This is a genomic window from Nitrosospira multiformis (assembly GCF_900110185.1).
Classification (GTDB): domain Bacteria; phylum Pseudomonadota; class Gammaproteobacteria; order Burkholderiales; family Nitrosomonadaceae; genus Nitrosospira; species Nitrosospira multiformis_A.
The window spans coordinates 1-57,671 of record NZ_FOCT01000003.1 but is presented as its reverse complement, the minus strand read 5'-3'; the positions used below and the strand labels follow the sequence as shown (position 1 = coordinate 57,671).

The following is a 57,671-nucleotide window of genomic DNA, read 5'->3' as shown; positions in this document are numbered from 1 at the left end:
GTGCAAAGGTTAAATTCGGATTCACCTGATGACTGCAAATTTACGGTCTCTCTATTTCGCGAATCATTTATGGCTTTTAAGGAATAGTTAGTCACGGTGTAGACCGATGCTTCCGCGGTAAAGCCTGGCATTTTTATGATGCTCATTTCATACCTCCTTTCGATTGATTGAATTTAATAGTCGTAGTAAAGCGATCCGCAAAGGTATGCCGTCCGTCTCCTCGAAAACGTCGATGGAGATGACACTCGTTTGACGTGCCAAGACTTGCCGAGAATATTTCATTTTTTATCCGGTCAGACTCACTCTTATGTGGGCATGTCTCGAAGATGCCAACTCCCGTTATTAATATAGGCATACCACGACGCTCTAGCAGAGCGATTTTTGGGCGACAAAAACTTCCGTCATCAATACATCTGTATCTGGTCCAGTCGGAAATCATACGCCTCCCAGCCTGAGGCAGCACGCTGCTTCCTGTATAATTCCCTTTTATTCCCTTCATACTTTGAAAGCATTTTTTCATGGAAGCAGAACACGTCAACGCTCTCACTTACCAGCTCGGCGATCTGGATAGCCGGGCAGCAGAACTACGGAGGTATCTTTGACTTCGATACCCAGAAAACACGCCTGACCGAGCTTAACCGGCTGACGGAAGACCCGGCTGTCTGGGATGACAACAAGCGTGCCCAGGAATTGGGGCGCGAAAAAAAAATCTTGGAAAGCGTCGTCATCAACCTGGAAACAATCTCCCGCCAGCTACAGGATGCGCGGGAGCTGTTCGAGATGGCGGAAGAAGAGGATGACGACGCCACTCTTCAAAGCGTGGCTCGCGACATCAGTCATTTGGAAAAAGCAGTGTCGGACATGGAATTTCGACGTATGTTTTCCAATCCCATGGATACGAATAACTGCTTCGTGGATATCCAGTCCGGTTCGGGCGGCACTGAAGCGCAGGACTGGGCTGCCATGTTGGAGCGCATGTATTTGCGTTATTGCGAGCGCCGCGGCTACGGAGTGGAAGTAATGGAAGAATCACCGGGCGAAGTGGCGGGAATCAAGAGCGCGAGCCTCAAAATATCGGGTGAATATGCCTATGGCTACCTTCGAACCGAAACCGGCGTCCATCGCCTGGTGCGCAAATCGCCGTTCGATTCCGGCAATCGCCGTCACACCTCGTTTGCAAGCGTATTCGTCTATCCAGAGGTGGATGAAACCATCGAAATCGATATCAACCCGGCAGACCTGCGGGTTGATACCTTTCGTGCTTCCGGCGCGGGTGGCCAGCACATCAACAAGACTGACTCGGCGGTGCGGATTACGCATAACCCTACCGGTATCGTCGTTCAATGTCAGAGCGGTCGTTCCCAGCATCGTAATCGGGCGGATGCGATGGCGATGCTGAAATCGCGTCTTTATGAAGCGGAGCTGCGCAAACGCAATGAGGAAAAGCAGGCGATAGAAGATACGAAAACCGATATCGGCTGGGGACATCAGATCCGCTCCTACGTGTTGGACCAGGCGCGCATCAAGGACTTGCGGACGGGGGTGGAAAGCGGTAACACCCAGGCTATCCTCGATGGGGATCTGGATGATTTTATCGAAGCAAGCTTGAAACAAGGCGTATAAGAGGACCGATCGAAGATGGATGAGGCTTTAGAGAAAGATTCGGAGGAAACGAATCGGTTTCAGGCGGAGATCAGGCTCGTCGAGGAGCGGCGAGCAAAACTGGATGCGCTGCGTGCAACGGGCAATGCCTTTCCCAATGACTTTCCCCGCGAACATTTTTCGGCGGACCTTCATAACGCGTATAGCGAACATCCCAACGAAACGCTGGAGGCAGAACCGATGCCCGTGCGCGTGGCTGGCCGCATGGTCCTCAAGCGGGTCATGGGCAAAGCAAGCTTTGCCACCCTGCAGGATATGGGTGGTCGCATCCAGCTTTACATTGCAAAGGATGTAGCAGGCGACAGCGCTTATGATGCATTCAGGCATTATGATCTTGGCGACATATTGGGCGCAGAAGGCACACTGTTCAGAACCCGCACCGGGGAATTGTCGGTACGGGTGACGAACCTGAGATTGCTCACGAAATCGCTGCGACCGCTGCCGGAAAAATTTCACGGTCTGACCGACCAGGAGCAGAAGTACCGGCAGCGCTATCTCGATCTCATCACGAATGAAAGCAGCCGTAAGGTGTTTATCGCGCGCTCTAGGATCATCCAGGCCATCCGCGAATTTCTGGTCGGGCATGGCTATCTGGAAGTCGAAACGCCCATGATGCACCCTATCCCCGGGGGTGCGGCCGCACGCCCTTTCATCACGCATCACAATGCGCTGGACATGCAGTTGTATCTGCGTATTGCACCCGAGCTCTATCTCAAGCGTCTGGTAATAGGCGGACTGGAAAAAGTATTCGAAATAAACCGCAGCTTCAGGAACGAAGGGATTTCCACACGGCATAACCCCGAATTCACGATGCTGGAGTTTTACGAGGCCTACCGGGACTATGCATATCTGATGGATCTTACCGAAGCCCTGTTGCGGGAAGTAACGCTAAAGGTGCTGGGCGCTACCAGATTCACGTATCAGGAGCGCGAGCTGGATCTGGCCCAATCCTTCGAGCGGCTCACCATCACCGAAGCTATTCGGAAATTTCATCCCGAATATACCGAGGCGCAGCTCGACGATCGCGCATTCCTGATCGACAAATTGCAGGAACTCGGAATTCCTTATAAACCCGAGGACGGCGTAGGCGGATTACAGCTTACCCTGTTTGATGAAACTACCGAGCATTTGCTGTTCGACCCTACTTTCATTGTCGATTATCCGGCGGAAGTCTCACCGCTTGCGCGCCGCAACGACAGGAATCCGGCAATAACCGACCGGTTTGAGCTTTATATAGCCGGGCGTGAGATTGCAAACGGATTCTCGGAGCTGAATGATCCGGAGGATCAGGCGGCGCGCTTCCTCGAGCAAGCCAGGGCCAAGGAAGCAGGCGATGCGGAAGCCATGCACTACGACGCCGACTACATCCGCGCACTCGAATACGGCCTGCCTCCTACCGCGGGAGAAGGTATCGGCATCGACCGGCTGGTCATGCTCCTGACCGATAGCCCGAGTATCCGCGATGTCATTCTGTTCCCCCAATTACGGCGGGAGGATTGAATATCCGGCTCGTTTTCGGCTGTCTAGGGTCTGTTTTTTGAAAAACTGCGTAACAAATACGCTCTTCAATATACTCTTCAGGGGCTGAACTGCTCCTGACCTCATCTGGCGGAGCTTGAGCTTTGCTCAACGCTGCTGGATTCACCGTTCCCGGACTTGCTTTCCCCAAGCTTGTCCGCATCGGAAAGCACATTTCATCCTTCGCCATCTTTTTCAGGCCGAAAGATGAAATCGCCTGCCTGAACCTTTTACTCCATTCCCTGCCAAAGTTTAGATACCATGCCCGGGTATTTGCAATCTGTGGGGCAAAATGAAGGGTTCATTGAATTCGCATTGAGAAAATCCGGAACACATCACAAACCCTTGCAGGTCTGTCGTATGCGGGATCAAATGTACGAAAGGCAGGCCATCCCGAGGGATGTGACGGCTAAGGGGGTGTAACAATTAAGGGAATTTGACAACCGAAGGGATTTGACATATACCCCTATAGGGTATAAAGTTTGGCTGACCGTTTTGGAGGCGCCATCATGAGCTCTCTTACTCTCAGGCATATCGAACTCCCCATCGAAGGCATGACTTGTGCGGCATGTGCGACCCGCATCGAAAAAAACCTCAATAAGCTCCCCGGCGTGCAGGCAGCAGTAAACTTCGCCAACGAAAAAGCACGGATCGAGTTTGACGCTTCGGCCACTCAACCGGAAGACCTGATCCATTCGATCGAAAAAGCAGGTTTCCATGTCGCCCCTCAGTCGGTGCAGTTGCAGATCACTGGCATGACCTGTGCGGCATGCAGCGCCCGGATCGAGAAGGCATTGAGCAAGCTTTCGGGTGTTACCGCCTCCGTCAATCTGGCAACTGAAACAGCGCAGGTCAATTACAACCCTGCCGTGGAAACAGTGGAAGATATCATCAATGCTGTCGTCAAAACCGGTTATGGAGCCCGGGAACTCAGCGATACCAGTCGTGCCGAAGAAAAAGCCCGCAAGCTGGCTGTCTATCAGGCGGAGCTTCGCATGTTTTGGATTTCCATGGCATTCAGCGCGCCGCTGCTGATGCAGATGGGGCCGATGTTCTGGGGCGGTGAGATGGAACTGCTGCCGCGCTGGCTCCAGCTGCTGCTGGCCACGCCGGTACAGTTCTGGATAGGCAAGCGCTTCTATGTAGGTGCCTGGCACGCATTGCGAGGCGGGGGCGCGAATATGGATGTCCTGGTCGCGCTGGGCACCAGCATGGCTTATCTTTTCAGCGCGGTGGTTACGTTGCTGGGGTTGGATCAGCATGTCTATTTCGAAGCGAGCACGGCCATCATCACTCTGGTGCTGCTCGGCAAATTGATGGAAGCGCGTGCGAAAAGCAGGACTTCCGCTGCCATCGAGGAACTCGTCAAGCTGCAACCCAAGACAGCGCGTGTGGAACGCAACGGCGAGATCATCGAGGTGGACGTGAGTACGCTCAAGGTGGGCGATATTTTTCTGGTTCGCCCGGGCGAGAGCCTGCCGGTAGACGGCGTCGTCCTCGAAGGCGCATCCAGTGTAAACGAAGCGATGCTGACGGGGGAAAGCCTCCCCGTGGCGAAGCAGGCAGGCGCCACGGTATACGCCGCTACTGTAAACCAGCAGGGCATGCTGAAATGCCGTGCTACAGGCGTCGGCGCACATACCCAACTCGCCGCCATTATTCGCCTGGTTGAGGAAGCCCAGGGCTCGAAAGCGCCTATCCAGCGCCTCGCGGACACCATATCCGGTATCTTCGTGCCAATCGTGACTGCCATCAGTGTCCTGACTTTTATCCTGACGTGGTGGCTGGCGGGTAACTTTGTCCCGGCCCTGGTCAGCGCGGTGGCGGTGCTGGTGATCGCCTGTCCCTGCGCCCTCGGACTGGCGACCCCGACAGCCATCATGGTAGGCGTGGGCCGCGGCGCGCAGAGCGGCGTGCTGGTCAAGAATGCCGCAGCGCTCGAGCATGCCGGAAAAATCGAGACGCTCATCCTGGACAAGACAGGGACGCTCACCGAAGGGAAACCCGCGCTTACAGATATCGTTCCTGCCGGATCCTTTACAGAACGAGAACTGATGCGTATTGCGACAACCCTTGAACAGGGTTCGGAACACCCTCTGGCAAAAGCAGTCATGGAATATGCCAGTAAAACGGGTATTCAACCCGAATCTGTAACGAATTTTCGGGCTATCACCGGCAGTGGCATCGCTGGCAATATTGGCGATATGGGGTATATTCTCGGCTCACCTGGATTCCTGCGGGAACACGGGGCGGGGGTTGATGAGAACGCGGTATCCGCCCTCCAGTCCGAAGGCAAGACGGTTATCGGTCTTGCCGCCGTGAATACGCCTTCTGACAAGGAACCCGCCCAGGTGCTGGGCTATCTCGCCATCGCCGACCAGCTCCGGCCAACTTCAGCACGGGCGGTGGAGCGATTAAAAGCGATGGGTATCGAGGTTGTGATGCTCACTGGCGACAATGCGCCAACCGCGGCTGCAATCGCAGGCCAGGCGAGGATAACCGCGTATCGGGCCGAAGTGCTGCCACAGGACAAAGCCACAGAGGTGGGTAAGTTGAAGGAAAGTGGCAAAGTTACCGGCATGGTGGGCGATGGAATCAATGATGCGCCCGCACTGGCAATGGCTGACGTAAGTTTTGCCATCGGCGCGGGTTCGGACGTTGCGATCGAGGCAGCCGACATCACCCTCATGCGCGATGATTTGATGAGTGTGGTCGACGCCATCTCGCTTTCACGCAGGACATTGGGAAAAATCCGGCAGAACCTTTTCTTTGCCTTTTTCTACAATGTGCTGGGCATACCGCTTGCAGCGATGGGTCTGCTCAATCCTGTCATTGCAGGTGCGGCGATGGCAATGAGCTCGGTGTCGGTGGTAAGCAATTCGCTGTTGTTGAAGCGCTGGCGAGCGAATGCCTGAGCTTCATCACCTGATGAGAGGCTAATAACCTCAGCCAACCAAAGGAGGCAGAAAATGCAAGCAGAAGTCGTAAAAATCAAAGGAATGACCTGCATGGGCTGTGTCAATAGTGTGAAGAATGTGCTGGAAAAGATACCTGGCGTGAGCAATGCAAATGTCTCCCTGGAACAGCAACAGGTGACCATCGAGTATGATGCTTCCAAGGCTCATACCGATCAATTCAGGGAGGCAATCAAGGATGCGGGCTTTGAAGTCGAAAACTGAGAAGAAACCTTGCCACACGCCAACTGCGGTGGTACAGCCGGATAAGGAAGCGTTGATAAAACGGCTCAACCGCATTGAGGGTCAGGTGCGCGGCGTGGCGAAAATGATCATGGAAGACCGTTATTGCGTCGACATTCTGAACCAGGTATCCGCGCTTCAGTCCGCGCTCGACGCTGTCGCGATGCGTCTGCTGGAAAATCATACCCATGGCTGCATGCAGAGCGCGATCAAGTCGGGAGACGGAGACACAGCAATCGATGAGCTGATGACAGTGGTGCGCAGATTTGCCCGCTAGCGTAATCCCGATCGAGGATAATTTTTTATTGCAACCGTCGCAATCCCTTATAAGAAGAGCCTCTCACAATGAGTCCTCCTATCCTCGTTAAATCAGCCCTGATCGCCTTGCTGTTGATCGGGTTGCCTGCTGTAGCCCGCGAGATTCCAGACACAACGGAAGAACGTGTGAAGGCATGCATCATTTGTCATGGCCCGGAAGATAAAAAGGGTAGAGATGAATATTACCCTCGCATCGCCGGCAAGCCGGAAGGCTATCTTTTCAATCAGTTGCGGAATTTTCGGGATGGCCGCCGCCACTACCGCCCCATGGCCCTGCTGCTCGAAGGCCTGCCCGACGCCTATCTGTGGGAGATGGCCGAATATTTTGCCTCGCTAAAACAAGCCTTTCCTCCACCTGAACCAATGCGGGCTTCATCGCCCAAAGTCAAGATAGCGCGCAAACTGATCGATCATGGTGACGCAGGCCGGAATATACCGGCCTGCGTCGGTTGCCACGGCAAGGATTTGATGGGGATAGCACCATTCATTCCCGGCCTTCTTGGTCTACCACGCGTATATATCATGGCCCAGTTCGGCAACTGGCAGCATGGGGCGCTGATGCGCGGGCGGACGCCCGACTGCATGTCGGAAATAGCAAAGAAGCTTACCACCGAAGAGGTAAGCGCTGTTGCCATGTGGCTGGCTGCGCAACCTGTTCCGGAGTCGGACGAGAGGCACGCTGGCGCGGGAGCAGAACTACCCAAAAGGCTGGCAAGACGCTGCGCCAGCATCATTCCACAAGCGAACGCTCCCAAATGAGATACGGTTTCGTCACAATCCTGATTGCCGGGTTTACCGGCTTGAGCATTTTGCTGACACCCCCCGTTACGCTGTCACCCGCAGCTGAAAAGCCGGAGGTAGCGGAGATACGCGATACTGCCGAAATCGAGGCGCAACGAGCACGCGGTGCTTATCTGGCACGCATTGGCAACTGTCTCGGTTGTCACACGGCCTATAGCGGACTCCCATACGCTGGAGGACACCTCCTCGATACTTCGATCGGCATATTCATCACGCCTAATATCACTTCTGATAAAGAAACGGGTATCGGCCTCTGGAGCGAGGAAGATTTCTGGCGGGCTCTCCATAGCGGCAGGGGGCGCGATGGAAATCTCCTTTACCCGGCATTTCCGTATTCGGAATATACCAGGGTATCGCGCGAAGATTCCGATGCCATCTTTGCCTACCTTCAATCGCTTCCACCCGTGAGGCAGCGCAATGCGCCCAACCGCATCAATTTCCCTTTCAACTGGCGTCCACTGCTGCAGGTCTGGCAGCTTATTTATTTTTCTCCCGGCATATATCTTCCTGACACGCTGCAGGATGACGAATGGAACCGGGGGGCCTACCTCGTGCAGGGGCTCGGGCATTGCAACGCATGTCATACCCGGCGCAACCTACTGGGAATAAGCAAAGGAGATATCCTGGGAGGAGGTCAGCTCATGGGTTCAAACTGGTATGCGCCATCACTGACTTCCCTGCAGGAAGCCAGTACCGCGGATTGGCCGATCGAAGACATTACGCGATTGCTAAAAACCGGATCCGCTTCGCGGGCTGTGACTACGGGCCCGATGGCGAATGTTGTCAGCCAGAGTCTCCAGTTCCTGACAGAAGACGACGCACGCGCCGTGGCGAAATATCTGAAGTCTTTGCCCGAAACCGAGCCTCGCTCCCGTGGAATCGCCCCTCCTCTTACCGAAGAAGTCGATAAGCAACTTAAAAAAGGGGGACAGATTTACGAAACCTATTGCCAGGACTGTCATGGAAATCTGGGGGAAGGCGCACTGGGAAGCTATCCGGCACTTGCCGGCAACCGTGGAGTGACAATGGCATCCCCGACCAATGCGATCCGCAGCGTTCTCAATGGCGGATATGCTCCTGTCACCGAGGTCCAGCAGCGTCCCTACGGAATGCCGCCATTTGCGCAAGTGCTGCCCGACAAGGAGATTGCACTGGTACTATCGTATATTCGTAACTCATGGGGCAACCGGGGAAGCCTCGTTACCCCGGAACAGGTGGACAGAAGCCGAAAAGGCGCACAGTAGAACGTGCCGGCTGGTCCCCCTCGCCATTATCCGTGAGTCGATGAAATATCCGGGCTAGCCACAGTAACCGTTTGCCTGGAACCAGTTCATTGCATCCTCGAGCGCAGCCGCAGCCGGGCGATAGCGATAACCCAGTTCTCTTACGGCCTTGTCACTGGAGTAGAACATCTTTTTCTTTGCCATGGAGACGCTGTCCACGGTAGCGCGCGGCTCAACCTTGGTAACGGCGGACATTTTTTCCATCAACCAGGCAGCGGGCACCACCAGCTTGACGGGAAGGCCAAGCCGCCTGATCCGCTTGCCTCTTATCTCATCGATTTTCTGCAGAATCTGCAGCAAGGTCATGTTTTCCCCCCCGAGGATGTAACGCTCGCCAGGTTTTCCATGCTTGTATGCCAGCAGATGGCCTTCAGCGATATCGTCAGCGTGCACGATATTCAAGCCGGTATTCACGTATGCCGGCATTCGATTACGCAATGTATCCACTACGAGGCGGCCGGTGGGGGTTGGCTTGATATCACGCGGTCCTATCGGCGTGGAAGGATTGACGATGACCATGGGCAGGTCATGTTCCCGGGTCATCTGCTGAACAATTTCTTCAGCCATAAATTTCGATCGCTTGTAGTGTCCGCACATCGATCCCAGGCTGGACGGCGTATCTTCGTTGGCAGGAACGCCATTTTCAGCCGTGCCCAGTGTCGCCACACTGCTGGTATAGACCATGCGTTTCATTCCAGCTTCGGCGGCTGCAAGAACCAGTGCCCGGGTTCCCTTTACATTGATTTCGTACATGGTGTCCGGATTGGGTACCCACAGGCGGTAGTCTGCTGCCACATGAAACAAGTTATCGCACCCGGCGACTGCCCGTTTCAGCGAGGAAGCAGAACGCAAATCACCTTCCGAAATTTCAACGGGCAACTTATCAAGGTTTCGCCGGTCGCTTCCCGGCCGGACAAGACAGCGCACCTCATGGCCCGCTTCAAGTAAACAGCGCGTTACTGCGGAGCCGACAAATCCGTTGGCTCCGGTTATTAAAGACTTAGTCATATCTGACCCTTTCGACGTCTGGATTCAGTGCGAACCTGCGAGCAATCACTCGCTTTGTTGTCATTCAGTTATGAATGCTGCTCCTGTCAGAGCCCACCACAGTTTGCAATGATCGAGGATCAGATGGCGGCGGACCCAATCCGCAGAGGCGTTGCCGCGAGGCGTTGCGCACTCACACAGCCTTCCATTTGAGGAAGCCAAGTGAGGTTCTTTATACGGGAATTCTGGATAATTCAGCAATAGCTCATTATGTCTGAATCAGAACAAGACGAAGCGTTACAAAGAACAAAATGCGGTCAACAGTATAAAATCTCTCTTCGCTCCACCTGCTAATCCCCTTCAATTAGCTGCGGCTGGCCAAGTGCTTTTCCACATCTTCCTTACTGAAACCCAGTGCAGCCGCAACCCGATCTGCATGACTCACTCGGGAAACACCCGGAATCAGTCGGTAGGTCGGACCCTGTGGCGAAAACTCACCCTGGAGATAGCGGCCTATCCCCTTGTCCTGCAAGCGCTCGCACAGTTCATGGTTATGGGTAACCAGCAAGGTGCTTGCGCCAAGCTTGTAAAAACCAGCGAGAACATACTCTGAGAGTTCCATCTTCTCTTCGAACGTCGTTCCCTCAGAAAGCTCATCCAGCACGACGAGACTGCGCGGCGTGGAATTGAAGAAAATTTCGCGCGTACGTTTCAACTCATGGCCAAAGCGCCCCATACCCTCATCCAGATGGCCGGGGTCCGGTACCTGGTAGAAAATATGCTCAGCCAGCACCAGACGTCCGACAGCAGCGGGAATATAGCAACCTATCTGTCCCAGCAGTTGAATCTGGACGACTGTCTTGCAATACGCAGTTTTACCGCCGCTGTTGGGCCCGGTAATGACCAGCAAGCGGCCGGCATCATCGAGCGAAACATCATTCGGCACATAATTGGAGTTGGCCCTCGCGAGTACGGGATTCCGCGCTTCCGTGACTTCCAGTGCGTGCCGCTCGCTTTCCGATATTTCCGGCAAAGTCATCTGGCCGCCGAAGGCTACTGAATAGCGATGGAAGGATAGCAGCTCGTCGAGCATTCCTAGCACATCCACCAATCGCGCCAGTTCAGGACTGTGCTTGAACAGCTTGCGCAGTGGATAAATGACAGTATCGCGATCGGAGGCGGCAATTGCAATCAGAACAACGGGCAAAATCGGCACTGCCAGCACGAGTATCCCATAGCCGAGATAAGCGATACCGAAACTCGCCAGCAATCCTTGAAAAAAATAAAGCGCCGCACCGAGCGCAGCCACAGCGAAAAATACCGGAATCGGCTTGAACATGGAGGGCGTGAAGCGCGAGAGCGGCAGATAGCGCGGCTTTTCTTCCCGGGTCTTGAATTTTCCTTCGGAGACATAAACAGGTCCGCGCATCAGGGAATAGATCCTCGATTTGCCAAAGTCGCGAACAGCCTGGAATAGCTCCCGCAGATAAGCGCTTTGCGGCTGAGGTAGAATTTCCACCGTCTCGACCATGTCGATCGCAAACCCCGTGCCATCGATGAACTGATGGTAACCGTATCCGCTAAACTCCATTTCATCTTTACCGCCCCTGGAATTGTCTACCGCAATTCCCCCGGTAAAAGTACCGTAGAGTAAATGATAAAGAGACTGCTCTCCCTCTTTCATCGTATCGACGAAGTGCTGAAGCGCTTCACGAAGCATTGAATTTGACGAGAGTTCCCGTACTGCTTCCTGTTTCTTTTGAATCAGCGCCGCATCTGTCTCTGGCCGCGCAAGCGAGCGATAGAGCACCGATTGCCCCGCATGAGTAATAGCGTGATTGACCGAATCGAATAATGCATCGGCTTCGATTGCATCGAACGTTTTCGCATCCAGTACGCCGTAGTCGTCTTCCTTCGGCCGAGTGTCTCGAATACCGCTGGGCTTCTGACTGCTGGAGAGAACAGGTTTTTGATTCCAGTAGGAATTGGGAGCAGAGGACGAATTCATGATCAGGAATGTTGGATTGATCAATTTCCGGGATAAGATTGGCAACCTTCCTGAAATGAGGGATGTCCGGAGGAGAAGACGACAGTGGCCTGAAAAACAGTTACGGCAGCGTAGCATCCCTTTGGTGAAAGGCCTGCTTCGGGGCGCCCATCGGGGTGCATGGCCACCTTTCACGTTTCAGTGAGAAAAGGCGATATCTTCCCCTGAAAATCTACCACCTAGGCAGCCGCCCGTCAATGCGCGGCAAGCGGTGGCTGGAGGAGGCCTGGGAATTGTGGCCGGAACAACACATCGTTCACCTCCTTCAAATCCTCCTCGTCCAGTTCTCCCGCCTCTGCCTTCAACCGCAATCGTGACATGAGAAAATTGTAGCGCGCCTGCGCGAGGTCTCGCCGCGCGGAATAATACAGTTGCTGTGCGTTCAGCACGTCCACCTCGGTTCGGACCCCTACTTCCTGGCCGAGTTTGGTGGAATCGACCTGGCTCTGACTGGATACCAGCGCCTGCTTCAGCGCCGTTACCTGCGCAATGCCGTTGGTGACATTGAGATACTGCTGGCTTACCTGCAGTACGCTGTTGCGCCGGGTATTGTTCAGGTCCTGCAACACCTTTTCCTGGATAGCCACTGCTTCGCGCACGCGCGACTGCACGGCAAAACCCTGAAACAGCGGAAAGCTGAGCTGTACCCCGATTTCTTTGGATGTCAGGTCAATGGGGCGCCCTGTGATCGTACCCCCCACCCCTTTCTGGTCACTGTATATCGCAACGAGATCGAGTGTCGGATAATGTCCCGCCTGAGCCCGTTCAACGTCCTTCTTTGCAATCTCGTACACCGCCTCCTGGACTTTCAGCGCGAGATTGTTCTGTTCAGCTACGCTGATCCAATCCTGCATCCTGGGGTACTTCAGCGTCAGCAGATCGGAGGGTGTCTCCGTGGGATGGGCCAGATCTTCCGGTATCCGCCCGATGATCTGTTCGAGTGTTCGTTTACGCACTTCAAGTTCGTTCAGCGCGCCTATTTCCAGCGCAGCCGTCAGATCGAAACGCGCCTGAGCTTCGTGAGTGTCGACGATGGTAGCAGTCCCGACTTCGAAGTTGCGCCTTGCCTGCGCCAGTTGCTCGCTGATGGCTTTTTTCTGTGCCTCTGCAACCTCCACGTTTACTTCTGCCAACAGAATATCCAGATAAGCCTGCGCTACACGCAGGATCAGATCCTGCGCTGCCATGATGAACTCCGAATCGGCCTGCGCAACCTGAAGCTTCGATTGTTCGTAGATCGCGAAATTCTCCTTGCGATAAATCGGCTGGGTTGCGGTAATGGTCAGGCTCTGGTTATCGATGACAACTTCGGATGGTCTGACGGCCACACCCGTTCCGGTCGCCGTTCCAGTTCCCCCGATTCTTTCTATATCAATCCACTGCCGCCGGCGCACCCCCGCAAGCGTAACCGTGGGCAGCAGGCCGGCCCGGCCCTGGGGCAGTTTTTCCTGGGCGGCCTGGTGCGTGAAGCGGGCTGCGCGAAACTGCGCGTCATTTTCCAGCGCTTCATGATAGATGTCCATCATGTCCGCAGCCTGCAGCGGAGTGCTCAGCGCTCCGATAAACAGGAGCGCATGGACGTACATCGCAATTTTGGATTTAATTCCGGATTGCCTTGCGCTGCGTGGAAGGAACATCTTTGTTGACTACAGTTAAAGATAGACGGATAGCTATAGGAAGGTAGCAATGGATACGTCGCGTGGACTGCAATTCCTGAAGTTCGGGCCGAAAGATCAGAATGTAAATCTCGCCGGTTGCTTCGCATTTCTGAGTGGCGCAATACAGGTTTCGAACAGGCCGACTGTGCTATACGCGCCCGCGCGCCCGTTTTCCTCCTGTGCCACGCAAGTAACCAGAAGAGCCTGCATTACCGGTGGATCGCCCACTACAGCAAAGAGACGCCCGCCAGTTTTAAGGCTCTTCTGAAATCCCTCCGGCAGCACCGGGGTGGATCCGGTCAGGACGATAACATCATAGGGACCGTGCTGGGTCCAGCCGCGGGCAGCATCGCCATTTTCCACCAGAACGTTGGCAATCTGGTGGTTCCGCAGGTTCTTTTCGGCCATGGCTGCCAGTTCCGGCACGATTTCCACGCTATGAACAAATCCGCCTTTTTTGGCAAGCAGCGCAGTCATGTAACCGCTGCCACTCCCCACTTCCAGAATTCTGTCGGTATTATTAATTCTCAACTCCTGCAGAATCCGCGCTTCAACCTTGGGGGCGAGCATTACCTCCCCGTATCCCAGCGGGATTTCCATATCGACGAATGCAAGTGAACGGTAAGCTGCCGGGACAAATTCCTCGCGCCGCAGCTCGAACAATAGTTGGAGAACCTCCTGGTCCAGCACCTCCCACGTACGAATTTGCTGCTCCACCATGTTATACCGACTTTGTTCGAGATCCATATCCAACCATCTGCTCCTATATGAAATGTCATAACAAACTTGCAATTATTCCACATTTCCGTTAGCTTCACAGCAGCAGCTAGGGGTCCGTTTCCGCAAGCAGCCGGAAACTGGTGAGAGAGTCCCTCATGGAACCCGCGAATAAGTACATTGCATATCACGCCTATTCGACGGTTCCTCTACCTGACACGGATAATGCCGCCGTAGGGAAGCTGGGAATCGGTTGTCCGGTTGTCCCGCTCCTTTATGGCACTCAAGGAGCGTAATATGAATGCAACAGTTTCAAGCGCGGTACAAATTCCATCACCCTTTTCGGGCAAGACCGCGCAGGTTGACGAAGGCGCGGTCAAGCCTCTGCCCCGGTCAAGAAAAATCTACCTGAGCGGTTCCCGCCCGGATATCCGGGTTCCCATGCGAGAAATCAGCCAGTCCGATACGCCAGCCGGCATGGGAGCGGAAAAAAACCCGCCGATTTATGTCTATGACACTTCCGGCCCTTATACCGATCCGGCGGTCAAAATTGACATTCGCTCCGGTCTGGCGCCGCTGCGCGAAAAATGGATAGATGAACGCGGCGATACGGAAGTTCTTTCGGGTCCGGCTTCCATCTATGGCAGGCAACGTCTGAACGACCAGCGGCTGGCCGAATTGCGCTTCGACCTGAAGCGCAATCCACGTCGCGCCAGGACTGAAGCAAACGTGACACAGATGCATTATGCACGACGTGGCATCGTCACACCCGAAATGGAGTTTATAGCCATACGGGAGAATCAGCGTTGCGAGCATTTGGCCGATCAACACCGGGAACTGCTTGCGCGCCAGCACCCGGGTCATGATTTCGGTGCGTTTCTGCCCCGCCACATCACGCCTGAGTTCGTACGTGACGAGGTCGCCAGGGGGCGCGCCATCATTCCCGCCAACATCAACCATCCCGAATCCGAACCAATGATCATCGGGCGCAACTTTCTGGTGAAGATCAACGCAAACATCGGCAATTCGGCACTAAGCTCAAGCATTCAGCAAGAAGTCGAGAAAATGACATGGGCAATACGCTGGGGGGGCGATACGGTGATGGACCTCTCCACTGGCAAAAACATCCATGAGACGCGCGAATGGATCATACGTAACAGTCCCGTTCCCATCGGCACGGTGCCGATCTACCAGGCCCTGGAAAAAGTAAATGGCAAGGCAGAAGATCTGACCTGGGAAATTTTTCGCGATACGCTGATAGAGCAGGCTGAACAGGGTGTGGACTATTTCACCATTCATGCCGGCGTACGACTTGCCTATGTTCCGATGACGGCAAAACGCCTCACCGGTATCGTTTCCCGCGGCGGATCGATAATGGCGAAGTGGTGTCTTGCACATCACAAGGAGAGTTTCCTGTATACGCAGTTCGAGGAAATCTGTGAAATCATGAAGGCTTACGATGTAAGCTTCTCCCTCGGCGACGGATTACGCCCCGGTTCCATATATGATGCGAATGATGAAGCCCAGTTTGCGGAGCTGAAAACGCTCGGTGAGCTGACACAGATTGCCTGGAAGCATGACGTGCAGGTAATGATCGAAGGCCCCGGCCATGTTCCCATGCATCTCATCAAGGAGAACATGGATATGCAACTGAAATATTGTGCCGAAGCCCCGTTCTATACGCTGGGGCCTCTCACTACCGACATCGCCCCTGGCTATGATCATATTACCTCTGCCATCGGCGCAGCCATGATCGGCTGGTACGGTACCGCGATGCTATGTTACGTAACGCCCAAGGAGCATCTCGGCCTGCCGGACAAGGATGACGTCAAGGACGGCATCATTACGTATAAAATTGCTGCGCATGCCGCAGATCTGGCAAAGGGACATCCCGGTGCACAGTTACGCGACAATGCTCTTTCCAAAGCACGCTTCGAGTTTCGCTGGGAAGATCAGTTCAACCTTGGTCTCGATCCTGACAAGGCAAGGCAGTTCCATGATGAAACTCTGCCGCAGGAAGGCGCAAAGCTCGCCCATTTCTGTTCGATGTGCGGTCCGCATTTCTGCTCAATGAAAATCACACAGGATGTACGCGACTTTGCGGCGAGCAAAGGTGTCAGCGAGCAAGAGGCCCTGGAAAAAGGCATGGAAGAAAAAGCGAGCGAATTTGTAGCAAAGGGAACAGAGATTTACAGCAAGGTGTAAGCGGCATGACAGCCGGCTTGTGCCGGCTTGCCATTGAAAAAAGGCGACAGGAGGATGCAGGCGGTTACATTGCGCCAAGACATCCATTCCTGCACGCCTCCCGCAAAAGCGTCGCAAGTATTCTCAAACCGAAGTCGGTTTGATGCGATAATATCGAAAAAATAAACAGTCGCGCTCTCGGCGTTACTTCTCTACTGGATACCCATTGTCTGTATTCCCTGGTAACACCATGGTTCCTTCCCGTTCGTTCCCGGTTACCCGCGGTCTCCCGGCTTCTGGCGGATAATCTGGAATGGACTGGTTTCTTCTCCTCAAGGGGCTCATCCTTGGCATAGTCGAAGGTCTGACGGAATTTCTTCCGATTTCGTCCACCGGTCACCTGATTCTGGTCAGCGATCTGCTCAACTTCAATGACGAAAAGGGCAAGGTATTTACCATCGTCATTCAGCTTGGCGCGATTCTGGCGGTATGTTGGGAATATCGCGTCAAGCTGCGGCATGTAGTGACGGACATCGGCTCCCGTCAGGACGCAAATCGCTTTGTGTTGAATCTCTTGATCGCGTTTCTGCCAGCCGCAATTCTGGGTTTGCTGTTCATTAAAACCATCAAGCAATACCTGTTTCATCCGGTACCGGTCGCGCTGGCATTCATAGTCGGTGGCCTTCTGATTCTTTGGGCCGAGCGCAGGACGCATGTGGTGGACGTGGAACGGGTCGAAGACATGGACTGGAAACATGCCTTGAAGGTGGGATTGGCGCAGTGCCTGGCGCTCATACCCGGCACTTCGCGCTCTGGCGCCACCATTATTGGGGGCCTCTTCTTCGGCCTGTCGCGCAAGGCCGCTACTGAATTTTCATTTTTCCTCGCGATTCCGATCATGTTCGCAGCAACTTTTTATGATCTTTACAAGAATCGCGATATCCTTCATCTGGATGATGTGAGCGTGTTCGCGATCGGTTTTGTGGCATCGTTTATCAGCGCACTCCTGGCGGTGAGGGGCTTAATCCGTTTTGTCAGCCACCATGATTTCTCCGTTTTTGCCTGGTATCGCATCGGATTCGGAATTATTGTCCTGCTGACGGCGTACTCCGGGATGGTTCAGTGGTCAGCGTAAGAAGGATTCCTGTCCAATGAGTTTTGCGCATGCACTTACGCTCCATTATTTTCCAGATTATTGTCGCCGCGATAAGCATGCCCCGAGCCTCTCGAGAGCCAGGATGAACAGGGGGAATTTAACCCGGAGCGATGGAGACGAAAGACCCTCAACTCTGCACCCAGGGTAGTCCTGCCGCCTTCCAGCCACCCTTCTTACCGCGATGGCCGGTTGCGTCCTTCTCACCTTCGAATCCTTCGAGAACGTTGTAGCAATTCGTATAACCCAGTTCGGAAGCGGTAGCTGCGGCCTGATGCGAACGTCCTCCCGTACGGCAGATGAACATGACCAACGATTCCTGATCTACCTGGCTGGAAAGATAGTTGATGAAATCAGGGTTGGAACGCATTCCCGGATAAGACTGCCATTCGATTTCCACTGCACCCGGAATTCTTCCTACCCAATCCCATTCCGCGCGTGAACGCACATCCACCAGTTTCGCCTCCGGCGCTTCCTGAAGCAAGGTAAGCGCCTCGGTCGGTAACAGCGCCCCTTGATAGGGCAGATCCATTTCCTCGGCACGCTTATGCGCCCTTTCGAGTATTGCAGTAATTGTTTCGGTTTCCATATGTTTTACCATGAGGCGAATGAAATAATATGTAATGGTAATCGATTTTCAGCCATCTGGATGCCTGGAAAATTTCAATCGAGGGACAGGATGCAACAAACCCTACCTCTTCCAACTTGCGGTATTTTATTGCTGAGGGAATGGCCGCTCCCCTCCTAGGATATAATATCAATTCTGCAAATTCCCTTTATATAAGGACACTCAACTTTTTAAAAGGAAGGCGCTTTCGCACGCTTGCATATTTGATATGGCTTGGAGACTGAAATGGCGGTAGCCGATGTTCTGAAAATGATTCAGGACAACGAAGTCAGATTCGTTGATCTACGATTTACCGATACCCGCGGTAAAGAACAGCATGTAACCCTGCCCGCTCACGTCGTCGATGCGGATAAACTGGAGGATGGTCATACATTCGATGGCTCTTCCATCGCCGGCTGGAAGGGTGTGCAGGCGTCGGATATGCTCCTGATACCGGATACCGGTACTGCGCGGATGGATCCATTCATGGACGAGGCTACACTGTTCATCACCTGCGATGTGGTGGAGCCCGCAGATGGGAAGGGTTACGACCGGGATCCCCGTTCCCTGGCAAAACGCGGCGAAGCCTACCTCAAGTCGACAGGCATCGGTGATACCGCGTTTTTCGGCCCGGAGCCTGAATTCTTCATTTTTGATTCCGTAACTTGGCATGCCGACATGTCCGGCTGTTCCGTAAAAATCGAGTCGGAAGAAGCAGCATGGAGCTCGGGAGTAAAATATGAGGGTGGCAATATCGGGCATCGTCCTGGTATCAAAGGGGGCTATTCCCCGGTTCCCCCGATCGACTCCTTGCATGACATCCGGTCGGCGATGTGTCTTGCGCTTGAGGAAATGGGTATCGAAGTTGAAGTGCACCACCACGAAACGGCGACTGCCGGACAGTGTGAGATAGGCACCAAGTACAGCAGCCTGGTGCAGCGTGCCGACTGGACGCAGGTATTCAAATACGTGGTGCACAACATTGCCCACTCGTATGGAAAGACGGCAACCTTCATGCCAAAGCCCATTGTAGGTGACAATGGCTCCGGGATGCACGTGCACCAGTCGATCTGGAAAGGCGGACGAAACCTGTTTTCCGGAAACGGTTATGCCGGACTTTCGGAAATGGCAATGTATTATATTGGCGGAATCATCAAGCATGCCAAGGCCTTGAACGCCATCACCAACCCCGGTACCAACTCGTACAAGCGCCTCGTTCCAGGTTTTGAAGCACCCATCAATCTTGCATATTCCGTAAGTAACCGTTCGGCCGCCATCCGCATTCCTTATGCCAACAACCCCAAAGGCCGCCGGATCGAGGTGCGCTTCCCTGACCCTACCGCGAACCCTTACCTTGCATTTACTGCCATGCTGATGGCGGGGCTGGATGGAATCCAGAACAAGATTCACCCGGGCGATCCGATGGATAAGAATCTCTACGACCTTCCACCCGAGGAAGCTGCCAGAATTCCCAATCCTTGCGCTTCCCTGGATGAAGCACTGGACAGCCTGGATAAGGACCGTAATTTCCTCACTCGCGGCGGGGTGTTTTCGAATGATATGATAGATGCTTACATCGAGCTCAAGATGGAAGAAGTTACGCGCTTCCGGATGACGACGCATCCGGTCGAATTCGATATGTACTACAGCTTGTGAGCACTGTTTCTCACGCTCGGACCGCTCATGCTGTTTCATTAATCAGGACATAATATCCGATGAAAATTCTTTTTGTTACATTGCTCGCGCTGCCGATGCTCATGCTTGCCGGATGTGGTCAGAAAACAGCGAAGGACGCGGAAAAACCCGGCGAGCAGCAGGCGCAACTGCCAGATGAGTTCACTTCTGAAAAGCAAATGCCATCAGTGCTGGAAGAAAGCCTGAGCCCGGAAGAGAAGTCTGCAATATTGAAAGAAATCATGCCGGCCGGGCCTGAGAGCGATTCCACACCGGAGGAAAAATTCCTGCAGTTGAAAAAAGACGCGGAGGCTGGCGATCCCAAAGCACAGACTGGCCTCGGCGTTATGTACTATACGGGTGAAGCGATATCCAAGGATGCTTCGGGCAAAATCCTGAGTAACGATCCCGCTACCGCCGCCGCCTGGTTTCATCGCGCAGCTGAGCAGGGCTATGCGGATGCGCAATTCAACCTGGGGTTGCTGTATGCCAACGGCGAGGGCGTTCCTAAAGATTCAGTCAAGGCGTTCGGGCTATTTCAAAAAGCGGCCGAACAGGGTAATGTAGACGCGCAAAATAACGTGGGTGTGATGTATTACTCAGGTGAAGGTGTGCCCAGAGACGAAGCCAAGGCGAAAGAATGGTTCAAGAAAGCGGCGGCCCAGGGTAATGCCGACGCGCAGGCAAACCTGGATGTAATGAAATAAGAGCTTCGCTGTTGGTTTCGAGAATCGGGGCATCTCCGTAATGCAAGTATCGGTATTACGCTTGTGTTACCGCAAAGAGTGCGTTGTTCGTCATTATGTCGGCGCATTCAGTCAACCTCCGATAGCCCTTCAGAGTTTCACTCCATAAGGACATAAGGAGATGCCTATCCGAGGGTAGGTTACTGTATTCCATCCTCTCACCCTCAAATCCTTACTACATAAAGGGAGTTGGTGACACCTTCAACAATTCAGATAATCAGTGCAGCGCTATTCGTGGTTGCACTCCTGCATACGTTTTCCACCAGATTTTTTGAGCGATTGGCAAACGCGCGTCCCGCCCACGCAGGGATATGGCATTTATTGGGTGAAGTAGAAGTCGTGTTCGGCTTCTGGGCCATGATTCTCATACTGTTCATGTTTGCAGTGGAAGGCCGTGACAGCGCAATCGGTTACCTGGATTCGCGTAACTTTACGGAACCCATGTTCGTCTTTGCGATCATGGTCGTTGCTGGAACAAAGCCGATCCTCCAGCTTGCCATGCTCTCGGTACGCACCGTGGCGCAATTCATTCCGCTGTCGCGTGCGATCGTTTTCTACTTTACGACGCTTTCCCTCGTTCCACTGCTCGGTTCCTTCATCACCGAACCGGCAGCCATGACGCTCGCTGCCCTGATTCTTCGAGATAATTATTTCTCTCGCGGAATTTCGCTCAAGCTTAAATACACTACCCTCGGGGTTCTGTTCGTCAATGTATCCATCGGCGGCACCTTGACACCCTTCGCTGCACCTCCCGTGCTCATGGTGGCGGGGAAATGGGGATGGGATATCTGGTTCATGATATCCACTTTCGGTTGGAAAGCAGCTATCGTCGTGATAGTGAATGCGGCGAGCGCCACGTTGCTGTTTCGCCGCGAATTGTCCCAAGGGGGGCTCGGGCAGAATTTGTCTGATGGTGAAGAGAAAGCGCCGGGTCTTCTTGTAGCTGTGCACCTCATCTTCCTGATCGGAATAGTGACATTTGCTCATCATCCTGCCGTCTTTATGGGACTTTTCCTGTTTTTTCTTGGCATCGCCCATGCATATCAAAAACATCAGAACCGGTTTATCCTGCGGGAGGGTTTGCTGGTGGCATTTTTCCTGGCCGGTCTGGTAGTGCTGGGCGGACAGCAGCAGTGGTGGTTGCAGCCGCTATTGCTGGGAATGAGCAGCGAGGCAGTATTCTTTGGCGCCACGCTGCTGACCGCAATAACGGATAATGCGGCCCTTACCTATCTTGGCTCGCTTGTAGAGGGGCTATCAGGTTCTTTCAAATATGCGCTGGTTGCAGGCGCAGTTACAGGGGGCGGACTCACGATCATCGCGAATGCGCCCAATCCTGCCGGGGTCGCTATTCTGCGTGGCAATTTCGAGGATGGGACCATTCACCCGTTAGGCCTGCTGACAGCGGCAATACCACCGACTATCGTGGCTCTCCTGGCATTCCGCTTGCTCTAGGGAACCGCTGAACAAATCCCTCTCAAAGCTCCATCCCCTCCGGGTTGCAGCAAAATCGAGTCTGGCCGATTTCGGGCCGCATCTTCAATAACCTTACGGGACAGATGCTTCGTTCTGCTTCAAGGCGCGCAAGCTGTCATTTTCGGCGCGTAACGCTTCGACCTCCTTATGCAGTCTTCCTATCGCCATGCGTTCGCGCAACATGGTCGGCAGTGTAACGAGCGCTCCTATGAGCGCTCCCAGACCGAAGCAGACTGCGACCACAACGGCAAGCGACGCATCGGCACGCCAAAGTAAGAATATGACGCTTACTTCGACAGCGTTCTGAACCGCAAACGTGACAATGAGGAAAACGATGACGAGCGCTGCAATCAATTGCAATTGCATAACAACTCCTTTCCGGACACCCGTATCCGAATCGGGGAAAACGGCTTCACCTCAGCAAGAAGCACGATGTGCCAGATACGAACGTGGAAGACCTGTCGGGCTATACCTGCCGGTTCCGGTTGCAAAAAGTGATGGAAAGAGAGCGTCCGAAGGCTGCTCCGAACGCGATTCCATACACTTGAATCAACAAAAGGATAACCGAACAAAAGTGGCGCTATCCTCGCGGCAAGCAGGCCACTTCACACGCTAACCGCGTATTTTGCGAGTGAAGCCGGTTTCCAGCCACTTCTTGATACGATTGGCATCGCCAATCCGGGAATTCTTTCCCCAGGAATCGAGCAGCACGATTATGGTCGGCTTGCCTGTGATATTTGCATGCATCACCAGACAGCGCCCGGCCTCGCTGAGAAATCCTGTTTTGGATATCCCGATATCCCAACTGCTGCTCCTTACCAACCTGTTGGAGTTGACGTAATTCAGGTTGCGGCTGCGTACCTTCCCCATGGATGCCACCTCGTGCGCAGCGGTCGTGGAAAATACGCGGATGAGGCGATACCCGTGTGCCGCCTTGACCATTTTTGCGAGATCGCGCGCGGTGGAGACATTGCCGCTGTTCAAGCCGGTCGAGTCAACAAAATAGGTGCTGCCCATTCCCAACTGGAATGCCTTGCGGTTCATGGCTGTAACAAACGCATTGAGGCCGCCGGGATACGTACGTCCCAGCGCCGCAGCAGCGCGATTCTCCGAAGACATCAAGGCCAGTCGCAACAATTCTCCGCGGGTGAACTTCGCTCCTACCCGCAGGCGGGAACGAGTATACTTGATGACATCAACATCAGCCGAGTCAATGACTATTTCCTGGTTCAGCGGCAGTTTTGCATCGAGCACAACCATTGCGGTCATGAGTTTGGTAATCGAAGCGATCGGCATGACAGTGTCTGCGTTCTTGTGGAAAAGAACCTGTCCCCGCTGTGGATCCACAACCAGCGCTGAGTTGGACCGGAGAGACAAGTCGGCCGGTTTTGCAAAAGCGCCTCCCATAAACGCAAGCGTGGCGCAAACCACCAATATGGCGTTCTTCATTTGTATTATCCAATGGAGTTGTCCGCCCTCCCTGCGGACTGGGCCTACGGCCGTAAAGTACCAAATATCACGAGCTAGGGAAAGAGCTATGTTCAGGGGCGCGCGCACGGAAAGGATTTTTCTAGAAGGGAAGCGAGTGAGAATGGATCGGTGAGTGACTGGGACTTACTGCTCGGCGCAAGCGCCATTGCTCATTGACAGGCGGTAGCCATCCATAAGCACTTTGGATGCACCCTCGAGCGGCAAAGGCTGGGAAAAATAGTAGCCCTGCATTTCATCGCACCCGTGTCTTATCAGAAAATCCAGTTGCGCCCTTGTTTCAACGCCCTCAGCCACTACTTTCAGCCCAAGGCTGTGCGCGAGCTTGATCATGGCTACGGTAATGGTTGCGTCGTCGGGATCCGTCGTGACATCGCGGATGAAGGCACGGTCGATCTTGAGTACATCCAGAGGGAAGCGCTTGAGATAGGCAAGACTGGAATAGCCGGTACCAAAATCGTCCATCGATATCTGGACACCGAAGGCTTTCAGATTCTGCAAGGCGTTGGCGGCCATCTCGGCCTCCTTCATCAATACCGACTCCGTAAGCTCGAATTCCAGCAGACGCGGATCGATGTTCGTAGCCTTCAACGTTTCCCCGATAATGCTATCCAGATCCTGTTGCTGAAACTGCCGGGCTGACAGATTGATCGAGATGGGATGCAGCACCAGTCCCTGGCCCTGCCATTCCCTGATCTGCTCACAAACCGTTTTCACCACCCACTCGCCTACCGATACGATCAACCCCGTATCCTCGAGGACGGAAATGAACTGCAGCGGAGGCACCAGTCCATGCGCGGGGTGCTGCCAACGCAGCAGCGCCTCAAAACCGGTAATCTCTCCGTTGATCAGACTTGCTTTGGGTTGGTAGTGAAGCACGAACTCGCGCCTTGCCAGAGCGCCGCGAAGTTGCGTCTCGATTTTCAGGCGAGCCACCGCGCGCTCATTCATCTGCGGAAGGTAAAACTGATAAATCGCCGGCCCCTGCTCTTTTGCCTGGAACATTGCGGTATCCGCATTTCTGAGCAGGCTGTCTGCATCGGTACCATCGCCGGGATAGATGCTGATTCCAAGGCTTGCAGAAACATAGATCTCCTGTGTTTCCAGTTCAAAGGGTATCTGGAGCGCCGAAATAACCTTCTCCGCAATTAAGGTTGCATCTTCAGCTTGTACAAGATCAGACAGAATCAAGGCAAACTCATCTCCTCCAAGACGGGCAACCGTGTCGCATGAACGCACACACTGCTGCAGTCTCTTTGCCACATGGATCAGCAGCTCGTCACCAGTAGAATGGCCCATTGTGTCGTTGACGATCTTGAACCGGTCCAGATCCGCAAATACCACGCCGACGCGGCGACGATTGCGATGGGCATGTTCCATCGCCTGCCGGAGACGATCAAGAAAAAGACTTCGATTAGGCAGTTCCGTCAGGGGATCAAACTGGGCCAGGTAGGTGAGACGCTCCTCCGTTGTCTTGCGGTCAATTGCAGTTGCGAGAATATTCGCGAGACTCTGAAGAAAATTGATACTGCTGGACGTGAAGCGCTGCGGCTCGGGCGAATAGGCTCCAAGGATCCCATAAGGTCCCCCCACCCCCGAGATAAGCACATCTGCGCAACTGCGTATATTATGGCTCCTCAGGATGCTGGAAGGCTTGAAACGGGTTTCCGTCTGGAAGTCCTCCACAATGACGGACTGATGGCTCGCGAGTACAAAGCGATTTTGACTGTTCTCGTATGTAAACGATATCTGCCTTCCAATCCAGTCTTTCTGCCAGCCGACCCCGGATTTAAGAACAAAAGAACGGAAATCCGGCGCAAGCTGGAGCGCCTTGCAGAACTCGACACTGAGACCTTGAGAAGCAATCACCGCTGCTTGGCCCCACAACAAAGCAAGATTTCCGCTGGCCAGCGCCTGTTGCCCGAACGCGGCAATGAGTCCCTGCTGCATGGCATGCTCCTGGATTGCAAAGTCAGTTTGCTTGCGTTTGGTAATGTCGATGGCAGTGCCCACTATTCTCAGTTCATCTGGATTGGTGCTCCATTTCAATGCCTTCGCAATATGCAGATGGCGCACTGCCTTGTGTTCGCGCAAAATCCGGAAATCGAGTTGAACGCGTCCATCCTCGGCGCTGACCCGTTCCAGATGCGTCTCCTGCTGGGGCAGATCGTCCGGATGGGTATAGGATTTCCATATGTCATACGTGATGCGACTCCCGGGAGCAATCCCGTAGATCTCGTACATCCGGTCATTCCAGATCATTTCATTGGTCGCAGTGTTCCACTCCCAGATACCGATGGCGGCTGCTTCCGTGGCAAGAGCAAGTCGTGTCCTCTCTTCCAGCAAAACGCGCTCCCTTCTGTTCGATTCTGCCCGCAGCCAGACATTTTCTATGACAGTCGGCAATCGCTGGAGGTAGCCTGCGGTCTTCACCACGTAATCGGCAGCACCCAGTTTGAGTGACTGCCGGGCAATCTCCTCATCCTCGCTCCCGATAAAGAGAATGATGGGCAGATCAAGTCCCCGTACCTGGCAAAGCTCCTTCAGAACGTCCGTCGCGGAGGCGCCGGGCAAGCGGTAATCGAGCAGCAACACGTCAACCTCGGTCTTTCTATCCTGTTCAGCAAGATAGGAAAAAACCTCCTCAGCTGACTGAACAGATTCGATTCGAAGGTGTGGCGCAGTGGAAGCCAGTGCCTGTTTCATCATTTCGGCGTCATGCGGATTAGGCTCAACGTATAAAACCTGCAGTACTGTAGCGCGGCGGTAAGTTTCTGTCTGGAACTTGTCGAGCGTCGCACGAAGCACGAGCCCAAGAGTTTCGAGAAAGCGCCCGTGCTTTATGACGTAATCGTCAGCTCCCGCTCGAAGTAACGAGAGGATGGCTTCTTCCCTGCTGGAACCGGTAAGAACCACGACTGGAAGCGGTAGATGTCGTCTGCGAATCTGAGCCAGCAACGTTTCACCACTCCCGTCCGGAAGATTGAGGTCCGTCAGGACGATATCGTAGCGAGGAGAGGCTCCCGGTCTGCCGATTGCTGGGATACCGAGGCTGGTTCCATAGAGATCTTGGAATCTTTCCACTCGGTGCAAAGCTTCTGCCAGTGAACTGACGATATCGAGCTGAATGTCGGGCGCACGTTTTTTCAGTTCCAATCGCACCAGATCGGCATCCAGCGCATTATCCTCAAGGTAGAGCACTCTCATCGGAAAACCTTTGAATAATTTCCCCGAAGGCCGGAAAAGGCCCTCGAGGACTTCAGTTTCCTATCGTATCCTCGCACCCTCCGGGGTATTGCCCGAGCTCTGCGCGACCTCGCATCCTGCATGAAACTCATTCAGAAACCTCTAATCCTTGCAGAACAATGGATATTAAGAACAGTCCAGTAGAGCTCGATCTGCCGGGCCACATCAATGAATTTTTCGAAGTCCACCGGCTTTACGATGTAGGAATTCGCACCGAGCAGATAGGCTTCATGAACGTCGACATCTTCGGAGGAAGACGTAAGCACCACGACCGGAACAGTTCCAAGCAAGGAATGCTCCCGTATGGTTCGCAGGACTTCCAGTCCGTTTACTTTGGGTAGTTTGAGGTCTAGCAGTACAACCGAAGGCGGGAGGTCAGTTGTTCTCCAGTTCGAAAAAAAATCGAGCGCTTCCTGACCATCCCGCAGCACTTCGAGTGGATTGGTCAGGTTGTGCCGCACAAAAGCACGCCGCGTGAGATCGACATCCATCGGGTTGTCTTCAATAAGCAGAATCGGCAACGCAGTGTTCATGAAAACACCCCCCTATAAGTCCTGTTCTTGCAACTGCTCGAATGGCGTAGGGTCAGACAGTGGCAGTTGTAGGTAAAAGACAGCTCCGGCACCTACCTGGCTTTCCGCCCATACCCGTCCTCCCATACGCTCCATCGCTTTTTGCACCATTGCAAGCCCGATGCCCGTTCCCGGATATTCCTCGGCTCGTTGCAAGCGCTGGAATATCTCAAAAATTTTGTCGTAAAAACGCATATCAAATCCGATGCCGTTGTCGCGCACACAAAGAATGCAATTGCTATCCGAAGTCCAGGCGCGGATTTCGATGATAGCCTCCGGGGCATGTATGGAGAACTTGATGGCGTTATCGATCAGGTTGCGTAGAGCGATTGCAAGACCATCGGGATCAGCGCGAACGTGGAAATCATCCACACTGACAGTGAGGCGCACGTTTTGCAGATTATCCCCGAACTGGGCCAACACCTTTGATACGAAAGCGGGAAGCCTGATGACCATCGAAGACAGTTTTCGCCGCTCAAGTTTTGAGTAGGAGAGCAGATCTTCGATTAAATCTGTCATATGCTTGGTGGCTGAACGGACATTTGTCAGAAAACTGCGACCTTCCTCGTCGAGGCGTTCGTAGTAGTTTTCCAGCAGCAGCCGGCTGTACCCGGCTATACCGCGCAGGGGCGCTCTCAGATCATGCGATACCGAATAACAGAAATTTTCCAGTTCCTTGCTCTTGGCAAGAAGCTGGGCAGTACGCTCATTCACCTTGTATTCAAGATTAACCTTGGCGTCACGCAAGGCTTCCTCAGCCTGTTTGCGCTCGGTGACATCCTTAATGGTAAGAAAAGCCAGTCCTTTACTGTTCTCGTAGCGCAAAACCGTTCCGGAATAACTGAAGATTCTCAACCACTCTTTATCCAGCCGCCTGATGCGCAGTTCCAGATCATGCAGATGCTCGCCCCGGAGAATGCGCGTCAAGGGCCATTGATCTATAGGCACGACGTTGCCCTCGGTTGTCGATAACTCATAGATGCGAGCAAAATTATGAAGACTGCCAAAAACTTCTTCCGCATTGTCGATCTCATGCATTCGCAAAGCGGCGGGATTCCAGTGGAGAAGATTACGATTGAAATCGGAGATGATAAGCCCCTCGGTTATATGCTCCATCACCACCTGAAGCCGCTTTTCTGTCTCACGCTGCGCCTCTTCCCGGAGTCTCTGATCGTGGACGTCGGTATTGGTCCCGAACCACTGCACAACCTGACCTTCCTCGTTTCTTAACGGCTCGGCGCGGGTCAGAAATACCCGGAGTTCCCCGTCCGCACCACGCAGTGGAATTTCCATATCGAGCGGCTGCTCAGCAGCAGTAGCCTCGCTCCAACGTTTTATTACCTCCGGCAGCAGTTGGGGATCATGAACCTTTTGCCAGCCCCAGCCCATCATCTCTTCGGGAGTGGTTCCGGTATAGTCGTACCAGCGCTGGTTGTACCAGGACCTGGATCCATCCGTCTCCCCTATCCATGCAAGCTGGGGGATGGTATTGACCATTGTTCGGAATCGCGCCTCATTTGCACGCAACTTGGCCTCTGCGCGGCGGCGGGCGCTGAGATCAAACGCCATTGCAAGAAATTGCACTTGCTCAGGCCGCGTGGACAATTCCAGGTGAACCTCGACCGGGTAATGCGTGCCGTCCGCACGCAGATGGGTCGCCTCGAAAACCAGGATTTCTTTCTCACCCTTCATGAGTGGATCAATCAAAGCCCGGAACGATGTCTCGTCGAACTCGCGTTCGACTTCGAGCAGCGTCATCTTTTGCAGCAAATCCATGCTGTAGCCAAGATTGCGCCGGGCTCCCCGGTTGGCGTACTCGAAATGCAGTGTCTGAGCATTCAGCAGATAAATTTCGTTCAGACTCTGATCGAGAATTTCTGCAATCGGGGTACGAACATTCTCCACAGTGGCAAGACAGGTCGTATCGCGAGCGTTCTCAGAAGCGCACGCAACACTCCCTGTGTAGTTTTGGTTTAGGGATATCATTACGGAAAAACCTGATGCTCTTTTGCAAGAACGATTCGACTCGGAAAAACTCGGAAAAAACAGAGCTATGAAACCCTAAAACGGGCCGGGTGAATAGCTGTAAGATTTTACAGGGTGGCAGGATGAAAATTAGGCTGGAGTGTTTGATCCAAACTTTCCGCAGACCGAAAGGAACAGAATGAAAACAGCCTGATCTGTAAACTTTCCCTATTCGTGGAGAAGGGAAGCGCGTCTTTTTGAGCCGCGCCCCACCGCTCTCACCGCATCATAAACATGCACCTGTGGATGGAGAGCGTCCTCCCCAGCTGCAGGAAATTGCAAGGCCTGAAGAGACAGCTGTCGACAATTTAATCAACATGGGACTTATCGTCCCCGCTCGGAGATAAACATGCAGGAACTGAATGCAACCTGGACCGCACTGAAACTCGGCGGCTTTACCGTTTTGCCGCTGTCATTGCTGGCGGTGATCGCATTGGCGATCATGCTTGAAAAGGCGTTCATCTATTGGAAGTTTGCGCGCCTGTCTCACGACCTGCTGAATCTGGTTGAGACTTACGGCTTTGCATGGGCCGATCTGGAAAAAATACTCTCCGGATTGGATGATCGCCACTACTACAAGCGCTTCTTCGAGGTTGTGATCAGTAACAGACACCATCCGTCCTGGTGGACGGAGTCGCGCGCGGCAGACGAAGCCCAGTTAATCGAGACATCGCTGGGACGCCGGTTGTGGGTGCTGGAAACGATCGTCACCGCAGCGCCTCTGCTCGGGCTTGTCGGAACGGTTATCGGCATGATGCGCGCTTTCCAGGTCATTGGCGGCGAAGGGGTGGTCAACCCCACGGCCGTGACGGGAGGAGTAGCCGAAGCCCTTATCGCCACCGTCGTTGGCCTCCTGATTGCGCTGATTGCACTCTTCGGCTTCAATTACTTCTCCCGCCTTCAATCCCAAACGATGGATGAAATGGAACGACTGGGCACCCGCCTCATCGATCATATTCGCCTGGATCAGGAGGAGAGTGGTCATGAAGCGGCGTAAACCCAGGGAATACCGCAGGGGGCGCATCGAAATCATCCCGATGATCGACGTGATGTTTTTCCTGCTTGCCACATTCATGCTTTCGTCATTATCGATGCAGAATCTCGATTCCCTGCAGGTGAATCTGCCGCAAGGCGAGGCCGAAAAACTCAGCGCCAAAACGCCAGTTACACTGACCTTGACGAGTGACAGCAAAATCTTTGTCAACCGCACGCCCGTGACCCTGGAGACGCTGGGTGACACTCTCAAACCACTGCTGCGCGATTCCGAACAGAAAGTGGTGGTATCGGCAGACAGCGACGCACCGCAAGGGATTGTCGTGCAGGCGATGCTGCGTGCTCGTGGTGCGGGCGCGCAGCACTTTCTGATCGCCGTCAAACACGAGTAATCCCGAACACATGCTCAAGTCCGGATCGAGGGAAATCCGCATCTGGTGGCCCCTGCCGCTGGCTTCTGTCCTCTGGGTGATTATCATCTGGGCGTTCGGGTTCTTTCTCACCGCGCCTGAGGTGGAGATCAAGGGGCCTCCAGCAATCGAGGCCAGCTTCGTGGAACTGGCTGAAGAAACACCCGAACAGAAGGTGGCGCCGGCTGCGCCACCCAGTCCCAAGGCACCTCCTGCGTCCAAACCTCCCCCTAAGCCCCGGCCTCAACCGCGGCTGGGAGAAGGAGGAACCAAGCCGCTGAAACCCAAACGGGAAAAAGCAATGGAAAACCGTGAGGGCAGCAAGGAACGCACGCCGGTTCAGAAAACTGTTCCACAGGCTTCTCCAGAGACTGAACGCCCAAAAGACCTGCTGGCATATATGAATGAGGCGCGGGAGCGGCGCCGGGCAGGCGGAATTTTCGAGGATGAACCCGCTGAACCTGAGGCGGTCGAACGCGAGCCTTCCGAAGAAGAACTGCGCATGGCTAACGTGATGCGCAACCTCAAGGAACCTGGCGCAAGCGGGATATTCCAGATCATCAGGATGGGGCCGCGAACGGCACAGTTTCTGTTTCGTGCCTGGAAGAAGGATAGCAGCGTTCCCCGCCGGGAGTTGGTGGAAGTCGATGCCGGACCCGGTGGCGATATTCAACGGGCCATCGTTCGAAAAATGATCGAGCTGATCCGGCAATACCACAAAGGGGATTTCAACTGGGAATCCTACCGCCTCGACCGTGTGGTCGTCCTCTCCGCCCGGCCGGAAGACAGCAAGGGTCTGGAGGATTTCCTGATACGCGAGTTTTTTGGAGAGGAGGCTGCGCCGCGACAGCGATGAAGGTCGCCCTGACGGCGAAGTTATTCGCTATCCCATGTATTCCATTACGGTGGAAGCAAGCGGTGGCCGAGCGCCCTCCACCGGAGGGTTGGGGAAAGGACGTTGTCCTACTTTTCCACTCCGCTTGCGGTCTTGTTCGCATCACCTTTCAGATATTTGTCCAGAAACTCCAGTATTCGCCGATTGGCCTCGATCTGGTTCTTTTTCTTGGTAAAACTATGGCCTTCATTAGGGAAGACAATATACTCCACCGGAATACCACGCTTCCTGACCGCTTCCACCATTTCATCACTCTCGGCCTTGACCACACGTGGATCATTGGCTCCCTGAATGACCAATAAAGGCTTTCGTATTTCCCTGGCGTGGAACAGGGGGGAAGTCGCAACAAGAAAATCGATGTCCGCCACCGGGTCTCCAATTTCATCATAAATGGCTTTGCGGACGGACTCCCAGTAAACAGGAATGCTCTCCAGGGTACGGAGCCAGTTGCTGACGCCGAAAATGTCCACTCCTACCTTGAAAGCTTCAGGCCGGAACGCGAGGGCTGCAAGTGTCATGTAACCGCCATAGCTCGCGCCCATGATGCCGATGCGCTCATGGTCGATGTAACCGAGGCTGGCCAGAAAGGTCTTCGCTTCTACACAATCCCACAAGGGCTCCCGTCCGTGCTTGCGGTTGGCCGCGGTAAAGAAGGTTTTACCGTAGCCGGAGCTGCCCCGGTTATTGATGCCCAGCACGGCATATCCGTGGTTCACGAGGTACTGAATCTGGGCGCTATAACCCCGCATGGTCTGTCCGCCGGGTCCGCCATGAACGTATACGATCGCAGGCACCTTGTTGGTGTCTGATGCTTCATGCGGCTTGTAGTAGATGGAGGGAATCATCATTCCATCGAAGGATCGGAACCGCACCACTTCCGCCTCCACCAGATCTGATGGATCGATCTCCTTGTTCAGGCTCTGCGTGAGCTGGCGGAACTGCCCGGTGTTGAAATCGTGCACGAACAGATTATCGGGAGAGCGATCGCCATTTACGTAGAAGGCCATGCGCGTGCTGCTTTGCGAAAAGACCACACCGCGGATTTCTCCTTGGGGCAGCGCTGGCAGTTTTACAGGTTTCTCCCTCTCTCCATCTTCAATTTCGACAACACGAACGACGATACTTCCATCTGCGTTGATGCCAGTTACCCGAAATCGGCCATCGTACGAAAAAAAGGTGTACATCACGTCCCACTCAGCGCTCTCGTGGTCGCAGACGACCCCTGAGGTGAGATCATAGGTGCGCAAATGCTTGAATTCGCTTCCCTCCGTGGTAAGAAAGAAGAGCTTGCGCGAAGCGGAATCGAAGGTCTCAGCATGGAAACTGACGGAGCCTTCGTGCGGCGTGAGGTGCCTTACTTCCTGTTTTTCGACATCGAACAGATAAATGTCACTGTCGGATGCAGTATGCGACCGGTTCAGTGCAATCCAGCGCTCATCGCGGCTGATGGGACCAAGATCGAACCCCTGATGATTCTGGTACAGCAAGGTTCGCGCAAAAGTCTCGGCGTCATAACGGTATACATCGAAGAACCTGGCATCACGCTCGTTGGTAGCGACGTAAAAAGCATGTCCATCGGGGCTCCAGCCCATGAATTGTGCCTTGAGCTTTTCTCCCGGTGTCAGATCTTCCTCCTCGCCGTCGGGGGCGAGCAGGAACAAATGATAATTTTCATCGCCATGATAATCCCGTGTAATCAGTACCCGATCATCGTGCGGAAAGAAGCTGACCGAAAGCGTCGTATCGATGGCGGAGCAGGTCAACGGCTCTGCCATACCACCCGTCACTGGCAGTGTGTAGGCATTGAAAATACCCGATTCATTACTGCTGAACAGGATGCGCTCCTCATCCGCGCTGAACGATGCGCCCATTATTGAGGTCGTGGCCATGAATTGTTCAATGGTATAGCGTTTCATATCGAGAGTCCCGTAATGCTGGGTTTGGGTTTTGGCTCGCGATAAACCTGAATAGAGCTGGAAGGAGCCGGGGATCAAACAGTTGTCTGCCCAGCTTCCGGTAAATAAGCGAAGCGGGCGTACCTAAAAAAAAGCACATCGTTGAGATTATATATTAGGCGCCGCACGGAACTCCTCACCATTTTTCTTCATCATCATGTGGTACGGCATTACTGCCAGATGCATAAAGCGCAGCAACTCAGTTCAACCAGAAGAAAATGCGAACAGAGCAATGACAGCCAAAATTCATGATATGGAGGACCCTGATGCTGATAGGGAGGAACCGGATCAGAATGATCTGGAGGAAAGCCTGCATCAGATATTTGGACTGGCACACCTGCGTCCCGGCCAGAGAGAGGTCATCGAAAGTGTGCTGAACGGGCGGGACACGCTTGCCGTAATGCCCACCGGGGGCGGCAAGTCCCTGTGTTACCAGTTGCCTGCATTCAATCTGCCGGGCACGGCGATTGTCGTTTCCCCCCTGATTTCACTGATGAAAGACCAGGCCGAGAAGCTTGAAGAGATCGGGGTTGACGCGGCACAAGTCAACAGCATGCTGAATGCGGAACAGGAGTCGGAGGCGCTGGAGAATATTCGCAATGCAGATCGCGATGTCGTATTTGTGACGCCTGAACGGGTGTCCCATCCGGATTTCATCGCCGAGTTGCAGGCCATCCCGATAAATCTATTCGTCATTGATGAGGCGCACTGTATTTCCCAATGGGGGCACGACTTCCGTCCGGCTTATCTGGGACTGGGAGACGCGATCAAGGCATTGGGAAAGCCAACGGTCCTCGCGCTGACAGCCACTGCTACACCCGAGGTCATCGAGGATATTGCGCAACAACTCGGGCGTAGCTCCATGCATGTGGTCAACACCGGGATCTACCGGCCTAACCTGAATTATTCAGTCGTACAGGTTACGAATCCGGAAGAAAAATTGGAGAAGCTGCAAGATTTGATTCAGAAAAGCCAGGGAAGCGGAATCATTTATACAGCCACGGTGAAAGCAGTGGAAGAGCTTGCTGCAGCATTCGCCGGAACGATTGCCGACATCGCGATCTACCACGGCCGCCTGCCGCGCAAAACGCGTACAGAAAACCAGGAAACCTTCATGGAAGGCAAAAGCAGGATCATGGTTGCGACGAATGCTTTTGGCATGGGAATCGACAAACCCGATATCCGCTTCGTGGTGCACTTCCAGATGCCTGGCACGCTCGAAGCATACTATCAGGAGTCGGGCCGTGCCGGCCGGGACGGTAAAACGGCCGAATGCACGCTGCTTTACGACGCGCAGGATAAGCGCATTCAGCAATTTTTTCTGGCGCGGCATCACCCCGACCAAGAGGACTTGCGCGAAGTGTACAAAGCGGTGCAAGACTTATCGTCCGGCTCGCCGGCAATCAGGATCGAGCAGCTGCAAGAGAAAATCGACAAATTTTCGGTTCGCAGGCTGCAGGTGATGCTTAGACTGTTGGAAGAACACGGCATACTCAGGCGAGACAAGACACTGGGCTATCGCCTGCACAAAAAGGATGTGAAAGCGGAAGACCTGGCCAGACTCGCGGAAGATGCGCACAGGAAAGCGGAGCATGAGCGGGAGGCTCTGGAACGCATGGTATTTTATGCCCAGAGCGGTTTTTGCCGCTGGAAGGTGCTGCTGGAGTACTTTGACGAGGAAGTCGAGTGGAACCATTGTGGCCACTGCGATAATTGCATCAATCCGCCGGAAAACGAGCTTTCAGCGCACCCTGTTCAAAGACAGGATAAAACGGGGCAGACGATCCTTGGCACCGATAAATCGCCCCCCGAGAAGGAGTTAACCGTGGATGCTGAGGTTGAGGTCGAGAAAGTGGGCAAAGGCAAGATCTTGAGCATCCACTACGACATGGTGACAGTCCTTTTCCCTGACAGTCAAAAACGCACTTTTATGAAAAACTACGTAAGGCCGCTCCAGCAAGCATCGGAGAATAAGGGCAAGTAGTTCCTTGGGAGGGTACATGCTGAATGATCCTGTTGTTCTCATACTGATGTACTTTATTCTGCCACTTTGGCTGGCGGCCGGATTCGCGGATTGGCTGTGCCATCGTGTGTCTCATATCGAAACAACCAGCGGGGCAAAGGAGTCTGTCTTCCATCTCATCATGCTCGCCGAGATGGGCCTGCCGTTGCTTGCCGCCATCTTCCTCCAGGTAAACGCCGGCATCATCGCCTTCATGATTGCCGCCTTTTTCCTTCACGAGATCACCGCGCTTTGGGATGTGAGCTACGCGGTAAAGGTACGCAGGGTCTCACCCATTGAGCAGCACGTGCACAGCTTCCAGGAGATGATTCCGCTCATGGCAATCCTGCTCTTGATCTCCCGTCATTGGGGGCAATTCCAGGCACTTTTCGGGTTCGGACCCGAAACACCGCGATTCGACCTCTCCTGGAAGGAAGAGCAGTTACCGGTAATTTACATAATTTCCATCATGACGGTTGCGCTGCTGTTCGAGATCATCCCCTTTGTAGAGGAGTTCTTTCGCGGGCTGCGCGCGAACCATGGGAAGCTTGTGCCGACGAAAGCTTGGATGGGCGACGACGAGAGTCCCGAGTAAGAAAAGAGGGTTAGGATTGAGACTTTCCCGTATCGTTGCACCTGATTTGCCACAAAAGCTCCCCATCCTTATCTAGAGCACGCATCGGATCGAGGATGATGGGTGTCTGCTGATCAATGAGCACGTAACCATCCTTGCAAATTTCATTGGCGCCCTTCGTCAACGTTCTGGTTGCCCAATCCCGGCTGTTGGCACAGGGTCCCATGCGTGTCTTAATTAAATAATGCGTAGTCCCATCCCTCAATTTCATCGAACTTTGCGTATATTCAGGCGTGCCTGCACAGGCATGTAGTAACGGAACGGCCAATAGTGTAAGGACCTGGATTTTCATGATTTTTCCGAATATGGGCGAGGCTGATGATACAAGAGAGCGAGGCTGGCGGAATGAGAGCGGAAGGACGTTTATTTGATGCCGATCACCATGGAATCCGCACCAACAAGGGGTTCCACGCGAGTATTGGAAAAACCTGCCTCTTTCATCCATCCCATGCAATCCGCGCCGGTGAAATCGAAACCTCCCGGTGTTTCTATCAGCATGTTCAGGCTCATCATCAGACCGAACGCGTTCTGTGACCGGTCATCGTCTATGAGAGACTCATACACGACGAAGGCGCCCCCTGCCGGGAGCGAATCGAATGCCTTCTGGATGAGCATTTCTTTCGTAGAGAGGTCCCAGTCATGCAGGATATGGCCCATGAGCACCACATCTGCCCTGGGCAGGTCTTCCTCGAAGAAATTACCAGGCACGAAAGAAACGCGATCAGCCACGTTCGCAGCTTGAGCGTACTGCTCGAAAATCGGACCCACCTCCGGGCGGTCGTAACCCATCCCGCGCAAATGAGGATTGGCCAGGGCGATCTGCACAGCGAGATCTCCCTGCGCCGTGCCGACATCAACGAACGTATGATAGCGCTGCCACGGAAAGGCGCGTGCAATGGTCATGTTCGCCGCGCGGCTCACTCCAGTCATGGCGGCAAGAAATTCTTTCAATCCGGCAGCATCGGCATAAAGCTTCTCGAAGAGATCGGCCTCACCCGTCCTGATTTCGTTCTGTGGTTTGCCAGTCTGGAGCGCCTCGGTAAGATTGCTCCAGATCGGATAGAGGCGGCGATTCGCCATTTCCAGAATGCCGCCAATGTACGATGGCTTGTTGCGGTCGAGAAACAGATCGGTTTCGGACGTATTGCTGTACCGTTCACCTTCACGTTTCAGAAAGCCTAGCGCTACAAGGGCATCAAGGAAGTCACGCGCGCCGCGTGGATGCAGCCCTACCTGTTCGGCAAGGGCATCCAAACTCAGTGAACCTTGCGCCAGTAGAGTGAACACATCCAACTCGACCGCAGAAAGCAGGGTCTTTGCCGGCCAGAAGGCCATACCGGTTTTAAGAATATTTTCCGGGGTAAGCTGGTTTGTCATTTGTTTTCCTGAGCAAATGGTAATTGCTAAAAAGCGGAGTATTTCATGTACTCGCACTCGCCAGTTTCTCACCGCAACGCGCGTTACGCCTGTTTCGGTGACTGTTACCCTGTAAACAGGAAACGGAATTGCGGCTGGATATATCATACCTATGTTGCCCGGATTTGCCATGAGGTCAATCCCGAAAGAAGATGCACGGGTCGAATCACCGAGTTTTGCTGAGTGAACCAACTCCTCCTTCAAAGAAACAAGCCCAATTCAATTTCTTCCTTCGCCTGGGTTCGAGTTTTACGCTCTTGTGAAGGCATGCTACTTTGAAATCAGCCCCGCGAATTACAAGATTCACAGGACCTCTGTCTGTAATCGTCGTCTGAGATACCCGGAAAGCTTTAGGAATCGAAGCTGCTTCGAGAGTCCGGGATAAGTTGTTTGCTGGTTCATGAGGCACTCCCGGTGCTTCGACTCGCCGACCCCCCTCAAAGCGGGAAGCGGCGGGAGCATATCCAAGACAGGCGCTTTGTACCGGTTCAATTCTTCGATCAACAGGGTAGCTATCGAGGATCAGGGAAAAGAATCCCAATGAACACAAAACAGCGCGCGATCAGCAAGGATACGTTCGGCCTTTCCGGACAGATTGCCCTGCTAACCGGTGCGTCTTCAGGCATAGGCCGCTCTTGCGCCCTCGCACTGAGGCGCGTGGGCGTGAAGGTGGTAATCAATCATCTTCCTGAGGCCAGCAACGAGGCAGCCGAGGTATGCCGAGAAATAGAAGACGTCGGTGGGGACGCCGCCGATGTGAGCGACGAGGACCAGGTCGCGGCAATGTTCGCGGAAACGGTTGCGCGCTTCGGCACCCTCCATATTCTGGTGAACAACGCCGGAATCGAGAGCAGTGCGAAATTCCAGGAGATGACGCTCTCCCAGTGGCAGAAGGTGATCGATGTCAATCTCACCGGAATGTTTCTGTGCTCCCGCGAAGCTATCCGCGAATTCCTGCGACGCGCGCAACCCGACGTGTCACCGGCAAGTGGCAAGATCATATGCATGAGTTCCGTGCATCAGGAGATTCCCTGGGCATTCGGCTAATTATGCGGCATCCAAAGGGGGCGTGGACCTGCTCATGCGGTCGCTCGCCCAGGAGTTTGCCCCTCAGAAAATTCGTGTCAACGCGGTGGCTCCCGGCACCATCCGTACTCCCATCAATCGCTCTGCATGGGAGACAGAAGAGGCGATGAAAAACCTGCTCGAGCTTATTCCGTACAAGCGTATCGATGAACCTGACGATATTGCGGAGGCTGTGCTGTGGCTTGCTTCGGATCTGTCGGATTACATGAATGGAGCGACAATGTTCGTCGATGGTGCAATGTCCACCTATCCGGCGTTCCGTGGCGCGGGATGAGCAAACCGATCGAGGAATACGGATTCATCGGCAACATGCTGAGCGGAGCACTCGTCGCCCGTGATGGCTCGATGGATTGGCTTTGCCTTCCACGGTTCGATTCCGACGCATGCTTTGCCGCACTGCTGGGGACATCCAAGCATGGTTACTGGCGGATTTCCCCCACTGGCGAGAGTAACCGCCCTAGCCGGCGCTATCTGCCCCATGCGCCGATCCTCGAAACCACCTTCGAGACAAAGGGTGGCATCGTGACGCTCGTGGATTTCATGCCGCTTTCCAATGACCCCGAGAGAGTCGACGTCGTTCGCCTTGTACAGGGGGTGTGAGGCAAGGTGCCGATGCGGATGGAGCTGGCCCTGCGCTTCGGCTACGGCAAGACCATTCCCTGGGTACGCCGCCGCTACTATGGCATCCATGCCGTTGCCGGGCCGGATGCGGTGGAATTGGCAACTCCTGTCACCCTTCGCGGCGAGGACATGTGCACCGTTGCCGAGTTCGAGGTGGGAGAAGGCGTATCTTATCCCCTTCACGCTCGCCTATCATCCCCTACATCGGGAGCCCCACTTCATTGACGATGCCAGGAAGAGACTCGAGCACACGCTCGCCTGGTGGCGGGAATGGACCCGCATTTGCCAACTCTCGGAGTTCGAGGCACCAGGATGGAACGAGGCAGTCGAGCGCTCGCTCGTTACACTCAAGGCGCTCTCCTACCAGCCAAGTGGGGGCATCGTCGCGGCGCTTACGACCTCCCTCCCCGAAGAACTCGGAGGAGTCCGGAACTGGGATTACCGCTACTGCTGGATCCGCGACGCCACCCTCACGTTATATGCATTTATGAATGCAGGACGCTTCGACGAGGCCGGGGCATTCAGGGAATGGATGCTCCGAGCTGCCGCTGGCGCCCCTGATCAGATGCAGATCATGTACGGAATCGGGGGCGAACGTCGCCTAACTGAAATCGAACTTCACTGGCTACCAGGTTACGAAAACAGCCTCCCCGTGCGCATAGGGAACGGCGCGCACGAGCAGATTCAGGTAGACGTGTTCGGCGAGCTGATGGACACACTTTATACTGCCCGCAAGTCGCAACTCGGGCCGCATCAGGAAGCCTGGCGGTTCCAGCAAGCAATTCTTTCCCGACTGGAGAGCCTTTGGCGCGGGCCAGACCAAGGCATCTGGGAGGTGCGGGGTGGGGCCAAGCACTTCGTCTATTCGAAAATGATGGCTTGGGTCGCGTTTGATCGAGCCATAAAGGCTGTGGAGCAATTCGGCTTCCCCGGTCCTGTCGGGAAATGGCGCACGCTCCGCGATGAGATTCATCGGGAAGTGCTGGCGCGCGGCTACGATAAGGAACGGAACACATTCGTGCAGCATTACGACGGCGCGGGACTGGACGCATCCCTGCTGCTGATGGCCGAGGTAGGATTTCTGCCACCGGACGATCCCCGCTTTCGGGGAACGGTAGAAGCCATTGAACGCGACCTGATGGAAGATGGACTCGTGCTGCGCTATCGCGTTGGCGAAACCAAAGACGGACTCCCCGGTGAGGAAGGAACTTTTCTCGTTTGCAGTTTCTGGCTCGCCGATGCCTATACAATGATCGGCCGCGGTCACGACGCGGAAGTTCTTTTCGAGCGCCTCCTGTCTCTACGCAACGACCTCGGGTTTCTTGCCGAGGAATACCACCCCCGTCACCGGCGCGAGCTGGGAAATTTCCCCCAAGCGTTTTCCCACGTCGGTTTGATCAATACGGCATACAACCTTCGCCGCATCAATGGCCCCGCACAGCAGCGGGCGGATCGCAGCGCGTCGCCTCATGCCACTCACACCTCCTGGACTGGAACTGCCGGCGAGCAGCACCGCGAACGATCGATTGATTGACCTCCCTTTCAAAGTTCTGTCGCAGGACTTTTTCGACGCGTCGAAACACGCTGCAAAGAAAAGCAGTCTGCCTGCCGACAAACATCAATAAGCTAAAGCTACCAGCACTGAAGCTCCACCTGCTTTTATCTCGCTTTTGTTTTTGAACAGGCTGATTTCAACTGCCAACCGGTTGCTATAGCTCAACCGCAAGCATGAGTATTCTCGGAATAGCAACACTTTTATCCGCTGTTTCAAGAGTTTTGGTAAACTCTCGCTTGCCAGTCATCATCTGAAACTCATCAGGATGGGCAACGCGGAATGAGAAATTATCCCCGCGTCTTTGCAAGTAAAGGATTTTTCTAGACATTGATCGGTAGGGGATGCTTGCAGCATTTTATGCAGTAAAGCATGAGAGCTCGCATCCAATCAGAAAGTTATTGAATTACTAATAACTTGGAGATGTTGGCGGAGAGGGTGGGATTCGAACCCACGTGCCAGGTTACCCTGACCATCTGATTTCGAGTCAGCGCCGTTATGGCCACTTCGGTACCTCTCCGTTGATACTATTTTATCAGCTTATCCTATGTTTTTCTCGCGCTTGGACAAGACTCGATGGCAGAATGTTTCCCGATTCTAGTTATCTCTTCTCGATGCGATCTCTTTCTCGTTTTTTAATTGCTATTTCCGGTTGCGGCGCTCTGCTCGCTTCCTGTGATTCGTTTGAAAGATCGGTATTGCCGTTCGACAAAACGGATGAGCTGGTGGTGATCACCGTCAATAGTCCGGATACGTATTACGAGAATGCGGAAGGTAGTTATGCCGGACTGGATTACGACCTCGCCACTGAATTTGCGAAAGATCTGGGAATGAAAGTGAGATTCAAGACAGTGCCGAGACTGGATAAGGCATGGTCTCTCCTTGAAAAGCATAAGGGACATCTTGCCGCCGGCATGAACATCAGCGCAAAGCATTCGCGGCATGTCGAGTTCGGCCCGATTTACCAGCTCGTACAACCTCAGCTCGCCTATAACACGGACTACAGTAAGCCAAAAAACCTTCATCAGCTCGGTGGAAGAACCATTCGCATTGCGAAAGGCGTAACCCATGCTGAGCAGCTGAACAAGGCAAAGCACGAGGTGCCCGAGCTGAAATGGAAAGAGATGGACCTCACGCCCGACGAACTGCTGGCGAGGCTGGCGGAAGGCAAGGTCGATTATGTGGTAGCGGATTCAACCCAGATCAATCTCGCGAAGAATTTTTATCCTAATCTGAATGCAGCATTCAATTTGGGCGATTCGGTAGGACGAGCATGGGCATTTTCACCCTTTGCCGAACAGGCGTTACTGGAGGCGACACAAAAATTCTTCACCCGCATCCAGCAGGATGGGACGTTGACGCGCCTGCTCGACCGATACTACGGACACATAGAACGTCTTCATCATACGGATGTAAACGGCATTCTTGCGAAACGCCGCACCATTTTGCCTGAGTTGCGCGAACATTTTTATGAAGCCGAAGAGTTGAGCGGCATCGACTGGAGATTGATTGCCGCACTCGCCTATCAGGAATCGCACTGGGACGCTCTGGCGACTTCTCCCTCCAACGTGCGGGGCATCATGATGTTGACGGAAATCACGGCAGACCGGATGAAAGTGACGGATAGGCTGGATGCACGCCAAAGCATACTTGCCGGAGCGCGCTACTTCGCATTACTCAAGGATAAACTGCCCACACGCATCAAGGAGCCGGATCGCACCTGGATGGCACTGGCTGCCTATAATCAGGGGCCGAGCCACCTGGAGGATGCGCGCATACTGGCGCAAAAGATGGGGTTGAGTCCTGATGCATGGGTCGATCTGAAGAAAACGCTGCCGTTGCTGAGCCAAAGCGAACACTTCCGTGCTCTCAAGCATGGCTTTGCGCGCGGAGGTCAAGCAGTCGTACTAGCAGAATCAGTGCGGATCTATTATGAGATTCTGCAGAAATACGAACCTCCATATTCGTGGGGTTTTCCCATCGTTGCCAGGAAGGAGGATGATTCGTGGCAGGAGTTCTGATGCCTTCTTTCGAGGGCAACAATAACCGTCTCAAGCATAATGAACAGCAAATAATAGTTGTTGAGTGATTGCAGCAGGCAGGCTATATTGAGCCGATTTCCTATGAAATTCCCATCGATGTTTTAACTCACGGAGAATGCCATGACCTTACGCTTAGGCGATACCGCACCCGATTTCGAACAGGAATCCTCCATCGGCAGGATCAAATTTCACGAATGGATAGATGATTCCTGGGCAGTATTGTTTTCACATCCCGCAGATTACACGCCGGTGTGCACAACCGAGCTGGGAATGACAGCCAAGCTCAAGTCTGAATTCGACAAGCGTAATGTGAAGGCGATCGGGTTGTCGGTCGATCCTGCGGCAAAACATACCGGGTGGATCAAGGATATCGAGGAAACGCAAGGCTGTACCGTCGCTTTTCCCATTATTGCGGACGAGGACAGAAAGGTCGCGGCACTATATGACATGATTCACCCGAATCAGTCGGAAACCATGACGGTGCGCTCGCTTTTTGTGATTGACCCGAAGAAGAAAGTGCGGCTTATCCTCACCTACCCCATGAGCACCGGACGCAATTTCGATGAGGTGCTGCGGGTGATCGATGCGCTGCAACTGACCGATAACTATACCGTCGCTACCCCGGCCAACTGGAATGACGGCGGTGATGTGATTATTCCGCTGACTATTCAGGATGAGGCAGTGATCAAGCAGAAGTTTCCGAAAGGCTATACCGCTCCACGTCCCTATCTGCGCATCACGCCCCAGCCGAATAAATAAACCCAGGACCCGAATAGTAGCAATAGTAGCATTTGGCTGGCCGCCAAACACCATTACCATTATCAGGTGGAGCTCGGCCTACGGTATGCAGACCAGGAGTCCGGCTCTGCCCGGGGTCGATCCAGGCAAAGTCCAATCTGATATTGAATGCTCCTTGCAGAATACCCGCCCGCAATAATTTCACTCTGCACCGGGTAGATTCCCCTCCGGCTGGAACCACGCGAGTTTTCGGTGCAGCTTCACAACCTCACCCACAATAACAAGAGTGGGGGGAACGAGATGGGCGGCAGCGGTCAGGTCGGGAAGCGTTTCGAGGGTAGCGGCAAGCACCCGCTGCTTGCGGGTGGTGCCCTGCTGCACGATTGCGGCCGGAGTGGTATTGGGTAGACCGTGTGCGATCAGTTGTTTGCATAGCACCGTCAATCCAAGCAACCCCATGTAAACAACGATGGTCTGCTTCGGGCGCGCCAGCATTGGCCAGTCCAGGTCCACACTGCCATCCTTCAGGTGTCCAGTGACGAATATGCAGGACTGGGCGTAATCCCGATGGGTGAGCGGAATGCCCGCATAGGATGCAGCTCCATTTGCAGCGGTAATGCCGGGCACCACTTCGAAGGGAATTCCGTTTCCCGAAAGCGTTTCGATTTCCTCGCCACCGCGACCAAAAATAAACGGGTCGCCACCTTTCAGCCGCAACACGCGTTTGCCTTCCCTGGCCAGACGCACCAGCAAATCATTGATCGACTCCTGCGGCATCGTGTGCCGGTTGCGTTCCTTGCCGGCATAAATCCGGGGAGTATCACGCCGCAGCATATCCAGGATTTCCGGTGACACGAGCCGATCGTACACGACCACGTCTGCCTGCTGCATGAGTCGCATGGCTCTAAAAGTCAACAGTTCAGGGTCGCCGGGCCCAGCGCCTACCAGATACACCTCTCCCTTGATCGGTTCTTCGGTTTCATTTTCGAGTTCGTGCTCGAGCCAGGCCTTTGCCGCCTGATCCTTACCCGCGAAAACCATTTCCGCAAACGGTCCCTGAAATACCCGCTCCCAGAACCGGCGACGCTTCGCCGGCTGCGAGAAACGGTGTTTTACCCTGTCACGGAACTCGCCAGCGTATGCAGCCAAGCGCCCATAGGCCATCGGTATCATGGTTTCCAAACGCGCTCGCAGCAGCCTTGTCAGAACAGGTGAGGTACCCCCGCTCGAAACCGCGACAACAACCGGCGTACGATCCACGATCGACGGCATGATGAAGGAGCATAGGGCAGGGTTATCGACGACATTGACAGGAATGCGCAGCCGATTGGCTGCTTCCGAGATTCTTTGATTGACGGCGAAATTATCCGTGGCCGCGATGACGAGAACAGCATCTGCCAGATGATCGTCCTGGAAAGTTTCGGCACGGTAAACCAGCTTTCCTTCCCGTGATTGTTCATTCAGTTGTTCCAGCAGTTCGGAACAAAGCCGCGGAGCGACTACGGTAACGCGCGCTCCCGCGCGTAGCAGCATTGCGACCTTGCGCGCGGCCACTTCTCCCCCACCTGCCACCACACAGTTGCGATCATGGATATCGAGAAAAATCGGCAGGAAATTCACTTTTTTGGCTTGAATGAGGAAGGGGTCTTTTCCATACTTTACCCGAAAATACTCTTCCGGTTTAGAGCGCCGTGAACATGGCTGCAGCATGGGCGCTTGCATCAGTCGAGGTTGTGAATTTCGGCTTCTTTTCCAGGTAAATTTTTCATACCGCGCCTTATTTGCTATGATGCATTCTCTCGCTTCGTGCGAACCGCCTCTTCATGCTCAATATCGATCTGCACTGCCATTCCACGGTTTCCGATGGTTTACTGACTCCTACCCAGTTAGTGGAGCATGCGGCTGTGCGCGGCGTGGAAGTGCTGGCGCTGACCGATCACGATGATATTGGCGGCCTGCAAGAGGCGCGCGAGGCTGCAGATAAAAACGGCGTTTTGTTTATCGATGGCGTGGAAATCTCCGTCAGTTGGCGCGGACAGACCGTGCATATTGTGGGACTGGGAATCGATCCCGCAGACCCTCAACTGGTCGAAGGCCTGAGCACCATCCGCCAGGGCAGGACGGCGCGCGCACGCAATATTGCAGCGCAACTCGACAAATTCGGTATTCACGGTAGTTTTGAGGGCGCCCGCAGGAATGCAGGCAATGGACAGCTGATCGGACGCATGCACTTTGCGCGTTTTCTGGTTGAGCAGGGTTACGCGAAGGATGTGCGGACAGTATTCAAGAAATATCTTGTAAAAGGCAAACCAGGCTATGCTCCCCATCAATGGGTCTCGCTGAGTGATGCAGTAAACTGGATCCGCAGCAGTGGCGGCAGAGCTGTGATCGCCCATCCGGGGCGTTATAAATTGGGCAAGGATGCACTGGAAGAACTGCTGCTGGAGTTTCAGACCTTGGGCGGGGAGGCTATAGAAGTGGTTACCGGAAGCCATACACCTGAGCAATCCCTGCTTTTCGCCAACCATAGCCGGCGGCTGGGCTTGCTGGCGTCGCGCGGTTCCGATTTTCATGGGCCGGGCGAGAGCTATTTCGACCTCGGTGGAATGCCTCCTTTACCTGCCAACTGTGCTCCCGTCTGGCATGACTGGCCCGGACTGATGTAAGGCGAAAATCGCGCCCGCTTTTTATGAGGGCGGCATTCCCAAAAATTCAATTTGCTGTTTGCTACGTGGCTCAATTCTTTTCCATTCACCCCGATAACCCTCAGCCCCGGCTGATACGGCAGACTTCGGCCATCGTGCGGGCGGGGGGCGTGATCGTATGCCCGACTGATTCCTGCTACGCGCTGGGGGGGCAGTTGGGCGACAAGAACGTCATGAGCCGTATTCGCGCACTGCGCGGAGTGGATGAGGATCACCATTTCACCCTCATGTGCCGGGACTTTACGGAAATCTCGCGCTACGCCAAATTCGATAACACGGAATACCGGTTGCTCAAGGCCTGCACCCCCGGTTGCTACACGTTTATCTTTCAGGCTACCCGGGAAGTGCCACGGCGCCTGCTGCATCCCAAGCGCAATACGATCGGTGTGAGAATTCCGGACCATGCTGTCGTCCAGGCACTGCTGGCGGAACTGAATGAACCCCTGCTGAGCTCTACCCTGATGCTGCCCGGGGAGGAGCTTCCACTTAACGATCCTCTGGAAATCCGCGCACGTCTCGAGCATCGGGTGGAACTGATACTGGATAGCGGCGCCTGTGGCCTGGAGATGAGCACGGTGGTCGATCTGACCGGGGATACGCCTGTGCTAGTCCGGCAAGGCAAGGGCAGCCTTGCACCCTTTGGAATGCCGAATGGATAGCATTATCCAGAGCATTGCCATTTATGCGCTTCCGGTCATTTTTGCCATCACGCTGCATGAAGCTGCACACGGATATGTAGCCAAGCATTTCGGCGATCTCACCGCTTATACGCAGGGGCGCGTCAGCCTTAATCCCATACGCCATATCGACCCGCTGGGGACCATCGTTCTGCCGATCGTAACGATGCTGCTCGGAGGAATCCTGTTCGGCTGGGCAAAGCCGGTGCCAGTCAACTTCTCCGCATTGCGCAATCCCAAGCAGGACATGATGTGGGTGGCACTCGCCGGTCCGGGCGCCAATCTCTTCATGGCGATGCTTTGGGGATTCGTCATCAAGTTTGCTCTCGGGTTGCCACAGGACGGACTGGCCGAGCCGCTGATATTGATGGGTGAGGCGGGAATCAAAATCAACGTGGTGCTGATGGTGCTGAACCTGTTGCCTCTGCCGCCGCTCGATGGAGGTCGGGTTGCGGTAAGCCTGTTGCCGCCCCGCTTGGCCTATAATTTTTCGAAGATCGAGCCTTACGGCTTCATGATCCTTTTGTTTCTGCTGGCGACGGGTGTACTCGGGGCTGTTATGGGACCACTGATTGGAATCACGATCCATTTGATAGCGTTGTTTTTTGGTTTCGATACTTATTGAACTGCTTCTCTACTAAAGGATTCTGGTTGGAGTTACCGAGGCAATGATCTATGTTCGCTGATCGCGTTTTATCGGGAATGCGGCCGACGGGAGGCCTGCATCTGGGGCATTATCATGGGGTGCTCAAAAACTGGATAGAACTGCAACACCAGTTTGAATGCCTGTTCTTTGTCGCCGACTGGCATGCTCTCACAACCCATTACGATACGCCGGAAATTATCGAAGAGCATGTCTGGGACATGGTGATCGACTGGCTTGCAGCCGGTGTCGACCCGGCCCAGGCGACGTTGTTCATACAGTCACGTGTTCCCGCGCACGCAGAGTTGCACGTGCTGCTTTCCATGATCACCCCGCTGGGCTGGCTGGAGCGTGTGCCGTCCTACAAGGACCAGCAGGAAAAGCTGGTTGAAAAAGAATTGAACACATATGGCTTTCTTGGATACCCCTTGCTGCAAAGCGCAGACATCCTTATTTACCGGGCTACCCGAGTGCCGGTGGGAGAGGATCAGACGCCGCATATCGAGTTCACCCGGGAAATTGCGCGACGCTTTAATCATGTCTACGGAAAGGAGCCTGGATTCCAGGAAAAGGCGGAAGCGGCGATCAAGAAACTGGGTTCCCGAAAAGCCCGCCTCTATCGGGACTTGAGGAATCGCTACCAGGAACAGGGAGACGAGGAAGCGCTTGCGGCGGCGAAGTCATTGCTGGATGAGCAGCAAAATTTGAGCATGGGTGACCAGGAACGCTTGTTTGGGTACCTGGAAGGCGGTGGAAAGATGATTCTTTCCGAGCCGGAAGCGATGCTGACGACAGCGTCGAAAATGCCGGGGCTGGACGGCCAGAAAATGTCGAAGTCCTATAACAACACCATTACCCTGCGTGAAGACCCGGAGAGCGTCACCAGAAAGATTCGTACGATGCCGACCGATCCCGCGCGTGTCCGGCGTATCGATCCCGGAACCCCGGAGAAGTGCCCGGTATGGCAATTCCATCTCGTATACTCCGACGAAGATACAAAGAAGTGGGCTCATGAGGGCTGCATCACTGCGGGTATCGGCTGTCTGGACTGCAAGCAGCCTGTCATCGATGCAATACTGACCGAGCAGCGGCCAATGCACCAACGTGCGCGCATGTACGAAGAAGAGCCTTCACTGGTGCGGAATATCATTGCTGATGGTTGCGAGAAGGCCGATAAGCTGGCACAGGAAACCATGCGCGAGGTCAGGGAGGCAATGGGACTGGATTATTCCTGATTTTTACTTCGCGCGGAGCACATAGACAGTCCGTCCGGCCGCATCGACGCTCGCTATCTGTCATAGACATTGCTCGACTTACCCGAGAATGAACGACTTTCAAAGCCTTTCCATAGAGGAATCTCCTGCTCCGGCGGTGACAAATCCTGCGGCAAATCCCATTGCCCGCATACATGGCGAGCCAGTGACAGAGCTCCCATCGGATTTATATATTCCACCGGATGCGCTGGAAGTATTTCTCGATACGTTTCAGGGGCCACTGGACCTGCTGCTTTATCTTATTCGCAAGCACAATCTGGATGTACTCGATATACCAATGGCGGAACTCACGCGTCAATATTTGGCTTATATCGAAATGATGCGTGCGAATAAACTGGAACTAGCTGCGGAATACCTTTTGATGGCGGCTGTGCTGATCGAAATCAAGTCGCGGATGTTGCTGCCTAAACCCGTTGCCAAGGGGGATGAGGACGAGGTTGACCCGCGAGCAGAACTGGTGCGGCGTCTGCTGGAATACGAGCAGATGAAGGTCGCTGCGCAGAAGCTCAACAAGTTGCCCCAGGCAGAACGCGATTTCGCGCTGACGAACGTATGGATCGAGCAAAAGGTGATTGAACGCCTGCCGGAAGTCAATGCCGATGATCTTCGCAATGCCTGGCTTATCCTGATGGCGCGCCTGAATGTAAATCGCAGGCACAATATCACGCGGGAAGAACTTTCAGTCCGCGAACATATGACCCGTATCCTGCGGCACGTGCAGGGACACCATTTTGTGGAATTCAGTGATTTATTTAATGCCGCTGCCGGAGCAGCGGAACTTGTGGTGACGTTTCTGGCGTTATTGGAGCTTGTGAAGGAACGTCAGGTAGAGGTCAGTCAGCCGTGCGCTTTTGGAATGATCTATGTCCGACCGATCAGCGTCCTTACCACCGTCTAGTTTCTCTGTTTCATCCCCTGCTCAGGTTAAAAAGGTTCTGGAAGCTGCATTACTCACCAGCCCAGAACCTCTCCCTCTGTCGGAACTGAAAAAACTGTTCGCGGGTGAACTAGGCTCGGAAATCCTGCGGCGCCTGCTGGACGAGTTGAGCAGAGACTGGGAAGGAAGAGGCGTGGAACTCGTGCAGGTTGCAGGCGGGTGGCGTTTTCAGGCTCAAGCGGAAATGCAGGAATTTCTCGACCGCCTCAATCCGCAAAAGCCGCCCCGCTATTCGCGGGCGGTATTGGAAACGCTCGCCATCATCGCGTATCGCCAGCCGGCGACACGCGGCGATATCGAGGAGATACGGGGCGTTGCGGTCGCCAGTTCAGTGCTGAAGGCGTTGGAATCAAGAAGCTGGATATCTGCTGTCGGTCACCGTGAGGTACCGGGCCGACCCATCTTGTATGCTACAACTGTTGAATTTCTTAATGATCTTGGACTTCGCTCCCTGGAGGAATTGCCACCATTAGAAGAGCTGGGGTCACTGATTGAACCGAAGGAAAGCGTGGAACAACTGCCTGATCCAGAGAACATGCCCCAAACCGGCAATTCCGATTGAACATGGGGAGCCACGGCTCAACTGTAATGGTAATTGAGGCGCCTTCCTTCCGGAAATGCTGCATTTCGCCTTTCTCCCATCCCCTCCTCTGGTCGTGAAGTCCCCACGACGTATTTTTGCTTTCCGGCTGTATTGCCCCGGTTTTCCATGCGCCCTGAACCTAGAGGGGCACGGTCCATGCCTGTCGAAGGGGAGTGGCGCCGGGATCGCCCTATAAAAGAACGCACGCTTTCAAGGCGGACATGCCGAGCGTCATCGGGCAGTTGAACCTGCCCGGACGCTGCCTTTAAGGAGGATGTCGCTCTCTTCGTCCTGACCTTTGCATCCGTTCTTTTGCCGGTTGACTAGTGCACATGCTCGCCCGGCGGCGGCAGGATCTCCTCTTCGCGGTTGAGCTGCGCTATCTGCTGCATCAGCATGTCGGAGCCGGACCAGCCTGCGCCATCGAGTTCGGGTATCCAGCGCGCACGCAGGTAGCCGAAGCGGTCCACCAGAAACTCCATGTGGTCAGGCACCGTGCCCCCACCCAGGAGGTCCGGATGGGAGAGCGTGCGCCGGAACAGGGCATAGCTGCGCACGATCTCCTCCGCCCCTTCGGTCACGATGGGGAAGTGAACGCTCGCCTTGAGCTGGCCAAGAGCGGCTGGGCTCAAATCATGCTCGGGCACGGCCAGAAGCACCGTATTGCCGGCCTGCAGTTTTGCATGGAGCGCTTCCAGTTGCGCCAGGCGCTCGCGGGATTGCGGCCAGGAGAATAATACCAGCAGCACGTTCTTCTGGTTGCGGAAGTCCTTCAGGGTGCCGCTTGAGCCATCCTGCGCCACATACGAGAAATTGGGCGGACCCATGTTGGGCTGCGGCTGCTCGGGCTTGACAGTGGGACTCATCAGGCGCGCCTGGTAGCCGCGCGACATGGCGTGCAGGAAGTTCACCACGTCCCAGCGGTCTTCCTCATCGAGCTTGTCGCCAAAGGAAGGCATGCCGGTATCGGGGATGCCGAAGGAGAGCCAGTGGAAGAAGTCGCCTGCAGTATGGCGGGCCGTGTGCGGTTCGGTCAAAAGGTCCACCGGCGGCTTGGCAAAGCTCTTGGCCATCACGCCATCGCCCTTGCCCTGCAGCCCGTGACAGGCGACACAGTTCTCGGCAAAGTGGACGGCGCCATTGGAAATGGAGATGGTGTCAAACGGCACCGGGGTCTTGCGGTAGGTCTCGGGATAGGCATCCACCGTCAAAGGCGGCAGGCCCACGCCCAATCCGATGACTGCCAGGAGGACAGGCAACCCGAAGCGCAGCTTTTTGTCCCAGTGCTTCCTGCGCCCAAAGAAGACTGCGGCCGCGGCTAAAACGAGCAGGGCGATGCCACCGTAGACGCGCGGCATGATGGCAGGCTCACCCCAGGTGGCGGCAAAGGAGAAACGGAAGGAATAGGGCCAGTCCTGGATCAGGGCGTGCTTGGCAGGAACCGTGTTGGCCACGATGGTGGCAAGCAGCACGATGCCTAAGGCCAACCCGAATTCCAGGCTCACCCATTTCCTGAGCTTGCGTCCGCCGTTATCCGCTCCTTTTGCGCCTGCGTCCTCGTAGAACAGCGGCAGCCAGCTCGAGCGAGCGCGTGAGGCGATGATGAGCACCATCATGAGCAGGGCGATCTTGCCATTGAGCAGCCAGCCATATTTGGTGGCAACCAGGCCGCTGTAGTTGGTATCGACCATGCGGTAGGTGATGAGGATGCCGGTTGCAATCACCGCCAGCATGACGGGCAGCGCCAGGGTGGAGAAGCGCCGCAGGGCCTGGGCATCATGCCGGAAGGCTTCCTCGCGCGACTGGAATACGGCGTGGATGCGCTGGAGTGCTTGCGTCTGCAGGGCAGGCTGCGTTCCGCTGCTTCTGGCTTGTGCCTGTTTCAATTCGCTCTCGGGCTTGCAGGCAAAGCAGACCACCAGGAAAGCCGGCAGGGCGCCAAACCAGACGCTGCCCAGGATGATGTGCAGGGCGTAGGGCAGAAGCGAGATGACCGAGAGGTCCTCGGCTGCGGCGTGACTGGCAAGCGAGCCTACCCCTAAGGTTAAGGCCGCCACACTTGCGCACAGGATGTATTGCCAGCGCGCAGGCGGGGAGAAGCGGATGTAGAGGGCAATGGCAAAGACGACGAGCGCACAGGCGGCGCGCGCGAGCCAGATATGCCCCATGCGCGTATTTTCCATGAGGGAGAGCCAGGCGGCCGGATGCCAGGCGTTCTCGTCAATCCCGGTGGCTTGTGCCGTGGTGGTTGCCAGGATGCCAAACAGGCCGATGAGCAGGATGAGGGCAAGCCACGGCAGCGCGCGCTCCACCCGCGTGACCCAGGGCGAGTGGACGGAGCCGGCAATGGCCAGGAACACGCAGCCACCGACCAGGATCATGTTGGACGCAAGCTGCGACCAGCGCAGGAGCGTCGCGATGACCTCGATCATTTCGCGGCAGCTTTGTTCTTTATCGTGAAGTCGTGGGACGAGTCAACCACATGTCCGTCCACCGACAGCACCCGGAACTTGACCGTGTACTTGCCCGGATTCAACTCCGGCAGGGGCAGAACGATGGCTTTGGGGTCGCTCGCATCGATATGCGGTTTGGTTTCGGTGACAGGGGTCTTGGAGGAGTCGAGCACGGAAAGCGCGGCATAGTCCTTTTCGACTTCTTCGTTGAAGAACAGCCGCACCTGGGTGGGGGCCTGGGTCAGTTGCGCGCGGCGCGCAGGTTCTGCCTTGACCAGCATGGCGTGCGCCAGCACCGGACTGCTGTGCAGCCCCGCTACCAGCAGCAGGAACGACAAAAGGCTGCCTGCCAGTAAGTGAAGACTTGCTCTCCTGTCGGCAGATATCATCGATGGTTGCATTTTTGCTCCTCTTATATGGGCTCTGCACCCGAAGATCAGGCTTCGGGCAGCCACTGTGGTCCTTGTCTTTTTTATTTGTCCCCGGTTGTTCTTGTTTGATCTACGCTCGGTTTCATTGTTGACTTTTTTGTTCCTGCCTTCCTTCCTTATTGCACCTTGGACTCTTTCCCGCGCTCATGGTTCAGAGCAGAGTCAGGCCGCGGCCCATGCATGGGGTCACTTGAACAAAGGCGCTGCGGCCAGCCAAGCTCAAGTCAACGTGAAGTCAGCGCTTACTTCTTTTCCTTCCCTGTCAGGCGCTTGCACCGGCGGATTTGCGCCCGCGCAGGAAGAAGACGGCCGCCCCTATGATCACTGCCGCAATGCCGATGATGAGGTAGGGCGACATGCCCTTGGGTTCACCCACGGAGAAGGGGAAGCGCGAGACCAACGGTTCCTTGTCGGTGACGGTCACGAGCCCCACGAACTTGCCAGGCTGGGTGAAGTTGTATTCAAAGTTGATGGAGCCATTGGGATAGACTTTGGGCGGTATGTGCAGGATGGTGATTTCATCGAGCTTCTGCTGTTCGTCGGGTGCGGGTTGTCCGCCTGAACCGGTGTCGCGGATGATGCGCACTTCGGTGGGCAGGGGGCGCAGCGCTTCTTCAATGTAGTCCAGGGCGACGACGGTGCGGCCGGTATTGGGAATGTCTTCGCAGAATTCCTTTTCCTGCGTGGCGTCCGGCTGGTAGCCGGTAAAGTGCATGGTGAAGGGGCCGATGGTGAGCTTGCATATATCATCGGCAAGCGACAGGCCGCCGTGCGCTTCCACTTGGGAGGAGAAAGGCAGGGCCAGGGCAAATACCAGTCCGATCAAGGCAGGTTTGAGTGAGGATGAGAACATTATCAATTCGCCTATATAAGTATGATGAGTCAGTGAATCAATGATCCTGAAGGGTCGCGGTTGCATTTATCCGCCGCTGTTTTGCCAGGCTGGGTGTCCAGTGCTCCTCTGCAGCGGCAAGAGCCGATTTATCCGGTGATCTTTCCTGCATTACGGGTTGCGCGAGGAGCGCCAGCGTTGCACGCGCGGGGATTTCATGAGCTTGTATCCCAGCACGGCAAGCAGCAGCAGGCCGATCAGGGGGCCTACTGCGGCGCGGAATATTTCGGCATAGTTGATCATCTGTACCCGCAAGGGATACTGGTAGCGCAGGGGCGGCACGCCTTCTGCGGTGATGAATACGGTGTAGAGTCCCTGATCGAGGGTGGTCTGGCCCTGGATGACGCCATCCGGATGGTGGACAGGACGCAGTTGCGTGACTGTCTCGTCCTCTTCACTCGTGCCACGTACCACTTTCATGCCAATGGGCATGTCACGCATGGCAGGGTCGACCAGGTCTATCACGAGGAAGGTATCGCCTCCCTTGGGAATCTCGGTGCAGTATTGGGCAGTGGGTTCGAATTGCGGCTGGTAGGCGCTCAAATGCACCATGTTCTCGCCGATACGACGCACGCAGCTGTCTTCTTCCAGCGATTCCTTGCCGTGCGCGCTAACAAACCCGCTGTAGAGGGTGGTAATCAGCAGCAGCGCCAGGGCACCTGCCCGGCTGCCTTGTCTGCTCGAAGTGCCTTTCGCTTGCATTTCTCTAGATTCGTTAAAAAAACACCGATCCACCTTGCCGTCTGTAACGGTGGCGGACCGGTGTTTGCGTGTTGCCTGTTCCAGTCTTTGCCCGGCTCCTGCCCTGATCAGGCAGGAGCGGGCGGCTTTTAAGGTTGAACCCGGGTTTGACCCTGTAGGGTTTGACCCCGGGGTTTGTCCTTACAGCTTGGTGAAGACCGGGATGACCGCACCTGCGATGCTGTTGATGTTGCGATCGCCATCATCGCTCCAGGTCATGAGAAGTCCGCCAAAGCGGCTTTCCGGGTCACCCAGGAGAGCCATCAGCCGTTGCACTTCCCACAGCGCGTCTTTCGCTTCCATCTTGACTTCGCGCGTCTCGCCAGGCTGGATCGGCGTCTCGTTGTCAAACGACAGGCCGGTGGCCACGAGTTCCTTCGGATAGCCGCGGTCCAGGTGCTTGAGACCCACCTTGTTGATGAAGCGCACGCCCGCAGTGGTGAATTCCCCGATGCGATAGGGCTTGTCGCCGCTGTTGGTAACAGACATCGTTACCCGCAAGGCGCGTCCCGGCACGTCGTAGTTGGCGTGCGTGACCTTGATTGCGATCGGGTTGGGTTTCACCGGCAGCGGTTCAACCTTGGATTCGCCCGCCTGGATCGGCACCGTGTACGGGTGCTTGGTCTCGGTGTACCGATAGCCGCCCCAGACGATGCCGAAGGTCAGTATCAGCACCACCCAGGCAACTTTCCGGTCCATGGGGTCGAGCAGGAGTTCGTCCCCGTAGGCCAGCAGCACCCGGCTTCTTGGCAGGAACATGGGCCGCGCTACATAGTAGCCGATCCAGAAGACGCCAAGGGACAACCACAGGATGTGCCAGAAGATGCCGTTGCTGAAGTTGAAGGTCTCGGTGTCGATGGTCTCACCCGTCAAGAGCTTCACCGGGTTGGTGAAGTCGTCCCAGCTGCCGGAGATGTTCATCCAGGCGGCAGGACCTGCAATCGGGCCTGCGTCCTTGATGTTGACCATGGCGTGCATGTGGTGGCGTCCGGGAATACGCGCCTTCAACCTCACTTCAAAGGCGTAGTCGCGGCCAATCTCCATCGGTCCGGAGATGTAGGTCGGCTCGCCGTTGAGCTTGGTGCTAAGACGCACGAACACGGGGCTTGGGCTGCCTACGTTGAAGAAGGCGCGTCCAGGCTTGCCCACCGCGCGCGGCCAGTCTTCGGCCAGGTGGAACTTGCCGGTCATGGTGGCGATATCGTTGACCTTGGTGGTCTCGGGACCCCATTTCATGTCATACCACTGGATGGTACGCATGCGCAGGAACGGTTCCTGCGAGCGCTCTCCGTGTGCTGCAGCCGGCTGAATGTCAAGCGTCAGGGCCAGTCCCAGGGCGGCAATACTGCATACCCCGGCAATACTCTTCTTGAACAGGTTCTTTGCGTTCATTATTTGATCCCCTCGGCAAAGCCTTCTTCGCCAAATGCTGTCACGTCGTTCTTCATGCTGACACGGCCGCGTGCACCCTTCACATAGTAGAAGGCGGTGCAGTAGACCTTGCCAAAGTACCACCAGACGGTGAACATGAGCATGGAGACGAACGCGGAGAAGAAGGCAGCAATAACGGTGGTGTGACCGCCAAAGGTGCGCAGTGACCCTTGTTCGATCAGACGCACGTACTCAGGGGTGCCGGTACGAACATATAGGAAGCCCGTGTAGTCGGCTACCGAGAGCAGCACGCCTTCTGCCACCAGCGGCAGGTGGGTCGGGCCGAAGATGGTCCAGTTGCCAGGGTAGAACAACAGACCAAAGGCACCGCCGCCAACCAGAGCCGTGATCATCCAGTTGCGCGTCAAAAGCATGACGGTGTCCATCACCAGCGCGCCAGGAATCATGGTGGAGGGGAATACGAAGTTCATGGGGTAGTGCGACCACCAGTAGAAACCCCAGAAGCGGGTCAGCCATTCACCCACCAGAAGACACACGATGCACAGTGTGGCTCCAAACGGCAGGCGGTAGTTCACCCACAGGTAGTACATGATGGCAGCGCAGTAGGTGATCCCTACAATCGGGGTTACCACCGGCCACCATTGCCGGTCCTTCCAGTCAAGCCAGAAGTCCCAGTCACCCGCCAGCAGCATGAAGTGCATGTGGTAGGTTCCAACCAGCAGGATGCATAGAATCGGGAAGTAAATCACGTCTATCATCCTGGACATCTTTACCGCTTCAGGCGGCATCTTCGCCGCCTTCAGTATTTCATCTGTTCTGCTCATCGCACCCTCCCTCAAATGTTACGCGACTAAAACATATCAATCGTTGCTGCTGTTGCTTCTTTGACATCCTGTCATCCTTGCAGTCCCTGATGACAGTGCCGCGAGTTCCAGGGAACCTCTTGATTCAACAAGGGTCTACATGACTGTATAAATCCCTTGTTGCTTCCTTGTTGCTCCCGGATTCAGCGACTCCCTTCCCCTTTTGCTCCAGGTGCCGCCGCCTCGCTTTGCTTGAGCCTGCCCGGCTGTGTTACCTCTGACCGCATCGCTCTCCTGTTCGGAGGCGATGCGGCTATGGGCTGCTCTATGCGTGTTTCAGCCAGTCAGTCCTAAAACGCTTTGTCGTACGGTACGATGCGGTTGTTGAGGATGACTTTGCTCTGGCCGTTCCAGACGACGTCCGTCAGGTTGGAGTA

49 protein-coding genes, 1 tRNA gene and 1 pseudogene are annotated in these 57,671 nt (G+C 54.8%); 29 read left to right on the top strand and 22 right to left on the bottom strand.

Annotation, left to right across the window (positions count from 1 at the left end):
* Positions 1-518: 518 nt before the first annotated feature.
* The 7 genes from prfB (at position 519) to BMY01_RS04300 (ending at position 8,740) form a co-directional block, all read left to right on the top strand.
* Positions 519-1,623 (top strand): peptide chain release factor 2 gene (prfB, locus tag BMY01_RS04335; protein WP_139176710.1). Its coding sequence is split into 2 segments (ribosomal slippage): positions 519-599 and positions 601-1,623, totalling 1,104 coding nucleotides; the frame shifts between segments, so codons are not numbered across the junction.
* Positions 1,624-1,638: 15 nt separating this feature from the next.
* The gene (lysS, locus tag BMY01_RS04330) at positions 1,639-3,162 is read left to right on the top strand and encodes a lysine--tRNA ligase (RefSeq protein ID WP_074744670.1); all 1,524 of its coding nucleotides are present in this window, start codon (positions 1,639-1,641) and stop codon (positions 3,160-3,162) included.
* A 527-nt stretch (positions 3,163-3,689) separates the two neighbouring features.
* Positions 3,690-6,095: a heavy metal translocating P-type ATPase gene (locus BMY01_RS04320; RefSeq protein ID WP_074744666.1), complete on the top strand. Its 2,406-nt coding sequence runs from the start codon at positions 3,690-3,692 to the stop codon at positions 6,093-6,095.
* Between the two features lie 54 nt (positions 6,096-6,149).
* On the top strand, positions 6,150-6,359 hold the full coding sequence (locus BMY01_RS04315) for a heavy-metal-associated domain-containing protein (protein WP_074744664.1): 210 nt from the start codon (positions 6,150-6,152) through the stop codon (positions 6,357-6,359).
* Positions 6,343-6,654, top strand: coding sequence for a metal-sensitive transcriptional regulator (locus tag BMY01_RS04310; protein ID WP_254772601.1), 312 nt, complete (start codon positions 6,343-6,345; stop codon positions 6,652-6,654). Before BMY01_RS04315 ends, BMY01_RS04310 begins: the two co-directional genes overlap by 17 nt.
* Positions 6,655-6,722: 68 nt before the next feature.
* Positions 6,723-7,454: a c-type cytochrome gene (locus BMY01_RS04305; protein ID WP_074744660.1), complete on the top strand. Its 732-nt coding sequence runs from the start codon at positions 6,723-6,725 to the stop codon at positions 7,452-7,454.
* Positions 7,451-8,740 (top strand): c-type cytochrome, encoded by a 1,290-nt coding sequence (locus tag BMY01_RS04300; protein WP_074744658.1) that lies wholly within the window; start codon positions 7,451-7,453, stop codon positions 8,738-8,740. The genes BMY01_RS04305 and BMY01_RS04300 overlap by 4 nt, the downstream gene beginning before the upstream one ends.
* Before the next feature lie 54 nt (positions 8,741-8,794).
* Here the strand turns inward: BMY01_RS04300 and hpnA are convergent, their stop codons facing one another.
* The 4 genes from hpnA to BMY01_RS04280 all read right to left on the bottom strand — a co-directional run bounded on the left by hpnA (position 8,795) and on the right by BMY01_RS04280 (position 14,218).
* Positions 8,795-9,787 carry a hopanoid-associated sugar epimerase gene (gene hpnA / locus BMY01_RS04295; RefSeq protein WP_074744656.1) on the bottom strand — a complete coding sequence of 331 codons (993 nt, stop codon included), beginning with the start codon at positions 9,785-9,787 and terminating at the stop codon, positions 8,795-8,797.
* Between the two features lie 343 nt (positions 9,788-10,130).
* Positions 10,131-11,774: a MutS-related protein gene (locus BMY01_RS04290; protein WP_074744654.1), complete on the bottom strand. Its 1,644-nt coding sequence runs from the start codon at positions 11,772-11,774 to the stop codon at positions 10,131-10,133.
* A gap of 233 nt (positions 11,775-12,007) precedes the next feature.
* Complete coding sequence (locus BMY01_RS04285) at positions 12,008-13,339, bottom strand: TolC family outer membrane protein (RefSeq protein ID WP_254772600.1); 1,332 nt, start codon at positions 13,337-13,339, stop codon at positions 12,008-12,010.
* A gap of 207 nt (positions 13,340-13,546) precedes the next feature.
* Positions 13,547-14,218: a protein-L-isoaspartate O-methyltransferase family protein gene (locus tag BMY01_RS04280; protein WP_074744652.1), complete on the bottom strand. Its 672-nt coding sequence runs from the start codon at positions 14,216-14,218 to the stop codon at positions 13,547-13,549.
* 267 nt (positions 14,219-14,485) lie between these two features.
* Here BMY01_RS04280 and thiC point away from each other — a divergent pair, with 267 nt between their 5' ends.
* Positions 14,486-16,393, top strand: a complete 1,908-nt coding sequence (gene thiC, locus BMY01_RS04275; protein WP_074745101.1) for a phosphomethylpyrimidine synthase ThiC — start codon at positions 14,486-14,488, stop codon at positions 16,391-16,393.
* A 292-nt stretch (positions 16,394-16,685) separates the two neighbouring features.
* The gene (locus BMY01_RS04270) at positions 16,686-17,507 is read left to right on the top strand and encodes an undecaprenyl-diphosphate phosphatase (protein ID WP_074744650.1); all 822 of its coding nucleotides are present in this window, start codon (positions 16,686-16,688) and stop codon (positions 17,505-17,507) included.
* A gap of 148 nt (positions 17,508-17,655) precedes the next feature.
* Here the strand turns inward: BMY01_RS04270 and BMY01_RS04265 are convergent, their stop codons facing one another.
* Positions 17,656-18,114, bottom strand: coding sequence for a rhodanese-like domain-containing protein (locus BMY01_RS04265; RefSeq protein ID WP_074745099.1), 459 nt, complete (start codon positions 18,112-18,114; stop codon positions 17,656-17,658).
* A gap of 264 nt (positions 18,115-18,378) precedes the next feature.
* Here BMY01_RS04265 and glnA point away from each other — a divergent pair, with 264 nt between their 5' ends.
* The 3 genes from glnA to BMY01_RS04250 all read left to right on the top strand — a co-directional run bounded on the left by glnA (position 18,379) and on the right by BMY01_RS04250 (position 22,007).
* Complete coding sequence (gene glnA, locus BMY01_RS04260; RefSeq protein ID WP_074744648.1) at positions 18,379-19,788, top strand: type I glutamate--ammonia ligase; 1,410 nt, start codon at positions 18,379-18,381, stop codon at positions 19,786-19,788.
* Positions 19,789-19,847: 59 nt separating this feature from the next.
* On the top strand, positions 19,848-20,513 hold the full coding sequence (locus BMY01_RS04255; protein WP_074744646.1) for a tetratricopeptide repeat protein: 666 nt from the start codon (positions 19,848-19,850) through the stop codon (positions 20,511-20,513).
* A gap of 231 nt (positions 20,514-20,744) precedes the next feature.
* A complete protein-coding gene (locus BMY01_RS04250; protein ID WP_074744644.1) occupies positions 20,745-22,007 on the top strand; it encodes a putative Na+/H+ antiporter in 1,263 nt (420 codons plus the stop codon).
* A gap of 93 nt (positions 22,008-22,100) precedes the next feature.
* On the opposite strand, the gene BMY01_RS04245 is transcribed toward BMY01_RS04250, so the two are convergent.
* The 5 genes from BMY01_RS04245 to BMY01_RS04225 form a co-directional block, all read right to left on the bottom strand.
* Positions 22,101-22,394, bottom strand: a complete 294-nt coding sequence (locus BMY01_RS04245; RefSeq protein WP_074744642.1) for a LapA family protein — start codon at positions 22,392-22,394, stop codon at positions 22,101-22,103.
* Between the two features lie 246 nt (positions 22,395-22,640).
* Positions 22,641-23,477: a D-alanyl-D-alanine endopeptidase gene (gene pbpG / locus BMY01_RS04240; RefSeq protein ID WP_074744640.1), complete on the bottom strand. Its 837-nt coding sequence runs from the start codon at positions 23,475-23,477 to the stop codon at positions 22,641-22,643.
* Between the two features lie 165 nt (positions 23,478-23,642).
* On the bottom strand, positions 23,643-26,723 hold the full coding sequence (locus BMY01_RS04235; RefSeq protein ID WP_074744638.1) for an EAL domain-containing protein: 3,081 nt from the start codon (positions 26,721-26,723) through the stop codon (positions 23,643-23,645).
* Positions 26,724-26,854: 131 nt separating this feature from the next.
* Positions 26,855-27,295, bottom strand: a complete 441-nt coding sequence (locus BMY01_RS04230) for a response regulator (RefSeq protein WP_074744636.1) — start codon at positions 27,293-27,295, stop codon at positions 26,855-26,857.
* Between the two features lie 12 nt (positions 27,296-27,307).
* Positions 27,308-29,320 (bottom strand): PAS domain-containing sensor histidine kinase, encoded by a 2,013-nt coding sequence (locus BMY01_RS04225; protein ID WP_074744634.1) that lies wholly within the window; start codon positions 29,318-29,320, stop codon positions 27,308-27,310.
* A 388-nt stretch (positions 29,321-29,708) separates the two neighbouring features.
* Here BMY01_RS04225 and BMY01_RS04220 point away from each other — a divergent pair, with 388 nt between their 5' ends.
* The 3 genes from BMY01_RS04220 to BMY01_RS04210 are packed head-to-tail and all read left to right on the top strand — an operon-like array spanning position 29,709 to position 31,618.
* A complete protein-coding gene (locus BMY01_RS04220) occupies positions 29,709-30,356 on the top strand; it encodes a MotA/TolQ/ExbB proton channel family protein (protein WP_011381597.1) in 648 nt (215 codons plus the stop codon).
* Complete coding sequence (locus BMY01_RS04215) at positions 30,343-30,744, top strand: ExbD/TolR family protein (protein WP_074744632.1); 402 nt, start codon at positions 30,343-30,345, stop codon at positions 30,742-30,744. Before BMY01_RS04220 ends, BMY01_RS04215 begins: the two co-directional genes overlap by 14 nt.
* 10 nt (positions 30,745-30,754) lie before the next feature.
* Positions 30,755-31,618: a hypothetical protein gene (locus tag BMY01_RS04210; RefSeq protein ID WP_074744630.1), complete on the top strand. Its 864-nt coding sequence runs from the start codon at positions 30,755-30,757 to the stop codon at positions 31,616-31,618.
* Positions 31,619-31,725: 107 nt separating this feature from the next.
* On the opposite strand, the gene BMY01_RS04205 is transcribed toward BMY01_RS04210, so the two are convergent.
* Positions 31,726-33,573, bottom strand: coding sequence for an alpha/beta hydrolase family protein (locus BMY01_RS04205; protein WP_074745097.1), 1,848 nt, complete (start codon positions 33,571-33,573; stop codon positions 31,726-31,728).
* A gap of 271 nt (positions 33,574-33,844) precedes the next feature.
* Between BMY01_RS04205 and BMY01_RS04200 the strand changes: the two genes are divergently transcribed.
* Positions 33,845-35,596, top strand: a complete 1,752-nt coding sequence (locus tag BMY01_RS04200; RefSeq protein ID WP_254772599.1) for a RecQ family ATP-dependent DNA helicase — start codon at positions 33,845-33,847, stop codon at positions 35,594-35,596.
* A gap of 16 nt (positions 35,597-35,612) precedes the next feature.
* Complete coding sequence (locus BMY01_RS04195) at positions 35,613-36,209, top strand: diguanylate cyclase (RefSeq protein ID WP_074744628.1); 597 nt, start codon at positions 35,613-35,615, stop codon at positions 36,207-36,209.
* 10 nt (positions 36,210-36,219) lie between these two features.
* Here BMY01_RS04195 and BMY01_RS04190 read toward each other — a convergent pair whose 3' ends face one another.
* A complete protein-coding gene (locus BMY01_RS04190) occupies positions 36,220-36,540 on the bottom strand; it encodes a hypothetical protein (RefSeq protein ID WP_074744626.1) in 321 nt (106 codons plus the stop codon).
* 71 nt (positions 36,541-36,611) lie between these two features.
* A complete protein-coding gene (locus BMY01_RS04185; protein ID WP_074745093.1) occupies positions 36,612-37,625 on the bottom strand; it encodes a methyltransferase in 1,014 nt (337 codons plus the stop codon).
* A 579-nt stretch (positions 37,626-38,204) separates the two neighbouring features.
* Here BMY01_RS04185 and BMY01_RS18260 point away from each other — a divergent pair.
* The 4 genes and pseudogenes from BMY01_RS18260 to BMY01_RS04175 all read left to right on the top strand — a co-directional run.
* Positions 38,205-39,024 (top strand): annotated as a pseudogene (locus BMY01_RS18260) (SDR family oxidoreductase); the annotation flags it as partial.
* On the top strand, positions 39,021-39,350 hold the full coding sequence (locus BMY01_RS18015; RefSeq protein ID WP_217638613.1) for a trehalase-like domain-containing protein: 330 nt from the start codon (positions 39,021-39,023) through the stop codon (positions 39,348-39,350). The pseudogene BMY01_RS18260 and the gene BMY01_RS18015, both read left to right, overlap by 4 nt.
* 12 nt (positions 39,351-39,362) lie before the next feature.
* Positions 39,363-39,596, top strand: coding sequence for a hypothetical protein (locus BMY01_RS18010; protein WP_217638612.1), 234 nt, complete (start codon positions 39,363-39,365; stop codon positions 39,594-39,596).
* Positions 39,511-40,905, top strand: a complete 1,395-nt coding sequence (locus BMY01_RS04175) for a glycoside hydrolase family 15 protein (RefSeq protein WP_217638611.1) — start codon at positions 39,511-39,513, stop codon at positions 40,903-40,905. The genes BMY01_RS18010 and BMY01_RS04175 overlap by 86 nt, the downstream gene beginning before the upstream one ends.
* A 175-nt stretch (positions 40,906-41,080) precedes the next feature.
* On the opposite strand, the gene BMY01_RS18720 is transcribed toward BMY01_RS04175, so the two are convergent.
* Positions 41,081-41,254 carry a DUF6538 domain-containing protein gene (locus BMY01_RS18720; RefSeq protein ID WP_368086228.1) on the bottom strand — a complete coding sequence of 58 codons (174 nt, stop codon included), beginning with the start codon at positions 41,252-41,254 and terminating at the stop codon, positions 41,081-41,083.
* Between the two features lie 96 nt (positions 41,255-41,350).
* Positions 41,351-41,443, bottom strand: a tRNA-Ser gene (locus BMY01_RS04170).
* 64 nt (positions 41,444-41,507) lie between these two features.
* On the opposite strand from BMY01_RS04170, the gene mltF reads away from it, so the two are divergent.
* Entirely contained in the window at positions 41,508-42,944 is a 1,437-nt protein-coding gene (mltF, locus tag BMY01_RS04165) for a membrane-bound lytic murein transglycosylase MltF (protein WP_074744624.1), read from the top strand.
* Between the two features lie 141 nt (positions 42,945-43,085).
* Entirely contained in the window at positions 43,086-43,724 is a 639-nt protein-coding gene (locus tag BMY01_RS04160; protein ID WP_011381609.1) for a peroxiredoxin, read from the top strand.
* 180 nt (positions 43,725-43,904) lie between these two features.
* Here the strand turns inward: BMY01_RS04160 and cysG are convergent, their stop codons facing one another.
* The gene (gene cysG / locus BMY01_RS04155) at positions 43,905-45,323 is read right to left on the bottom strand and encodes a siroheme synthase CysG (protein ID WP_074745091.1); all 1,419 of its coding nucleotides are present in this window, start codon (positions 45,321-45,323) and stop codon (positions 43,905-43,907) included.
* Between the two features lie 203 nt (positions 45,324-45,526).
* On the opposite strand from cysG, the gene BMY01_RS04150 reads away from it, so the two are divergent.
* The 6 genes from BMY01_RS04150 to scpB all read left to right on the top strand — a co-directional run bounded on the left by BMY01_RS04150 (position 45,527) and on the right by scpB (position 50,501).
* Entirely contained in the window at positions 45,527-46,369 is an 843-nt protein-coding gene (locus BMY01_RS04150) for a 3',5'-nucleoside bisphosphate phosphatase (RefSeq protein ID WP_074744622.1), read from the top strand.
* Between the two features lie 65 nt (positions 46,370-46,434).
* Positions 46,435-47,067, top strand: a complete 633-nt coding sequence (locus BMY01_RS04145) for an L-threonylcarbamoyladenylate synthase (RefSeq protein WP_074745089.1) — start codon at positions 46,435-46,437, stop codon at positions 47,065-47,067.
* Complete coding sequence (locus tag BMY01_RS04140) at positions 47,060-47,710, top strand: site-2 protease family protein (protein ID WP_074744621.1); 651 nt, start codon at positions 47,060-47,062, stop codon at positions 47,708-47,710. Before BMY01_RS04145 ends, BMY01_RS04140 begins: the two co-directional genes overlap by 8 nt.
* 50 nt (positions 47,711-47,760) lie before the next feature.
* Entirely contained in the window at positions 47,761-48,963 is a 1,203-nt protein-coding gene (locus BMY01_RS04135) for a tryptophan--tRNA ligase (protein ID WP_074744619.1), read from the top strand.
* An 88-nt stretch (positions 48,964-49,051) separates the two neighbouring features.
* Positions 49,052-49,900: a segregation and condensation protein A gene (locus BMY01_RS04130; protein WP_081353708.1), complete on the top strand. Its 849-nt coding sequence runs from the start codon at positions 49,052-49,054 to the stop codon at positions 49,898-49,900.
* A complete protein-coding gene (gene scpB, locus BMY01_RS04125; protein ID WP_074744617.1) occupies positions 49,866-50,501 on the top strand; it encodes an SMC-Scp complex subunit ScpB in 636 nt (211 codons plus the stop codon). The genes BMY01_RS04130 and scpB overlap by 35 nt, the downstream gene beginning before the upstream one ends.
* A 344-nt stretch (positions 50,502-50,845) precedes the next feature.
* Here scpB and BMY01_RS04120 read toward each other — a convergent pair whose 3' ends face one another.
* From BMY01_RS04120 to BMY01_RS04095, 6 genes are all read right to left on the bottom strand, one after another.
* Complete coding sequence (locus BMY01_RS04120; protein ID WP_074744615.1) at positions 50,846-52,954, bottom strand: CopD family protein; 2,109 nt, start codon at positions 52,952-52,954, stop codon at positions 50,846-50,848.
* Positions 52,951-53,376: a copper resistance CopC family protein gene (locus BMY01_RS04115; RefSeq protein WP_081353707.1), complete on the bottom strand. Its 426-nt coding sequence runs from the start codon at positions 53,374-53,376 to the stop codon at positions 52,951-52,953. Before BMY01_RS04115 ends, BMY01_RS04120 begins: the two co-directional genes overlap by 4 nt.
* 292 nt (positions 53,377-53,668) lie before the next feature.
* Positions 53,669-54,325, bottom strand: coding sequence for a hypothetical protein (locus tag BMY01_RS04110; RefSeq protein WP_081353705.1), 657 nt, complete (start codon positions 54,323-54,325; stop codon positions 53,669-53,671).
* 84 nt (positions 54,326-54,409) lie between these two features.
* Entirely contained in the window at positions 54,410-55,000 is a 591-nt protein-coding gene (locus BMY01_RS04105) for a hypothetical protein (protein WP_074744611.1), read from the bottom strand.
* 180 nt (positions 55,001-55,180) lie between these two features.
* Positions 55,181-56,431 carry a methane monooxygenase/ammonia monooxygenase subunit B gene (locus tag BMY01_RS04100; RefSeq protein WP_074744609.1) on the bottom strand — a complete coding sequence of 417 codons (1,251 nt, stop codon included), beginning with the start codon at positions 56,429-56,431 and terminating at the stop codon, positions 55,181-55,183.
* Positions 56,431-57,255 (bottom strand): methane monooxygenase/ammonia monooxygenase subunit A, encoded by an 825-nt coding sequence (locus tag BMY01_RS04095; RefSeq protein WP_074744607.1) that lies wholly within the window; start codon positions 57,253-57,255, stop codon positions 56,431-56,433. Before BMY01_RS04095 ends, BMY01_RS04100 begins: the two co-directional genes overlap by 1 nt.
* Positions 57,256-57,671 lie beyond the last annotated feature (416 nt).

Excerpts from the sequence above, each read along its gene's own strand:
- BMY01_RS04140 (WP_074744621.1), top strand. The coding sequence starts at position 47,060 with ATGGATAGCATTATCCAGAGCATTGCCATTTATGCGCTTCCGGTCATT.
- BMY01_RS04220 (WP_011381597.1), top strand. The coding sequence starts at position 29,709 with ATGCAGGAACTGAATGCAACCTGGACCGCACTGAAACTCGGCGGCTTT.
- BMY01_RS04095 (WP_074744607.1), bottom strand. The coding sequence starts at position 57,255 with ATGAGCAGAACAGATGAAATACTGAAGGCGGCGAAGATGCCGCCTGAA.
- thiC (WP_074745101.1), top strand. The coding sequence starts at position 14,486 with ATGAATGCAACAGTTTCAAGCGCGGTACAAATTCCATCACCCTTTTCG.
- BMY01_RS04270 (WP_074744650.1), top strand. The coding sequence starts at position 16,686 with ATGGACTGGTTTCTTCTCCTCAAGGGGCTCATCCTTGGCATAGTCGAA.
- glnA (WP_074744648.1), top strand. The coding sequence starts at position 18,379 with ATGGCGGTAGCCGATGTTCTGAAAATGATTCAGGACAACGAAGTCAGA.
- BMY01_RS04280 (WP_074744652.1), bottom strand. The coding sequence starts at position 14,218 with ATGGATCTCGAACAAAGTCGGTATAACATGGTGGAGCAGCAAATTCGT.
- BMY01_RS04115 (WP_081353707.1), bottom strand. The coding sequence starts at position 53,376 with ATGCAACCATCGATGATATCTGCCGACAGGAGAGCAAGTCTTCACTTA.
- BMY01_RS04225 (WP_074744634.1), bottom strand. The coding sequence starts at position 29,320 with ATGATATCCCTAAACCAAAACTACACAGGGAGTGTTGCGTGCGCTTCT.
- scpB (WP_074744617.1), top strand. The coding sequence starts at position 49,866 with ATGTCCGACCGATCAGCGTCCTTACCACCGTCTAGTTTCTCTGTTTCA.
- BMY01_RS04315 (WP_074744664.1), top strand. The coding sequence starts at position 6,150 with ATGCAAGCAGAAGTCGTAAAAATCAAAGGAATGACCTGCATGGGCTGT.
- BMY01_RS04230 (WP_074744636.1), bottom strand. The coding sequence starts at position 27,295 with ATGAACACTGCGTTGCCGATTCTGCTTATTGAAGACAACCCGATGGAT.
- pbpG (WP_074744640.1), bottom strand. The coding sequence starts at position 23,477 with ATGAAGAACGCCATATTGGTGGTTTGCGCCACGCTTGCGTTTATGGGA.
- BMY01_RS04185 (WP_074745093.1), bottom strand. The coding sequence starts at position 37,625 with ATGACAAACCAGCTTACCCCGGAAAATATTCTTAAAACCGGTATGGCC.
- BMY01_RS04195 (WP_074744628.1), top strand. The coding sequence starts at position 35,613 with ATGCTGAATGATCCTGTTGTTCTCATACTGATGTACTTTATTCTGCCA.
- BMY01_RS04290 (WP_074744654.1), bottom strand. The coding sequence starts at position 11,774 with ATGAATTCGTCCTCTGCTCCCAATTCCTACTGGAATCAAAAACCTGTT.
- BMY01_RS04210 (WP_074744630.1), top strand. The coding sequence starts at position 30,755 with ATGCTCAAGTCCGGATCGAGGGAAATCCGCATCTGGTGGCCCCTGCCG.
- BMY01_RS04190 (WP_074744626.1), bottom strand. The coding sequence starts at position 36,540 with ATGAAAATCCAGGTCCTTACACTATTGGCCGTTCCGTTACTACATGCC.
- BMY01_RS04235 (WP_074744638.1), bottom strand. The coding sequence starts at position 26,723 with ATGAGAGTGCTCTACCTTGAGGATAATGCGCTGGATGCCGATCTGGTG.
- BMY01_RS04245 (WP_074744642.1), bottom strand. The coding sequence starts at position 22,394 with ATGCAATTGCAATTGATTGCAGCGCTCGTCATCGTTTTCCTCATTGTC.
- BMY01_RS04265 (WP_074745099.1), bottom strand. The coding sequence starts at position 18,114 with ATGGAAACCGAAACAATTACTGCAATACTCGAAAGGGCGCATAAGCGT.
- BMY01_RS04130 (WP_081353708.1), top strand. The coding sequence starts at position 49,052 with ATGAACGACTTTCAAAGCCTTTCCATAGAGGAATCTCCTGCTCCGGCG.
- BMY01_RS04215 (WP_074744632.1), top strand. The coding sequence starts at position 30,343 with ATGAAGCGGCGTAAACCCAGGGAATACCGCAGGGGGCGCATCGAAATC.
- BMY01_RS04110 (WP_081353705.1), bottom strand. The coding sequence starts at position 54,325 with ATGCAACCGCGACCCTTCAGGATCATTGATTCACTGACTCATCATACT.
- lysS (WP_074744670.1), top strand. The coding sequence starts at position 1,639 with ATGGATGAGGCTTTAGAGAAAGATTCGGAGGAAACGAATCGGTTTCAG.
- BMY01_RS04320 (WP_074744666.1), top strand. The coding sequence starts at position 3,690 with ATGAGCTCTCTTACTCTCAGGCATATCGAACTCCCCATCGAAGGCATG.
- BMY01_RS04305 (WP_074744660.1), top strand. The coding sequence starts at position 6,723 with ATGAGTCCTCCTATCCTCGTTAAATCAGCCCTGATCGCCTTGCTGTTG.
- BMY01_RS04205 (WP_074745097.1), bottom strand. The coding sequence starts at position 33,573 with ATGAAACGCTATACCATTGAACAATTCATGGCCACGACCTCAATAATG.
- BMY01_RS04255 (WP_074744646.1), top strand. The coding sequence starts at position 19,848 with ATGAAAATTCTTTTTGTTACATTGCTCGCGCTGCCGATGCTCATGCTT.
- BMY01_RS04105 (WP_074744611.1), bottom strand. The coding sequence starts at position 55,000 with ATGCAAGCGAAAGGCACTTCGAGCAGACAAGGCAGCCGGGCAGGTGCC.
- mltF (WP_074744624.1), top strand. The coding sequence starts at position 41,508 with ATGTTTCCCGATTCTAGTTATCTCTTCTCGATGCGATCTCTTTCTCGT.
- BMY01_RS04300 (WP_074744658.1), top strand. The coding sequence starts at position 7,451 with ATGAGATACGGTTTCGTCACAATCCTGATTGCCGGGTTTACCGGCTTG.
- BMY01_RS04285 (WP_254772600.1), bottom strand. The coding sequence starts at position 13,339 with ATGATGGACATCTATCATGAAGCGCTGGAAAATGACGCGCAGTTTCGC.
- BMY01_RS18720 (WP_368086228.1), bottom strand. The coding sequence starts at position 41,254 with ATGTCTAGAAAAATCCTTTACTTGCAAAGACGCGGGGATAATTTCTCA.
- hpnA (WP_074744656.1), bottom strand. The coding sequence starts at position 9,787 with ATGACTAAGTCTTTAATAACCGGAGCCAACGGATTTGTCGGCTCCGCA.
- BMY01_RS04150 (WP_074744622.1), top strand. The coding sequence starts at position 45,527 with ATGCTCAATATCGATCTGCACTGCCATTCCACGGTTTCCGATGGTTTA.
- BMY01_RS18010 (WP_217638612.1), top strand. The coding sequence starts at position 39,363 with ATGCGGATGGAGCTGGCCCTGCGCTTCGGCTACGGCAAGACCATTCCC.
- BMY01_RS04100 (WP_074744609.1), bottom strand. The coding sequence starts at position 56,431 with ATGAACGCAAAGAACCTGTTCAAGAAGAGTATTGCCGGGGTATGCAGT.
- BMY01_RS04135 (WP_074744619.1), top strand. The coding sequence starts at position 47,761 with ATGTTCGCTGATCGCGTTTTATCGGGAATGCGGCCGACGGGAGGCCTG.
- BMY01_RS18015 (WP_217638613.1), top strand. The coding sequence starts at position 39,021 with ATGAGCAAACCGATCGAGGAATACGGATTCATCGGCAACATGCTGAGC.
- BMY01_RS04160 (WP_011381609.1), top strand. The coding sequence starts at position 43,086 with ATGACCTTACGCTTAGGCGATACCGCACCCGATTTCGAACAGGAATCC.
- BMY01_RS04120 (WP_074744615.1), bottom strand. The coding sequence starts at position 52,954 with ATGATCGAGGTCATCGCGACGCTCCTGCGCTGGTCGCAGCTTGCGTCC.
- BMY01_RS04200 (WP_254772599.1), top strand. The coding sequence starts at position 33,845 with ATGACAGCCAAAATTCATGATATGGAGGACCCTGATGCTGATAGGGAG.